At 59.4% G+C, this 41,428-nt stretch carries 42 protein-coding genes; 24 read left to right on the top strand and 18 right to left on the bottom strand.

Going from position 1 to position 41,428, the window contains the following annotated elements:
* Positions 1-106 precede the first annotated feature (106 nt).
* Entirely contained in the window at positions 107-772 is a 666-nt protein-coding gene (locus QRN20_RS25500; RefSeq protein ID WP_096768058.1) for a glutathione S-transferase family protein, read from the bottom strand.
* A 195-nt stretch (positions 773-967) separates the two neighbouring features.
* On the opposite strand from QRN20_RS25500, the gene QRN20_RS25495 reads away from it, so the two are divergent.
* The 3 genes from QRN20_RS25495 to QRN20_RS25485 all read left to right on the top strand — a co-directional run bounded on the left by QRN20_RS25495 (position 968) and on the right by QRN20_RS25485 (position 4,742).
* Complete coding sequence (locus QRN20_RS25495) at positions 968-1,243, top strand: hypothetical protein (RefSeq protein ID WP_004887379.1); 276 nt, start codon at positions 968-970, stop codon at positions 1,241-1,243.
* A 217-nt stretch (positions 1,244-1,460) separates the two neighbouring features.
* Positions 1,461-1,709 (top strand): TIGR02647 family protein, encoded by a 249-nt coding sequence (locus QRN20_RS25490; RefSeq protein ID WP_004887382.1) that lies wholly within the window; start codon positions 1,461-1,463, stop codon positions 1,707-1,709.
* 186 nt (positions 1,710-1,895) lie between these two features.
* Complete coding sequence (locus QRN20_RS25485) at positions 1,896-4,742, top strand: class I adenylate cyclase (protein ID WP_058430386.1); 2,847 nt, start codon at positions 1,896-1,898, stop codon at positions 4,740-4,742.
* Between the two features lie 129 nt (positions 4,743-4,871).
* Here QRN20_RS25485 and rnk read toward each other — a convergent pair whose 3' ends face one another.
* The 3 genes from rnk to cyaY all read right to left on the bottom strand — a co-directional run bounded on the left by rnk (position 4,872) and on the right by cyaY (position 6,001).
* A complete protein-coding gene (gene rnk, locus QRN20_RS25480; protein ID WP_029241393.1) occupies positions 4,872-5,279 on the bottom strand; it encodes a nucleoside diphosphate kinase regulator in 408 nt (135 codons plus the stop codon).
* Between the two features lie 138 nt (positions 5,280-5,417).
* Complete coding sequence (locus QRN20_RS25475; protein WP_371306703.1) at positions 5,418-5,669, bottom strand: DUF1289 domain-containing protein; 252 nt, start codon at positions 5,667-5,669, stop codon at positions 5,418-5,420.
* Positions 5,669-6,001, bottom strand: coding sequence for an iron donor protein CyaY (cyaY, locus tag QRN20_RS25470; RefSeq protein WP_004887389.1), 333 nt, complete (start codon positions 5,999-6,001; stop codon positions 5,669-5,671). The genes QRN20_RS25475 and cyaY overlap by 1 nt, the downstream gene beginning before the upstream one ends.
* Before the next feature lie 236 nt (positions 6,002-6,237).
* Between cyaY and lptM the strand changes: the two genes are divergently transcribed.
* From lptM to QRN20_RS25440, 6 genes are read left to right on the top strand one after another with little or no spacing between them, the layout of a single operon-like run.
* Complete coding sequence (gene lptM, locus QRN20_RS25465) at positions 6,238-6,387, top strand: LPS translocon maturation chaperone LptM (RefSeq protein ID WP_004887391.1); 150 nt, start codon at positions 6,238-6,240, stop codon at positions 6,385-6,387.
* Positions 6,388-6,396: 9 nt separating this feature from the next.
* Positions 6,397-7,644 (top strand): diaminopimelate decarboxylase, encoded by a 1,248-nt coding sequence (gene lysA, locus QRN20_RS25460; protein ID WP_096768060.1) that lies wholly within the window; start codon positions 6,397-6,399, stop codon positions 7,642-7,644.
* Positions 7,645-7,648: 4 nt separating this feature from the next.
* The gene (gene dapF, locus QRN20_RS25455) at positions 7,649-8,479 is read left to right on the top strand and encodes a diaminopimelate epimerase (RefSeq protein ID WP_004887393.1); all 831 of its coding nucleotides are present in this window, start codon (positions 7,649-7,651) and stop codon (positions 8,477-8,479) included.
* A gap of 13 nt (positions 8,480-8,492) precedes the next feature.
* Positions 8,493-9,227 carry a DUF484 family protein gene (locus QRN20_RS25450; protein WP_029241396.1) on the top strand — a complete coding sequence of 245 codons (735 nt, stop codon included), beginning with the start codon at positions 8,493-8,495 and terminating at the stop codon, positions 9,225-9,227.
* A gap of 2 nt (positions 9,228-9,229) precedes the next feature.
* On the top strand, positions 9,230-10,129 hold the full coding sequence (gene xerC / locus QRN20_RS25445; RefSeq protein WP_032652342.1) for a tyrosine recombinase XerC: 900 nt from the start codon (positions 9,230-9,232) through the stop codon (positions 10,127-10,129).
* Positions 10,122-10,814: an HAD family hydrolase gene (locus QRN20_RS25440; protein WP_004887399.1), complete on the top strand. Its 693-nt coding sequence runs from the start codon at positions 10,122-10,124 to the stop codon at positions 10,812-10,814. The genes xerC and QRN20_RS25440 overlap by 8 nt, the downstream gene beginning before the upstream one ends.
* Before the next feature lie 78 nt (positions 10,815-10,892).
* On the opposite strand, the gene sutA is transcribed toward QRN20_RS25440, so the two are convergent.
* From sutA to glnK, 4 genes are all read right to left on the bottom strand, one after another.
* Positions 10,893-11,222, bottom strand: a complete 330-nt coding sequence (sutA, locus tag QRN20_RS25435) for a dormancy-specific transcriptional regulator SutA (protein WP_004887402.1) — start codon at positions 11,220-11,222, stop codon at positions 10,893-10,895.
* A 99-nt stretch (positions 11,223-11,321) separates the two neighbouring features.
* The gene (locus QRN20_RS25430) at positions 11,322-11,747 is read right to left on the bottom strand and encodes a secondary thiamine-phosphate synthase enzyme YjbQ (protein ID WP_025993253.1); all 426 of its coding nucleotides are present in this window, start codon (positions 11,745-11,747) and stop codon (positions 11,322-11,324) included.
* 242 nt (positions 11,748-11,989) lie between these two features.
* Complete coding sequence (locus QRN20_RS25425; protein ID WP_004887406.1) at positions 11,990-13,327, bottom strand: ammonium transporter; 1,338 nt, start codon at positions 13,325-13,327, stop codon at positions 11,990-11,992.
* A gap of 34 nt (positions 13,328-13,361) precedes the next feature.
* Positions 13,362-13,700 (bottom strand): P-II family nitrogen regulator, encoded by a 339-nt coding sequence (glnK, locus tag QRN20_RS25420; protein ID WP_002555808.1) that lies wholly within the window; start codon positions 13,698-13,700, stop codon positions 13,362-13,364.
* A 419-nt stretch (positions 13,701-14,119) separates the two neighbouring features.
* On the opposite strand from glnK, the gene QRN20_RS25415 reads away from it, so the two are divergent.
* Positions 14,120-14,386 (top strand): accessory factor UbiK family protein, encoded by a 267-nt coding sequence (locus QRN20_RS25415; protein WP_025993255.1) that lies wholly within the window; start codon positions 14,120-14,122, stop codon positions 14,384-14,386.
* Between the two features lie 10 nt (positions 14,387-14,396).
* Here QRN20_RS25415 and QRN20_RS25410 read toward each other — a convergent pair whose 3' ends face one another.
* Positions 14,397-15,338 carry an AraC family transcriptional regulator gene (locus QRN20_RS25410; protein ID WP_029241400.1) on the bottom strand — a complete coding sequence of 314 codons (942 nt, stop codon included), beginning with the start codon at positions 15,336-15,338 and terminating at the stop codon, positions 14,397-14,399.
* 366 nt (positions 15,339-15,704) lie between these two features.
* On the opposite strand from QRN20_RS25410, the gene QRN20_RS25405 reads away from it, so the two are divergent.
* The gene (locus tag QRN20_RS25405) at positions 15,705-16,688 is read left to right on the top strand and encodes an aldo/keto reductase (RefSeq protein ID WP_122418756.1); all 984 of its coding nucleotides are present in this window, start codon (positions 15,705-15,707) and stop codon (positions 16,686-16,688) included.
* A gap of 300 nt (positions 16,689-16,988) precedes the next feature.
* A complete protein-coding gene (locus QRN20_RS25400; protein WP_122575729.1) occupies positions 16,989-17,612 on the top strand; it encodes a hypothetical protein in 624 nt (207 codons plus the stop codon).
* Positions 17,613-17,642: 30 nt separating this feature from the next.
* Here QRN20_RS25400 and QRN20_RS25395 read toward each other — a convergent pair whose 3' ends face one another.
* From QRN20_RS25395 to QRN20_RS25380, 4 genes are all read right to left on the bottom strand, one after another.
* Positions 17,643-18,950, bottom strand: a complete 1,308-nt coding sequence (locus QRN20_RS25395; protein WP_122418744.1) for a type II toxin-antitoxin system HipA family toxin — start codon at positions 18,948-18,950, stop codon at positions 17,643-17,645.
* Positions 18,940-19,263, bottom strand: a complete 324-nt coding sequence (locus QRN20_RS25390) for a helix-turn-helix transcriptional regulator (RefSeq protein WP_058430394.1) — start codon at positions 19,261-19,263, stop codon at positions 18,940-18,942. The genes QRN20_RS25395 and QRN20_RS25390 overlap by 11 nt, the downstream gene beginning before the upstream one ends.
* A gap of 299 nt (positions 19,264-19,562) precedes the next feature.
* Positions 19,563-20,630, bottom strand: coding sequence for an LLM class flavin-dependent oxidoreductase (locus tag QRN20_RS25385; RefSeq protein ID WP_058430395.1), 1,068 nt, complete (start codon positions 20,628-20,630; stop codon positions 19,563-19,565).
* Positions 20,631-20,633: 3 nt separating this feature from the next.
* Positions 20,634-21,113, bottom strand: a complete 480-nt coding sequence (locus QRN20_RS25380; RefSeq protein ID WP_058430396.1) for a nuclear transport factor 2 family protein — start codon at positions 21,111-21,113, stop codon at positions 20,634-20,636.
* Positions 21,114-21,501: 388 nt separating this feature from the next.
* On the opposite strand from QRN20_RS25380, the gene QRN20_RS25375 reads away from it, so the two are divergent.
* A complete protein-coding gene (locus QRN20_RS25375) occupies positions 21,502-22,614 on the top strand; it encodes an alkene reductase (protein WP_217670123.1) in 1,113 nt (370 codons plus the stop codon).
* 42 nt (positions 22,615-22,656) lie between these two features.
* On the opposite strand, the gene QRN20_RS25370 is transcribed toward QRN20_RS25375, so the two are convergent.
* Positions 22,657-23,592, bottom strand: a complete 936-nt coding sequence (locus tag QRN20_RS25370; RefSeq protein WP_088236344.1) for a LysR family transcriptional regulator — start codon at positions 23,590-23,592, stop codon at positions 22,657-22,659.
* Between the two features lie 26 nt (positions 23,593-23,618).
* Here QRN20_RS25370 and QRN20_RS25365 point away from each other — a divergent pair, with 26 nt between their 5' ends.
* From QRN20_RS25365 to QRN20_RS25345, 5 genes are all read left to right on the top strand, one after another.
* A complete protein-coding gene (locus tag QRN20_RS25365; protein WP_143517796.1) occupies positions 23,619-23,876 on the top strand; it encodes a hypothetical protein in 258 nt (85 codons plus the stop codon).
* Positions 23,877-24,116: 240 nt separating this feature from the next.
* Positions 24,117-24,635: a BRO-N domain-containing protein gene (locus QRN20_RS25360; RefSeq protein ID WP_088234292.1), complete on the top strand. Its 519-nt coding sequence runs from the start codon at positions 24,117-24,119 to the stop codon at positions 24,633-24,635.
* A gap of 185 nt (positions 24,636-24,820) precedes the next feature.
* Positions 24,821-26,314, top strand: coding sequence for a YifB family Mg chelatase-like AAA ATPase (locus QRN20_RS25355; protein WP_122409312.1), 1,494 nt, complete (start codon positions 24,821-24,823; stop codon positions 26,312-26,314).
* Between the two features lie 120 nt (positions 26,315-26,434).
* A complete protein-coding gene (locus QRN20_RS25350; RefSeq protein WP_029241726.1) occupies positions 26,435-26,698 on the top strand; it encodes a hypothetical protein in 264 nt (87 codons plus the stop codon).
* Positions 26,685-27,425, top strand: a complete 741-nt coding sequence (locus QRN20_RS25345; RefSeq protein ID WP_029241727.1) for an ATPase — start codon at positions 26,685-26,687, stop codon at positions 27,423-27,425. The genes QRN20_RS25350 and QRN20_RS25345 overlap by 14 nt, the downstream gene beginning before the upstream one ends.
* A 106-nt stretch (positions 27,426-27,531) precedes the next feature.
* Here the strand turns inward: QRN20_RS25345 and QRN20_RS25340 are convergent, their stop codons facing one another.
* Both QRN20_RS25340 and QRN20_RS25335 read right to left on the bottom strand, forming a co-directional pair.
* Positions 27,532-29,508, bottom strand: a complete 1,977-nt coding sequence (locus QRN20_RS25340) for a methyl-accepting chemotaxis protein (protein ID WP_122415290.1) — start codon at positions 29,506-29,508, stop codon at positions 27,532-27,534.
* Positions 29,509-29,689: 181 nt separating this feature from the next.
* Complete coding sequence (locus QRN20_RS25335; protein ID WP_029241729.1) at positions 29,690-30,610, bottom strand: LysR substrate-binding domain-containing protein; 921 nt, start codon at positions 30,608-30,610, stop codon at positions 29,690-29,692.
* Between the two features lie 156 nt (positions 30,611-30,766).
* Here QRN20_RS25335 and QRN20_RS25330 point away from each other — a divergent pair, with 156 nt between their 5' ends.
* Entirely contained in the window at positions 30,767-32,149 is a 1,383-nt protein-coding gene (locus QRN20_RS25330) for a NorM family multidrug efflux MATE transporter (protein ID WP_025993265.1), read from the top strand.
* A gap of 4 nt (positions 32,150-32,153) precedes the next feature.
* On the opposite strand, the gene QRN20_RS25325 is transcribed toward QRN20_RS25330, so the two are convergent.
* Complete coding sequence (locus QRN20_RS25325; RefSeq protein WP_043303377.1) at positions 32,154-33,827, bottom strand: putative bifunctional diguanylate cyclase/phosphodiesterase; 1,674 nt, start codon at positions 33,825-33,827, stop codon at positions 32,154-32,156.
* 205 nt (positions 33,828-34,032) lie between these two features.
* Between QRN20_RS25325 and rep the strand changes: the two genes are divergently transcribed.
* Both rep and QRN20_RS25315 read left to right on the top strand, forming a co-directional pair.
* Positions 34,033-36,042, top strand: coding sequence for a DNA helicase Rep (gene rep / locus QRN20_RS25320; RefSeq protein ID WP_004887427.1), 2,010 nt, complete (start codon positions 34,033-34,035; stop codon positions 36,040-36,042).
* Positions 36,043-36,094: 52 nt separating this feature from the next.
* Complete coding sequence (locus QRN20_RS25315; protein ID WP_004887429.1) at positions 36,095-36,664, top strand: xanthine phosphoribosyltransferase; 570 nt, start codon at positions 36,095-36,097, stop codon at positions 36,662-36,664.
* A 6-nt stretch (positions 36,665-36,670) separates the two neighbouring features.
* Here QRN20_RS25315 and QRN20_RS25310 read toward each other — a convergent pair whose 3' ends face one another.
* A complete protein-coding gene (locus QRN20_RS25310) occupies positions 36,671-37,990 on the bottom strand; it encodes a sigma-54 interaction domain-containing protein (protein ID WP_122435910.1) in 1,320 nt (439 codons plus the stop codon).
* Between the two features lie 280 nt (positions 37,991-38,270).
* Here QRN20_RS25310 and QRN20_RS25305 point away from each other — a divergent pair, with 280 nt between their 5' ends.
* Genes QRN20_RS25305 through QRN20_RS25295 form a run of 3 tightly spaced genes read left to right on the top strand, consistent with a single transcriptional unit; the run spans position 38,271 to position 41,246 of the window.
* Entirely contained in the window at positions 38,271-39,155 is an 885-nt protein-coding gene (locus QRN20_RS25305) for an MBL fold metallo-hydrolase (protein WP_058430447.1), read from the top strand.
* 26 nt (positions 39,156-39,181) lie between these two features.
* Positions 39,182-40,435 carry an NAD(P)/FAD-dependent oxidoreductase gene (locus QRN20_RS25300; protein WP_029241733.1) on the top strand — a complete coding sequence of 418 codons (1,254 nt, stop codon included), beginning with the start codon at positions 39,182-39,184 and terminating at the stop codon, positions 40,433-40,435.
* Entirely contained in the window at positions 40,428-41,246 is an 819-nt protein-coding gene (locus QRN20_RS25295; RefSeq protein WP_058430448.1) for a sulfite exporter TauE/SafE family protein, read from the top strand. The genes QRN20_RS25300 and QRN20_RS25295 overlap by 8 nt, the downstream gene beginning before the upstream one ends.
* Positions 41,247-41,428: the final 182 nt, after the last annotated feature.

The raw sequence follows: 41,428 nt of genomic DNA, 5'->3' as shown, positions 1-41,428 counted from the left end.
CACGGGAGGCATGCCCACGCGGAGCGATGGGCACGATCAGTGTTGAGGCGGACTTATGTATAACGCTGAGCGCAGGAGCATAGGAACGATAAGGTTCTTACCCTGCCTACAGCCCCACCGGCCTCACCCGCGCCATGAACGTCGGCCAGTCGGCTTCTTTGTCTGCCGCCACTCTCTGCACATTCGGATTCAATGCCAGCCGCTCCAGCAAGGCTTGCGCTTTCGGCATGTCGCCCAGAAAGTCCAGATCGAACAGTCGCTCGCCTACCTGCTGGGCCAGATCGATGCTGTACAGAAAATACACATCCGCCACGCTGAATTGCTCGCCCGCTACGTAAGGCGCAAAGCGCGCACGCTGGGCCAGTGCGGCAATGCCCTTGATCAGGTCGCGACGCGCCTTGGCCTTCAGGTCCGGCGGTGTGGGCCTGCCACCGAAGATCACTTCGGCGTAGCAGACCCGCGCAGGCAACTCGATGTAGAGCTCGATTTCCTTGGCGATGGTCCAGACCTGAGCCCGCACGAAGGGGTCGGCAGGCAGTAACGGTCGGTCCGGACAGGTCTCTTCGATGTAACGCAGGATGACGTCCGTCTCGCTGATGAAGCCATCCGGCGTTCCCAGCACCGGGACCTTGCCGCGCGCACTGACGGCGAGCACTTCGGGGTTCTGGCAGCCAAACAGCGGCACTTCCTGAAACGGCAACTGCTTCTCCAGCAGCGCCAGCTTGACCATATTGAAATAATTGCTTGAGGCAAATCCGTAAAGTTTCAGCATCTCCGGCCTCCTTGACCTGACTGTCGACTGCCCAGGGCAGATGCGCCAAACCCTATAGATTTACCTTTATTAATCAATGATTTATATCAAAAATGGAATGTTACAAGACGCTTCCTACGCCTATCTTCACCTGGTCTTACGAATGCCCCCTCGGAAGAATCCGGTTAGACTGCGCGCCTTACCCGAGGAATGACCATGACCGACGCCATCGACAATGATGAAGAAGAATTCGCTGCTTCGACCTTGATCGAAGCCATCGAAAACCAGATCGAGGCCGATAATCCGCCTGCGGCCAAAGCCACGCTCAACAAGCTGACGCTGGTCGGTTATGAGCGCGACGACATTCTCGAAATGATGGCCCATGTACTGGCCATCGAGATCGACGCATTACTGGAGCAGGACCGCCCGTTCGACACAGAATGGTACGAAGCCGCCCTGCGCGCGCTGCCGGAATTGCCGCCAGAAAAATAACCGGCAGACCAGATAAAAACCCTTCAGATATATGCTGCAAAGTTTCCAGACGCTGGACTACACTGCAAAAGCCCCGCTGCCGCTAAATCCTCCGGGGCTCTCACGCCAAGCCGGCTTTAGCGGTCATCCAGAACCGACAGCGCAGCACGGACATGTCGATTCCAGAGCACACCCGCAGCCTGCGAGGTCGTACTACTACAAAAAGTCTGGAGCACCTATGTCGTATACCCCTGAGTTGGTTGCCGAACTGGAAATCCTTGCACTGTTCAACCTGGGCAATACCCAGGAAGGCCTCAAAGTCCACCACGTGGCGGCCCCGACAGCCATTGCAGCTGCTAAAAGACTCTTTGAAAAAGGACTGACGACCCAGGTCGATGGCGGTTATCTCACCAGCCTGGGCCTTGAAGCTGCCGAGCACGCCCAATCGTTGCTGACCATTCTGAACGTATCCCGAGAAGCGGCCTGAGTGCCCTGAGGGCTTGCGCGCAAAAACTGCGCGACAAGCCCTTTATTTATTGCGGTCACGGTCGATATAGAAAATTGGCGCCAGAATAACAACCCGACCGAACCTGCATTCTTTCGGCTGCAAACCTTCTTCGCCATCTTGCTCAGTTAATCCACGCCTGCCACAGGCCAGATGCCTTGAGTTGCGATGACGCGTAATCTTGAAATTCGCCCCGACCTGGATGAGGGGATCGACCGCAAGGTCCTCAGCCAGTTGCGTAACCGCTTCCTGACTCTCAATGACGGGCGGTACGCCCGTGCCATGGAAGGAATGTCGACCCGCCAGCAGACCGTGCTGACCCTGCTGCCGCTGTTCTTTCATGTGAACCATCCGTTGTTGCCGGGATACGTCTCCAGCAGCACGCCTGCCGGTGTCTCTCATTACGAGCCCGATGCACTGGCGCTGGCCGAAGCGCAGCGGCTCACACGTTCGTTCTCCTACAAGGTCCGTCACGGCAATCCGCCGCAGCCGATTCATGGCCTGTTTCTGATGGGCAGTCTCGGCACCCTGGCTCAGGCCGAACAGAGCGACATGGATGTGTGGGTCTGTCATGACAGCGCGCTTGAAGAAGAAGCCATCGCCGAGCTGCGCAAGAAATGTCAGGCACTCGAAGCCTGGGCAGCGACCATGGGCGCGGAAGCTCATTTCTTTCTGATTGATCCGCAGCGTTTCAAGGTTGGGGATCGCGACACGCAACTCAGCTCCGACGATTGCGGCACGACCCAGCACTACCTGTTGCTGGACGAGTTCTATCGCACCGCCATCTGGCTCGCCGGGCGCACACCGATGTGGTGGCTGGTGCCTGTCTATGAAGAGCAGGGTTACGAGGACTACACCCACACCTTGCTGTCCAAGCGATTCATCCGCGCAGACGAGGTCATCGACCTTGGCCCGATGGCGCAGATCCCGCCTGCGGAGTTCGTCGGTGCGGGCCTGTGGCAGTTGTTCAAAGGCATCGAATCTCCCTACAAGTCGGTGCTCAAGCTGTTGCTGATCGAGGTGTACTCCAGCGAGCATCCCGCCGTTCAGTGCCTGAGCCTGCGCTTCAAGCAGGCCGTGTTCGCCAATCAACTGGACCTGGACGAACTCGACCCTTACATGGTCGTGTATCGCCGTATCGAAGAGCACCTGCTGGCGCGCAAGGAAACCGAGCGCCTGGAGCTGGTCCGGCGCAGTCTGTACCTGAAGGTCAACAAGAAACTCACAGGTCCCGCCCGACAGCGCAGCAACAGCTGGCAGCGGCAATTGATGGAGCGCCTGACCCGCGAATGGGGCTGGGATGACCGTCAACTGGCGCTGCTCGACAGCCGCAGCCAGTGGAAGGTACGTCAGGTGGCGCATGAACGCCGCGCGCTGGTCAACGAGTTGAATTACAGTTACCGCTTCCAGACTCAGTTCGCCCGCCTGCAGAGCACCGCAGAAGCGCTGGATGCACGCGACCTGACGATTCTGGGCCGCCGCCTGTACGCCGCTTTCGAGCGCAAGGCCGGCAAGGTCGAGTTCATCAATCCGGGGATTGCGCCGGACCTGGCCGAGGACACGCTGACGCTGGTGCACTCGCCCGACAAACGCGAACCCGGCAAACACCAATGGGCGCTGTACAACGGCAACCTCGGCATTCACGAACTGGCCAACTTCTCGCCGATCAAGCGCAGCCGCGAACTGCTTGAGCTGCTGGCGTGGTGTCACCGCAACAACGTGATCGACACCTCCACCCGCCTGGCGCTGCACCCCGGCACCAGTGATCTGAGCGAATTCGAGCTGTTCAACCTGCTCGGTGCCCTGCAGCAGACCATTGAGCTGCCGCTGCCCGATGTCAGCGATGAAGCACTCCTGCAGCCAAGCGAACCCAGGGAAATACTGCTGCTGGTCAATGTCGGTGTCGATCCGCTCAGGCATCACCGCGACCTGAACATTCTCATGACGACCGAGCGCACTGACTCACTCAGTTACGCAGGCGTACGCGAAAACCTGGTACTGACCCTGGATCAGATCACGCTCAATACCTGGAATGAAACGCTGGTCAGCCGTTACGACGGTCCGCACGCGTTGCTCGACTGTCTGAGCGAGTTGCTTGGCAGCCTGCCGCAAGGCGCGAGTCAGCCGAAGATTCATGTGCGCTGCTTCTGCCACAACCGCGCCCCGGCCATTGCGCAGCGCGTCGAGGAACTGGTCAGCACTGCACGCCTGCTGCTCGCCCGGCAGCTCAATCACCGCTACCTGATTCAGGTGCAGCAGCAATATCACGTACTGGAAATGGTGCCGGGCCGGGTTGGTCATGTGGTGGTCAACAGTCTGCCAGGGCTGTTCAAGTACCTGGGCGAAGAACTGCCGCGTTATAGCCCGCTGCATCTGGACCCGCATGCGCTGGACGAGCATGACCTGGCGCTGATCCTGCCGTTCGGGCAGCCGGAGTGCATTCAGGTGTTTTACCGGATCAACGAGGCAGAAGCGGACCTGTATGTGCTGGACGAGCACAATTCACTCTGGCACCAGCGCCTGCCTTATCACGATGAACAAAGCCTGCTGATGCCGCTGCAGCGTTTCTTCCACTCGCTGGTTTACCGCCGGGGCGCGTCGTTGCCACTGGACGATCCCAGCGAGCCGGTCATGCTCGAAACGCTCTATTACCAGGTCATGCCGTCCGGCAACTCCCGTGCCCGCCGCATTGAACCGCGTCCAGCCCCGACTGCGGCGGACAAGCCGTTTTACGACGTGCAGGCGATCATTGAAGAAACCTCGCCGGGGCAGATCAACGTCACGCTGTACTGCGACAACCGCGAGTTTTCCGAGCTGGAATATGGCGATCAGCTGTACGAGGCGGTGGCCATGCAGATTCTGGGCAAGCGCCTGGAACCCAAACGCTACCGCTGCTACATCACCGACCTGGACTTGTCGGGCCTGCTGGATGACGGGCACGGCCAGAGCATCCTGTTCCTGCGCCACAAGGCGGAACTGGAAAAGCTGCTCAACGAGGCGATGGATGAGGCGTGAGGCGAAGGCTATCGAGTCCGGTCGCTCATCACGTTCTGCGTAAGCCGACCCAATGGGACGCGGAGCGTCCCGGGCTGCATGCCAACGCGGAGCATTGGCACGATCAGATAACAGACCGTGGGAGGCGGCTTACTGATACTCGCCTGCCGCTTCCGGCTGGTACTCGACCGCAAGCAGGGTCAGTTTCAGGGTCTTGCCGCCCGGCGCGGGCCAGTCGATGTGCTGGCCGACCTGCAGGCCGAGCAATGCAGAACCCATCGGGGCCAGCACTGAAACCGTGCCTTCGACGCCTGCATCCTTCGGATAGACCAGCGTGAGGTGATAGTCTTTGCCGCTGCTCTCTTCGCGGCAGTGCACGCGGGAATTCATGGTCACCACGCCTTCCGGCACTTCATCGTGACCGACCACCTGCTCGGCTCGGTCCAGCTCGGCCTGTAGCGCCTGAATGCCCGGCATGGAATCGTCCTGACTGTCGATCAGGTTTTCAAGACGCTGTACGTCGAGCCGGGTGAGGATGAGTGAAGGGGCAGTGTTCATGATCTGGGCAGACTCCTTTTTCCACGCGTTATAAAAGCAAAACCCCGCCGGGCTGGGCGGGGTTTTGGTGGGCCTCTCTTCAAGAGAAGCAGGTTCTGACACTAACACAGCCTAATAAATACACAAGCCGACGAGTCGTCAGCCCGCAGCATGGCCCGACTCGGCGTGCGCGCGGCGCTGATCGGCCTGATGACGGATCTGACGGCGGCGGTCATCATCGGCCGAGCGCCATTCGCGGATGTCTTCGACATGGCGAAAGCATCCCAGGCAGACCTTTTGCTCATCCAGCCGACAGGTACTGATGCAGGGCGATGGCACAGCCGGGCTGACATTGCTGAACAATGGCTTGGGCGGCCTGACGGCGGCAGGCTGAGGATTCTGGCTCACGATCAGATCTCGTCGAAGTCCAGCTCGGTGCCGGCCTGTTCAAGCGTCATACGGGCCAGCATCTCGCTCAGCAGCTCATCGCTGGTGTCGCAGACCCAGCGGCTCTCGACTTCGTCGTAATCGAAGTGGAAACCGCCGGAGCGCGCTGCCAGCCAGAGCTGACGCAGCGGTTCCTGGCGACTGAAGATCAGCTGGGAGCCGTTTTCGAACTTGACGGTCAACACACCGGCCGAGTTTTCAAGGTCCACGTCCAGACCACTCTCATCGAACACATCTTCCAGATTTTGCTGGGTGGCATCGACCAGATCATGGAAGCGGGCTTCGGTCAAACTCATTGCGGGAACCTCGAAAGTGTCTACTGAAAGCGCAGTGGGGCAAGATACGGACGCCACCCGCCAAATGCAAAGCATACCCGTCATTGACAGCAGCCTGACGCAATAATCCGGCGTAACCGGCCATTGCCCGCACAATCGCGTCCAAACCCCGCCGGACGGGAGGAGCATCACATAGGCAAGCCGCCGGGTGGTGGGTATACTCGGGCGCAATTAATGCTTTTACAAAGGATTTCGCCATGAAGCGCCTGATCTCTTCGCTTGCTGCGCTCGTCGCGGTGGCTTGTCTTGTTACGGCCTGCGGTCAAAAAGGCCCGCTGTACCTGCCGGATGACACCAAGTCTCCCGATGAACAAGCCAAGTCGCACTCGTCGCACAAGCATCTTTAAGGGAATCCCATGGACGCCTTCAACTACCGCGACGGTGAGCTGTTCGCGGAAGGTGTAGCTTTGTCTGCCATTGCCGAACGCTTCGGCACGCCGACCTATGTCTACTCCCGCGCTCACATCGAAGCGCAGTATCGCGCCTATACCGACGCTCTGGACGGCATGCCGCATCTGGTCTGCTTTGCGGTCAAGGCCAACTCCAACCTGGGCGTGCTCAATGTTCTGGCCCGCCTCGGCGCAGGCTTCGACATCGTCTCGCGTGGCGAACTGGAGCGTGTTCTGGCGGCAGGCGGCAAGGCCGAGAAAATCGTGTTTTCCGGCGTTGGCAAGTCCCGTGAAGACATGCGTCGCGCGCTGGAAGTCGGCGTCCACTGTTTCAACGTCGAGTCCACCGACGAGCTCGAGCGTCTGCAGAGCGTTGCGGCCGAGCTCAATGTCCGTGCGCCGATTTCCCTGCGCGTTAACCCGGATGTCGATGCGGGCACTCACCCGTATATTTCCACCGGCCTCAAGGAAAACAAGTTCGGCATAGCCATTGCAGACGCTGAAGACGTTTACGTACGCGCCTCGCAGTTGCCGAACCTTGAAGTGATCGGCGTCGATTGCCACATCGGCTCACAGCTGACCACGCTCGAGCCTTTCATCGACGCACTGGATCGCCTGCTGGATCTGGTTGATCGCCTGGGCGACTGCGGCATTCATTTGCACCATATCGATCTGGGTGGCGGCGTGGGCGTTCGCTATCGCGATGAAGAGCCACCGCTGGTGGCGGATTACATCAAGGCCGTGCGCGAACGTCTGGCCGGTCGTGATCTGGGCCTGATGTTCGAGCCGGGGCGCTTCATTGTTGCCAACGCAGGCGTGCTGCTGACCCGCGTCGAATACCTCAAGCACACCGAGCACAAGGACTTCGCAATCGTCGATGCGGCCATGAACGACCTGATTCGTCCGGCGCTGTATCAGGCCTGGATGGACGTCACGGCTGTGCGCCCGCGCGACGGCGCCGCACGCCCGTATGACATCGTCGGACCCATCTGCGAAACCGGTGACTTCCTGGCCAAGGGCCGCGAGCTGGTGCTGGCCGAAGCTGATCTGCTGGCCGTACATTCGGCAGGCGCGTATGGTTTCGTCATGAGTTCGAACTACAACACGCGTGGTCGTGCCGCTGAAGTACTGGTGGACGACACACAAGCCTTTGAAGTGCGTCGTCGCGAAACCGTGGCTGAGCTGTTCGCTGGCGAAAGCCTGCTGCCGGAGTAAACCCATGCTGCTGCGTTTTACCAAAATGCACGGGCTGGGTAACGACTTCATGGTCCTGGACCTGGTGAGTCAGCACGCGCATATTCTGCCCAAGCACGCCAAACAGTGGGGCGACAGGCACACCGGTGTCGGTTTCGATCAACTGCTGCTGGTCGAAGCGCCGAATAACCCGGATGTGGACTTTCGCTACCGCATTTTCAATTCCGACGGTTCGGAAGTCGAGCAATGCGGCAACGGTGCGCGCTGCTTCGCCCGCTTCGTGCTCGACAAGCGTCTGACGGCCAAAAAGCAGATCCGCGTCGAGACGAAAAGCGGCATCATCGAACTGGATATCCGCAGCGACGGCCAGATCAGCGTCAACATGGGTCCGCCACGCCTGATCCCGGATGAAATTCCGTTTCAGGCACCAGCCCAGGCCACGAGCTATACCCTCGATGTAGACGGACAGAGCGTTGAGCTCGCCGCCGTTTCGATGGGCAATCCGCATGCGGTACTGCGGGTGGATGACATCAACAACGCCCCGGTTCACGAGCTGGGCCCGAAGATCGAGCATCACCCGCGCTTTCCGGCACGGGTCAATGTCGGGTTCCTGCACATTGTGGATCGTCAGCGCGCGCAGTTGCGTGTCTGGGAGCGCGGTGCCGGGGAAACACAGGCGTGCGGTACCGGCGCTTGCGCAGCGGCAGTGGCCGCCATCACCCAGGGCTGGATGATGTCGCCATTGCTGATCGACTTGCCCGGCGGGCGGCTGTCCATTGAATGGGCAGGCCCGGGGCATCCTGTGATGATGACTGGCCCGGCCGTCAGGGTTTACGAAGGCCAGGTTCGTCTTTGAGTGAGCATATGTGATGACCGATCAGCCTCCGGCTTCAACCGGCACCCCCAGCGAATCGCCTGCCGATAGCGCAGCGCCAAACCTTGAAGCAGAGGCGGTCATCGCCTTTCTGCTGCAGCATCCGGACTTCTTCGCCGAGCACGACGAGCTGTTGGTGTCGATGCGCATTCCGCACCAGCGTGGCGACACGGTTTCGCTGGTCGAGCGCCAGCTCAAGCTGCTGCGCGAGCGCAACATCGAGATGCGCCATCGCCTTTCGCAACTGATGGACGTGGCCCGGGACAACGACCGGCTGTTCGAGAAAACCCGTCGCCTGAATCTGGCGTTGATGGATGCCACCAGCCTGGATGAGATCGTCATCGCCGTGGAAGACAGCCTGCGTCAGGACTTTCAGGTGCCCTACGTCAGCCTGATCCTGTTCAGCGACACCCCCATGCAGGTCGGACGCTGGGTCAGCAGCGCAGAAGCGCAGAAGACCATCGGCGGGCTGATCGGCGACAAGGTCGTGTGTGGCGCTCTGCGTGAGCATGAGCTGGCGTTTCTGTTCGGAGCAGAGCAAGGCAAGGAAGTCGGTTCGACCGCCATTGCAAGCCTGAATCACCTCGGCCTGCATGGCGTGCTGGCCATTGGTAGCCGCGACCCGCAGCATTACAAAAGCTCGGTCGGCACCCTTTTCCTCAGCTACATCGCCGACGTGCTGAGCCGCCTGCTGCCACGCTTTGCACACTCGCTGCGTTCGGTCCGCTAGCCATGGAACAGCATCTGGACGCCTACTGCATGCACCTGCGCAGTGAGCGGCAGGTGTCGCCCCACACGCTGGAAGCCTACCGGCGCGATCTGGACAAGGTGCTGGCGTTCTGCAAGAAAAACCAGTTGCCCAGCTGGACCGCGCTGGACATTCAGCACCTGCGCAGCTTCACGGCCCGCCAGCATCAGCAGGGCCAGTCCTCACGCAGCCTCGCACGCATGCTTTCCGCCGTGCGTGGTTTCTACAAGTACCTGAACCGCGAAGGCGTGTGCCAGCACGATCCGGCAAACGGCCTGTCGCCACCCAAGGGCGAGCGCCGCCTGCCCAAGACGCTGGACACCGACCGAACCTCGCAGCTGCTGGACGGCGCGGTCGAAGATGACTTTCTGGCCCGTCGCGATCAGGCCATTCTGGAACTGCTGTATTCCTCGGGCCTGCGCCTGTCCGAACTGACCGGCCTGAATCTGGATCAGCTGGACCTTCGCGACGGTCTGGTGCAGGTACTGGGCAAGGGCAGCAAGACTCGCGTACTGCCTGTTGGCAGCAAGGCCCGTCAGGCGCTGGAAGCCTGGCTGCCGCTGCGTGCGCTGGCCAATCCGCAGGACGACGCCGTGTTCATCAGCCACAGGGGCACACGTCTGGGGCCTCGTGCAGTGCAAAGCCGGGTCAAGGCCTTCGGCGAGCGTGAGCTGGGGCAGAACCTGCATCCGCACATGTTGCGCCACTCTTTCGCCAGCCACCTGCTTGAATCCTCACAGGACCTGCGTGCCGTGCAAGAGCTGCTGGGCCATGCCGACATCAAAACCACGCAGATATATACCCACCTGGACTTCCAGCACTTGGCTACTGTTTATGACAGCGCTCACCCTCGCGCCAAACGCAAAGGATCTGTAGATGATTAAGCTGGTGACGTTCGACCTCGACGACACACTGTGGGACTGCGCGCCTGCCATTGCTGGCGCCGAAGTGTTATTGCGCGACTGGCTGGCCGAACACGCGCCCAGGCTTGGCTCTGTGCCGGTGGAGCATCTGTGGGAAATCCGCTCGCGACTCGTTGAGGCCGATCCGTCGTTCAAGCACAGGATCAGCGCCCTGCGTCGCCGGGTGCTTTTCCATGCACTGGAAGACGCCGGTTATGAAGAGGACGAGGCACAGGATCTGGCCGACCAGAGCTTCGAGGTTTTCCTGAAAGGGCGTCATCAGGTACAGATATTCCCGGACGTGCAGCCGACCCTGGAAATCCTCGCCAAAACCTTCACGCTCGGCGTGATCACCAACGGCAATGCCGATGTGCGCCGACTGGGTCTGGCAGATTACTTTTCCTTTGCGCTGTGCGCAGAAGACCTGGGCATCGGCAAACCGGATCCGGCGCCATTCCTGGAGGCTCTGAGACGCGGCAATGTGGACGCCAGTGCCGCCGTGCATGTCGGCGATCATCCGAGTGACGACATCGCCGGCGCTCAGCGCGCAGGCATGCGGGCGATCTGGTACAACCCGCAAGGCAAGGTCTGGGATGCCGATCGGCTGCCGGACGCGGAAATTCACAACCTGTCGCAATTGCCCGAAGTGCTGGCCCGCTGGGCCTGAAGTCAGGCACCTCTCAAAACGCAGCCAAGAAAAAGCCCGCAGCGACGGCGGGCTTGTTCTCATACGACATCTGCTGCCTTAGATAGGGCGGCTGCCGTATTTATTGTCAGGCTTCTTGGGCGGATCGGCGACCACGTTGGCCTCCACTTCCTGCACCTTGCCACCACGCGCCAGGAATTCTTCCATGGCACGGGCAAGAGCATCACGCTCCTTGTTCTTGGCTTCTACGCTGGGCAGCTCGTCGACCGAAACTGCAGCCTTGGCCTTGCCTTTGGCAGCCGGTGCCGAAGGCTCGGCATCATCCACCTCGGCAACGTCGTCTTCGGGAGCAGCGGCAAGCTCCTCGCCGTCGTCCTCGCCTTCCAGGTCGTCTACCAGATCGTCGTTGTCGTTGTCGTCGTCGCTCATGTTGTACCTCATGACTTGCGAAAGCAGATTAGTTATAGCCCAGCAGCCCCAAGAGTCTAAGGCTGTCGGAAAAAATTCAATAACCACTGACCCCAGCGGTTATATCCATTCACCCTGAAGAGTGGCCAGGACGTTACGAGAACCACCAGCATCTCGATGTTCGCCCAGGTAAACGCCTTGCCAGGTGCCCAGCGCCAGTCGCCCCGCCGTAACCGGCAACAGCAACTGGCAGCCCAGCAGACTGGACTTGAAGTGCGCGGGCAAGTCATCAGGCCCTTCATCGTTATGTTCATGTCCGGCCACGCCCTGGGGCACCAGCCGGTTGAAAAAACGTTCGAAGTCACGACGTACTGCCGGATCGGCATTCTCGTTGACGGTCAACGAGGCCGAGGTATGTTGCAGCCACAAGTGCAGCAGACCGACTCGACAATCCCGCAGCTGAGGCAAGCCTGCCAGTATCTCGTCAGTGACCAGATGGAACCCGCGAGGCCTGGCCCGCAAGGTAATTCCGGATTGATGCCACATACCGTTCTCCGCACCTTCGGCGCGCATTCTAACTCGCCTGAGAAAAAAGCAAAGCGCGCAATAAACCGGCTTCCCTGCACGTTAACGAAGACTGTCGTGACAACGTTACAAGCGCTGCGTCATGTTGCCGAAATCATTGACGCGGGCACATCAATGACAGCAGAAATCCGCGGTTTATCCGCAAACGTCAGACAAAAAAATGCCCGGCAAAACCGGGCATTCTTTTTTCAGCGCAGCGGCTTTTACAAGTTGTAGCCACGCTCGTTATGTTGTGCAAGGTCCAGACCGACAGACTCTTCCTCTTCGGTGACACGCAGACCCATGACCGCGTCCAGCACCTTGAGGATGATGAAGGTCACGATGGCCGTGTAAACGACCGTGAACGCGACGCCTTTGAACTGAATCCAGACCTGAGCGCCGATGTCGGTCACAGTGCCGAAGCCGCCCAGTGCAGGCGCTGCGAAGACGCCGGTCAGGATCGCGCCGACGATACCGCCGATACCGTGCACGCCGAATGCGTCCAGGGAGTCGTCGTAGCCCAGCTTGCGTTTCAGGCTGGTGGCGCAGAAGAAGCAGATCACGCCTGCTGCCAGACCGATGATCAGAGCACCCATCGGGCCGACGGTACCGGCTGCTGGCGTAATAGCCACCAGACCTGCAACCACACCCGAGGCGATGCCCAGAGCGCTTGGCTTGCCGTGGGTCAGCCACTCGGCGAACATCCAGCCCAGTGCAGCAGCGGCGGTCGCGATCTGAGTGACCAGCATGGCCATGCCAGCAGTGCCGTTGGCGGCTGCAGCAGAACCTGCGTTGAAACCGAACCAGCCTACCCACAGCATCGCGGCACCGATCAGTGTGTAACCCAGGTTGTGCGGAGCCATCGGGGTTGTCGGGAAGCCTTTACGCTTGCCCAGTACCAGACAGGCGACCAGACCGGCTACACCGGCGTTGATATGCACAACGGTGCCGCCAGCGAAGTCCAGAACGCCCCAGTCCCACATCAGGCCACCGACGCCGCCCCAAACCATGTGGGCGATTGGCGCGTATACCAGGGTGAACCAGATACCCATGAAGATCAGCATCGCGGAGAACTTCATGCGTTCTGCGAAGGCGCCGACGATCAGGGCAGGAGTGATGATTGCAAAGGTCATCTGGAAGGTGACGAACACCGCCTCAGGGAACAATGCCGCAGCGCCGGTAATGCTCGATGGCGTGATGCCCGCCAGGAACGCTTTACCCATGCCGCCGAAGAAGGAGTTGAAGTTGACGACGCCAGCTTCCATACCGGTGGTGTCAAACGCGATGCTGTAGCCGTAAACGACCCACAGGATGCTGATCAGGCCGGTGATGGCAAAACACTGCATCATCACGGACAGGATGTTTTTCGAGCGAACCATGCCGCCGTAAAACAGGGCGAGGCCGGGAATGGTCATGAACAGGACCAGCGCGGTGGCCGTCAACATCCAGGCTGTGTCGCCGGAATTGAGCACGGGCTCAGCCACTGGATCAGCCGCCAGGGCCAGACCAGGTACTGCAAGGGACAACAGGGCTCCTAGCCCTGCGAATTGACGCAGAGTCATATTGTTTTCTCCTGGGGCGTTGGGGTTTGGCGGCTTAAATTGCGTCGGTATCGGTTTCGCCGGTACGGATGCGGATGGCCTGTTCCAGATTGACCACGAAAATCTTGCCGTCACCGATCTTGCCGGTGTTGGCGGCCTTGGTTATGGCCTCGATGACGCGATCCAGATCCTTGTCATCGATGGCAACATCGATCTTCACTTTTGGAAGGAAGTCGACAACGTATTCAGCACCGCGGTACAGCTCAGTGTGACCCTTCTGACGCCCGAAGCCTTTGACTTCAGTGACGGTGATGCCCTGCACGCCGATTTCCGACAACGACTCGCGGACGTCATCCAGTTTGAACGGCTTGATGATGGCAGTGACTAGCTTCATGAAAACTTTCTCCCGAATTGGTGGACTTGCCCCAGGAAAACAAACCCGACTCAAGTCTAAGCGCAGTGTCTGGCTTTGTAACGCGTCGGTCGCCTGATCAGGCCAGACCAACGCCAGAAAACCGCTTCTGACGAAACACTTCCCCGCTCCGCCTGCCGCACTGCATTCGTCACAGCGACTGCATCAGTGCATGGGTCACAAGCCACTAAGCAGAAAGCTTGCCATCTCGTGAATATTCATCAAATACAGGTCGTTGGGCCGCATTAAGGCCGCCAAGGCCCGGCACAGCCAATAAGAACGCACAAAGCTGGTGCATACGTGCACGCACGCCTGCTCCATAAGCGCGCACTGCCGCCCCTGTGAAATGACTATAGGCACTGCGTGCTACACTGCCGTGCATCTGATTCAGGAAAACCATCATGCTCGCGCCCAAAGCTTTCCTCGACGCCCTCAGCGGCCATGCCTCGCGCCTTTTCAACGGCGAAACCCCCGTGCCCCGCAGCGAATTCGAAACCCAGTTCAAGACCCTGCTGCAAAGCGGCTTCAGCAAACTGGATCTGGTCAGCCGCGAAGAGTTCGACAGCCAGATGGCCGTCCTCGCCCGCACCCGCGCCCGCCTGGAAGCGCTGGAGGCCAAAATGGCCGAGCTTGAAGAGAAAATGGGGCCGGGTGAGAAGGCTGAGTGACTCATCAGCCTCAGACAGGTGCTGGCTGATCGCCAAACTGCCGCGCCTGCCTTATATCGCGTGAGGGCGGCGCCCCGAAACGCCGGGCGTACTCGCGACTGAACTGCGAAACACTTTCATAGCCGACCCGCAACCCTGCCGTATTCGCGTCAAGCCGCTCGGTTAGCATCAGACTGCGGGCGGCATGCAGGCGCAGCGTCTTCTGATACTGCAACGGGCTGGTACCGGTGAGCTGCCGAAAATTGTGGTGCAGGGTCGAACTGGCCATACCTGCCATCCCGGCAAGCTCGGCAATTCGCAATGGCTCGGCGTAGTTTCGCTTGAGCCAGTCGATGGCTCGCACAATACCTCGCGAACGATACCCTTCTCTGACGATCCAGCGCAGCCAGTAGCCTGCATCGCTGAGCAGCAGCCGAAGACAGACTTCTCGCTTGACCAGATCCGCCATGAGTGCAATTTCCTGCGGCCTATCCAGCAAGGCGACAAGGCGACCGAACACATCGATCAGCTCGTCCGTTGCTTCTCCCGCAGCGTAACAACGGGTCGGAATAGTGCTGTCGACTTCCGGCACGCTTTGAACGATGTCGTGGAGCAACGCCATATCGAGCTTCAAGACGATCGAGAGATAGGGACGCTCGGCGCTGGCGCGTATCACCTTGGCCGTGGTGGGAATATCAATGGATGTCACGAAAAAGCTGCCCGGCTCGGACACCACTTCCTCGGTCCCGAAAACCGTGTGCTTGGTGCCCTGAACGATCAACGCCACACAGGGTTCGTAGACGCAATAATCCGGCAGCCCCGGCGCGTCCATTCGGTAGAAAGTCAGCCCCTTGATCACGCTGGGACAGACTTCTTTACCCGTGGTTATCACAGTCAGCCGCTCAGTGAGTCGCCTCAGCCCCTCGCCTTTCCGATCAAGACCGGATGCAGAAAACGTCAAGGATGGATTCATGAAGACGACTCTGCGAAGAGGAAAGTCGCAGTGTGCGCAGAACACGCCATCCGCTCAAGTGCCCCGGCAGGATTGTGCAAAAAGACAGTCGGATTGTGATCACGTTGCCCAAAAGCTCTCGTCTATCTTGAGGTTCCTGGTTGTTCCCAAAGACCCTCAAGCAAGGAGCCTGCAATGGATCGACGCGACTTTCTCAGGCTTTCGGCGAGCAGTGCGCTGGCAGCGACAATCCTGCCGATGACTGCCAGTGCCCAGACATTGAGCAGTGCACCACCATCCGGCGAACGCGGCAGCGTAATGCCGACCAAGGGGAAAGTGACGCGTTCTACCCTTCCAATAAACCCGTCTCAGCATAATCTTCGCTACATGACACCTTACCGCCTCGGCATGGGCGGCACGCAGATCGGCAATATCTTCGCCCCCATCAGCGATGAACAGGCCGCAGCCGTTTTGCAGTCTGCCTGGGATTCGGGGGTGCGCCTGTTTGATACATCACCTTTCTACGGCTTCGGTCTTAGCGAATATCGTCTTGGACGTTTCCTGCACAACCGAAACCCCGACGATTACGTGATCTCCACCAAAGTCGGGCGCGTGCTCAAGGCTGCAGGGAAGCCGGTTGGCGATAGTTCGATCTGGACCTCTCCGGCGCCTTTTGAGTACCGCTATGACTACACCGCCGAAGGCGCAAGACGCTCGGTAGAGGACAGCCTGCAACGGCTCGGACTCGCACGGCTGGATGTGGTTTACATTCATGACCTGTCGCCAGACAACACCGAACTGCAAGGCGGCTGGGAAGCGGCCTACGAGATTGCTCGCACCGGCGCCATACGCGAGCTGGAGAAGATGCGCGACGAGGGCCTGATCAAAGCGTGGGGCTTTGGCATCAACCGCCCCGATGCCGCCGTCCGCGCTGTGGAAAGCGACGATCCGACGCCGGACATCGTCCTGCTGGCGTGCCAGTACTCAATCATCGATCACGATCAGGCGCTCGAACGAACGCTGCCCGCCCTGGCAAAAAAAGGCACCAGCGTAGTGGTTGGCACACCGCTCAATGACGGTTTCCTCGGCGGCGGCAAGCGCTTCAACTTCTCACCTGATTTGCCACGCTTTGCCGTCGAACGCCGCGCCAAACTCGCAGCCATCGCTGCACGTCATGGTATCGACATGCGCACCGCCGCCCTGCAGTTTGCTGCCGCCCACCCACTGGTTTCAGCCATTATTCCCGGCTCCCGCGTACCGGGACAAATCGCCAGCAATGCCCAGTCCATGAAAGTGGCTATCCCAGGCGACTTCTGGGCAGAGGCCAAGCGTGAACGGCTGATCGCTGAACACGCCCCGGTTCCGGCCTGACGGGCTGGAACTTCGGGACACATCAGAAAAGAGCACCCGGGCATCAACTGCCGAGGTGCGCTTTTTCATCAATCTCACGAGAAAACCGTTTCGGTGCTCAGAAAATTCGCATCGTGACTTGGGATGAGCTGTTTCATCTGCCATACGAGGGATTACACTCGCCTGTCTTTCAAGGGCTGGTCTAGGGCTTTGGACTGTTTAACAAGTCTCGACACCCAGGACGCCTTTGAAGTCGAGATTCGATGAGCCTCCAAATCCATCGAAGGAACGGAATCCCCCTCACTGGCACCGGAAGTAAATATGACACCTCGACTTTTCACCTGCCGATGGCTGATCGCGGGAGCGCTCTCGCTATGCATTGGCACACCCGCTCTCGCCGAAGGCCTGACGCTCCGCTCCGGCAAGTACGAGCAACTGTTGCTCGCTGTCACGCCCGAAGGACAGATCGAGGGGTTTTATGCCGAAGAACGCGGAACAGGCACTACGTTCAGTTGCGCGTTCTACTTGCAAGGCAAGGTCGAGTCAGGAAAAGCCAGCCCGGTATCCTCCTGGCTCGATGAGGTTTATCCGGGAACCGTGGAGCCGTCCATCGATGGTGTGGTTCTGACCATCGAACAAGGCCAGCAACATCCTGGCTGCATGAACGTGCTGATGCCGGACATTTCGACAGGACTGGACCTGAGCCGGACCGCGAGCAAAAAGTGGATCGGACTGGTGACCGTTGCCGTCGACAAGGCCTGGCTGCAGAAAACCCCGGACGCCAGGTCCACTCGTGGCGCTTACATCGTGAAGGGTGATGTGGTTGGGGTGCTGGCGTTCAAGGATGGCGCGGCGAAGGTTGAGTTTTTCGATGGCGACAACCGTTCGTTTATGGGGTGGATTGGTCAGGATCAGTATGCTCGGGTGAAGATACCTGGAGGTTGAAGTCTTTAGGCGAAACCAGGGGAGCAGGGATCAGCTCTGAAGGCTTTTACGTATTTCGCGACCCAGCTCTTCAAGGTAAAGGGCCGAGCCGGAAAGACCATCGAATGCGTAAGGGTGAAGCATCTGGGTCGATCTTAGAACCGTCTTATCAATGGTAGAAATTTGCGCCTCATCGCAGACGCCAGCCCACTCTTTTCCGATCGTGCGAATCTGATGCTCAATAATCGCCAACGCTTCATCTTCCCCAAGCAAGAACTTCGTTCTAGCCTCCAGACAAACAGCCAGACGACTTTGATTATTGGCGCCCAGAATACGCATTGCCTGACTGGCCTCTGTGCCGGTTCGAACTTGAGGACAGATATCGTACGCCGGGGTGAGCCTGTATGACTTCCCATCGAAGAAAGCAGCGTGGTTTCGTCCATGATCATCGGTGTTACTGCACAGAATATTGAATACCAGTCGGGAAAATAGCTCTCTCAAATCATGTTTTGGGTCGAAGAAATCAGCCCGGACGATGTCAGTAAGCAACTCGTAGCTGCAATACCTCGCCAGCATTTCGTCCAGACCGAACAAGGTGAGCGCAGATGCCATGATTTTGCGCGACCAACCGCCATTCAGTGGCTGTCGATCAAACCGTTCGATCAAAAGTACATCCTTGCCCAATGCATGCTCCAGCGCCACGCGAGCTACGTCAATGCCGCATTTCTCAGCCAGGCGCATTGCAATAAATTCGTTTTTAACGACATTGACTCTGTCGTTGGATGCGGAAAATTTCGCTATGTATTTAGCTCCGGCAGCCTCGATCAAAGCCTTTGGTCTCGCTCCGCCAATAGACGTTCCATGATTCAAGGCCTGGTCAAGCTCAGGAGTGAGCGCAATACCCTTTTCGACAAGAGATGCGGCCTCCAGGAGCTCTTCCAGCGTTGCCGCTCGCGACACTCTAGGTACATATTCGGTCGCAGATACCTGGAAGTCGAAAGCACCAATCCTGTCCGACCCGGACTCGAGCAGATAGGTCATTTCGTCCAGATCAGCGTACTGGCCGTCCGCATTCTGCTTTCCAAAAACGCGATTCATGATGACCCGTCGCCCCCATGCATCCGGAGAGCCATCTCGGATGCTGCTCGGCAACGTCATATTATCTATCGGTTCCAGAACACCAGTCCCCAAGGGCAGCTCTTTCAAACTGAGCGCAATGGCATCTTTGCGCTCCAGATAACTACGCCCATAGCGGAACACGAATCGCTTTTCGTCACGAGCCAGGACCCCTGCCACAACAGGATCGAGTTTTTCAGGGAGCCACACCCAAACGAAGCACTGATCAGGATTAGAAATCATTACTTACCACCGGCGCGTTTGTTCTGACCGCTTTAGGCAAGACCGCAATCTTTGACTCCAACGTCTCACCCAGTACAGAAAGAGGAATGTCGACCGAAAACAAACGCACGCCCAGTAACGAAGCCAGCTCAAAAACCACCCCTATTTCGCACTTGGGATCGGCCCGTTCAATGCGATGAATCAGGCCACGCGATACTCCCGCCTTGTCTGCGAGAGCCTGGGCGGTCAGCCCCTTTTTCTTGCGAGCAAGGTGGATAAGTTGAGCCATGACTTTAAGCGCATCGAGCGTGTTGGATGAGTAAGAACGGGCCATGAGGGTCACCATGTACAGACATGATGACAGCCTAGTGAAACACAATGAATTAGTCAAAAAATGATCTCCATGTAGAACACAGAAACCATTTAAGTACTTTATATGGAACATTTTTACATTCATATCATTGTTTTGGTCAGAGCCGGACCGCACCGCTCATTTTTATCGCACCTCGGCTATCCAGCTCACTGAAGCAGAATCGAGTAAAGGCCTGGGGCAAGCCCTCATGAATGACCACTGTAACCACACCTTCCAAACCCGGCGATGGGAGGCATGGAGCGCAACAGGGTGAGTCTTGATCACTGATACACATTCGCAGTCTTCGGTCCGCCCCCGTGCTCGAATTGCTTCAGGGGCGTCGATTTCAACTCGGCGCCAAGGAGATCAATGGCGTTCAACCGTGCTGCTTCACCAGGCATCATCAGGTTAATCATGACTTCATCGGTGCCATAGTCGTTGGCAAGCCTTTGTAGTTGTAGGGCGACCTGAGGAGCGGTCCCCGAGATGAGCCTCCCCCGATTACGCTCGCGTATTGCCAGCTCTTCAGGGCTCCAATGGTGCGCACGAGTCGTTGCCAGCGAAGGTACTCGGTCGAACGGGCTGGCACTTTCGGCATAGGTAAGCCAGAGATGGAAAGCGTCGGCGAACTCCTCGGCCTGTGGCTCTGTGTCGCCCACAGCCACAAACACTGCGGCGATAACCGTTGGCGAGTCCGAAAAATCAGTCGACTGAAAGGCCGCACGGTAGGCTTTAGCTGCTATCGGGCCGTCGCCTCTCGGGTTGATGAAGTGAGCGAATGTGAAGCCCAGGCCCGCTTGTGCTGCAATCTCTGCCGTCGCGCCTGACGCACCCAGGACGAAAGGCTGCGGGCGGCTCTGAGTGTGGGGATGGGCCTGCATGCCCTCATAGCTTGAGCCCGGCGCATGGTTACCCGTCACGAAGCCCAGCAGGTCAGCGACCTTGTGTGAATAGGGCAGCGACTTGCCCTTCTCGTCATTGAGAGCGATGCCGGTACGGCGATCTGCGCCGGGTGCGCGGCCAAACCCCAGGTCGATCCGCTCAGGGAAAAGCGCTTCCAGCAGTTGGTAGTTCTCGGCAATCTTCAAGCTGCTGTAGTTGGGTAACAGCACACCGCCGGAGCCAACGCGAATTGTCCGGGTTGCAGAGGCGATACGGGACATGAGTATTTCCGGAGAGTTACCGGCTGTCGCAGGTGCCGCGTGGTGCTCGGATACCCAGAAGCGTTTGAAGCCCTTCGCTTCAACATGCTGAGCCAGTCGCACTGAGGCGGCCAGAGCGTCAGCTGGCATGAGTCCTTCATCTACAGGCGAGTAATCCAGGATGCTCAGTTCAACAGGCTTGGACATGGATCATTCTCCCTGTGATGTAGTGGTCTGATGACGGGCATGTGCCTCGCGCTGCGGCCACACAACTTCAAGCCGCGTACGGCTGATGCGCCATTGCCCATCAACGCGCTTGTACTCGTCGGCATAGAGGCCCAACAGCAGCAATGGATTGGGATCGGGCTTGGATGCCGTCTCGAAATCGATCAGGTAGCAGCGACCTTCGGCGGTGTCCGGACCCGTCAGCTGGACCCGATGGTTGGCGATCACGTGCATGAAGGGGTAGGTCCCCTGATGGTCACGGTCGTAGAGTCGAAAAGCCTCTTCAAGGCCAGTGCGTATGGCGTCGATTCCTTCCATTTTTCCGACCGTAACCTCCACTACTGCGTCGGCGCAGAAAACCTGGTCGAGTAAGTGAATGTTGTTGCTGTCCAGATGATGTGCATAAAGCGTTCTCAGGTTACGAATCTCTTCGCGGTCGAGCATCCCCTTGACGAGTGCGTCCATGGTGGTGATCTCTCTAATCTGTAGTGGTTAAAGTGCGTACCGGCCGTGCGCAATGGTGTGTCGCTCGGTGAAGCTTTGCAGGCCGCGCTTTCAATCAGTGAGTGAAAATCGACATGGCCACACTTTAATCTCGTTCCAGCGAAAGATAATCCTGCTTTGATTCCAAGGACTCGAGAGTTCAAGGATGAAATCCCGGCGCGATATGCGCACTGGCGCAGAACCCTGTCCTGCTATTGGCGTGGCTGGGGTTCAACCCATTTCATCCCTGCATGACAAGTTGATTAGCTTTTGCGCTCATTAATCGCTTTGAGCTGATGAATTATCCTCGGTATCCACTTCAAGACCCGTCCGAGTGATTTCGCTCTCAAACGACTATGCGAGAACTGTAATGAGCAAACTTTTCCAGCCTTTTGATTTGGCCGGCACGCCGTTGACCAACCGTATCGTCATGGCTCCCATGACCCGCGCTCGCGCGCTGCAGGACATACCTGATGAGCACACCATTCTCTATTACGCACAGCGTGCATCGGCCGGGCTGATAATTACCGAGGGCGTCCCCATATCGCGACAGGGGTGTGGATATCTGTTCAACCCTGGTCTGTATAACGACGAGCAAACCCAAGCGTGGCGCAAAGTGACCAATGCGGTTCACGACGCAGGTGGGCAGATATTCGCGCAACTCTGGCATGTCGGACGCATGTCTCACGTGTCGATTCAGCCCAACCAGGACGCCCCGGTGTCCTCAGTGGCGGTTACCGCAGAGAACGCCAAGGCCTATGCCTGGATTGAGCCTGGTCATCCGGGCCCTGTACAGGCCAGCAAGCCTCGTGCGCTGACGGTGGATGAGATACACGTCATCACTGCCGAGTTCGTCGAAGCGGCTCGCCGTGCCATCGAAGCAGGCTTTGATGGTGTTGAGTTGCATGGTGCCAACGGCTATTTGTTCGAGCAATTTATCAACGGTGCTTTGAACACACGCACGGATGAATACGGTGGCTCGCCCGAAAATCGCCAGCGCTTCATACTCGAAACTCTCGATGCACTCTGCGCTGAGGTCGGCAGCCACAAGGTGAGCGTTCGCCTTTCGCCATTCGGCAGGCTTTTCGACATGCACCCCTACGCCGAAGAAACCGAGACATGGCTGACGTTGGCTGAGGCGCTTTCCAAGCGGGACCTGGCGTACGTACACCTTAGCGACCAGTTGACCCTCGGTGCTCAGGGTATTCCAGAAGGCTTCGCTTCTCAGTTCCGTCAAGCCTATCGCGGGGCTTTAATCGCAGCCGGCGGGTTCACCCGTGAGACTGCCGAACTGGCGCTCGAGAGCGGCGATCTTGACCTCATCGCCTTTGGCCGACCTTTCATTGCCAACCCGGATTTGGTCGAACGTCTGAGAAACAACTGGCCGATCGCAGAGGCCGACCGTGCAACCTGGTATGGCGTCCCGGACTCGATTACTCGCGGGTACACGGACTATCCAACCTACGACGAGGCTAAGGCCTGACACGTTGAAGACGGAGGGGGCTGCGGTGCAAGCCGGAGCTCTTCACCGCGGCTCAGCGTCACGCGGAGCGAACAGCTCGCCTTGCTTTTCCGCCATCGCAATCAGTTCGTCGATAATTACTCGCACCTTGGGCTGAATGTAACGCGTACGCGGCCAGATCACATGGATTGGCATGCGTGCGCTGGCGTATTGATCCAGAACCGTCACCAAGGCGCCCGTTCGCAAATGTTCGTCTACCAGCCATGTGGGCAATTGGCATAGACCGCCGCCTTCCAGTGTGGCCTCAAGCATTATCTCGCCATCACCGAACTCATGGCGCACCTGTATTTCCTGATGTTCCAACCCACCCTTTTCATCCTTGAGCAGCCATGTCGCCCGCAAGCCTTTGCGCCACGCGATAATGCAATCGTGCTTGAGCAAATCAGACTTTTCCCTGACAGGCGACCTGCCGCGCAGATATCCGGGAGCCGCACATATCACCAGCCGCTGCTCCCCTAGTCGTCGGGCAACCAGCTCTGGATCATCCATCAGGTCGCCAATACGTACGGCGAGATCAATACCTTCGGCAACCATGTCGACCTTGCGCTCGCCAAACGTCATGGTCAGGTCCAACTGTTTGAACCGCGCGGTCAACCGAATCAACATAGGTGCGATATGGCGTCGACCAAACGCTGCTGGCAGGTCTATGCGCAAGCGCCCTCTGGGCTCTGCATGCCCGGTCGAGAGCCAGCTTTCGGTTTGTTGCAGGTTTTCCATCATCTGCAGGCATGTCGCCAGATAGACCTCACCTTCATTGGTCAGGCTCAACCGTCGGGTGGTGCGATGCAGCAGCTTGATACCCAGACGCTTTTCCAGACGAGAAACGCTCTTGCCCACGGCAGAACTGGTGACCCCGAGCCTTAGAGACGCGGCGGTGAAGCTTTCGAGCTGGGCAGCTAGGATGAATTCAGGAATACCATCAATTTGCAGCGCTTCCATCACCATACCTACTGCGAGAAGATTTATTGAGCAATGCAACTGCACCAGTAATTGGCAGGGATATCGCCCTGATTACTGAGCGTAATAATCTGTCCGACCCGCTGCTGAATTGCACCGATTTGCATGAAGCTACCGGCTTATCGTTGAAAGCGGGCAACGGCTGCCGCAAACGATGGATGCTGCGCCTGCATGGCGAGCGTTCAGTTGGCTGGACTTTCCCTACAGCTCCGTCGGACCTGTACCCAAACACTGAACATTATGCACTGACATCTTCATTCTCCTGAGATCTATAGCATTTCCACCAGCTGAATACCCAGCTACCAGATTTGGCGATCTGGCTAGGAGGCATACCGTTGACCATAGAAAACAGGCATATTTGCGCGCCTGTACTTCGTTATGGCCGCTGTATGCGGGAGGCCTTCGGGTCTGCCGGTGTCTCCTACCGGTTCGCCAACCTGCATGCAGCTGCCACCTTATTCGTTTGGCGACGGAAAGTGGCAGCTCCGAATTAGGAGAAGCTTTCTTTGAATACCAGCACCGATGCTGCTCATATCCCCACCCTCTTCACCCGCCACAAAGCCCACCTGCACGCCATCCGCCTGCAAGACCAGACCTGGTTCTGCGCTCGCGATCTGGGCATTCTCATGGGGATGTTTCTCGACGAATTCCGGGCACGCAAGCTCGCCCCTGATCAGCGCAAGACCTTATGGCTGGAACGCTACGGCGAAGCGCAGGAGACGTTGATGGTGAGCGAGTCGGGCGCTTATGCACTGCTGGTCTACCATCACGCGCCGCATAACGGCCCGTTGCGCGAGTGGCTGGAGCATCACGTTGTGTCGACCTTGCGCGACATGCAGCAGCCGCCTGAATCGCAGCGTCCTACGCTGGGCTTGCTGCAGTGGCCGGGCGTGTCGTTGAGCTTGTTGAACTGGCAGGACGAGTCATGGATTCGCGTGCGGGATATGCCGGAGATTCTGTTGGAGCAATCACGTCAGGGCGGCGGAAAAACGGCTTCGTGGTGGCGACGGTTACGCGCTCTCTGAGTTGAAAAGCATGAAGTGATCGCGGTGCTGGGCTCGACGAAAACCACGCATGTTGAGCTCAGCGGACAGATTGCACTTGAAGCCTTTCAGCACTTCCCGTTAACACCCTGTATCCATTCCCCACCTGCCCTTAATCCTTGAATGACGCACGATAACGCCCCGTCGCTCATATCAAGGAATGATTCATGTCGCTGGCCATTGTCCATAGTCGTGCCCAGGTCGGGGTTGAAGCCCCGGCGGTTACTGTCGAAGCGCATCTGGCCAACGGCCTGCCGACCCTGACACTGGTCGGGTTACCCGAAGGGGCGGTCAAGGAGAGCAAGGACCGGGTACGCAGTGCCATTCTCAATTCCGGGCTGGATTTTCCGGCGCGGCGTATCACCCTCAATCTTGCGCCTGCTGATCTGCCCAAGGATGGCGGTCGGTTTGATCTGGCCATCGCGCTGGGTCTGCTGGCGGCCAGCGGGCAGGTGCCGTTGACGGCGTTGCAGGATGTCGAGTGTCTGGGGGAGCTGGCGCTGTCAGGTGGCATTCGGCCGATCCAGGGTGTGCTGCCCGCAGCGTTGGCAGCGCGTGCGGCAGAGCGAACGTTGATCGTGCCTGCGGTGAATGCAGAAGAAGCATGTCTGGCGTCGGGTTTGCGGGTCATTGCAGCGAATCATTTGCTCGAACTGGTGGCGCATTTCAACGGACGCACACCGATTGCGCCGTATCAGTCCAGCGGGTTGCTGCATCAATCCAAGCCTTACCCGGACCTCAGCGAAGTGCAGGGGCAGACGGCTGCCAAACGTGCGTTGGTGGTGGCTGCGGCCGGCGCGCATAACCTGCTGTTCAGCGGTCCGCCCGGCACAGGAAAGACGCTGCTGGCCAGCCGACTGCCCGGTTTGTTGCCGCCGCTGGATGAGTACGAAGCACTGGAAGTGGCGGCGATTCAATCGGTCGCCAGCCAAGTGCCGCTGACCAGTTGGCCGCAACGTCCTTTTCGACAACCGCATCACTCCGCATCGGGGCCGGCGCTGGTGGGCGGTGGCAGTCGTCCACAGCCGGGCGAGATCACATTGGCTCACCACGGAGTTTTGTTTCTGGATGAGTTGCCGGAGTTCGACCGGCGCGTGCTGGAGGTTTTGCGCGAGCCTCTGGAGTCCGGCCATATCGTGATTTCCCGGGCGCGGGATCGGGTGCGGTTTCCAGCGCGCTTTCAGTTGGTCGCGGCAATGAATCCATGCCCATGTGGCTATCTGGGTGAGCCGACAGGCCGCTGCCGCTGCTCTACAGAACAGGTGCAGCGCTACCGCAACAAACTGTCCGGCCCGCTGCTGGATCGCATTGATTTGCACCTGACGGTTGCGCGCGAAACCACCTCGCTCAATCCCGGCCCGCAGACTGGAGATACTACTGCCAGTGCAGCCGCCATCGTTGCACAGGCCCGTGATCGACAGAATCAGCGTCAGGGCTGCGCCAATGCATTCCTCGACCTTCCGGCCCTGCGCAAGCATTGCGCGCTGTCGAGTGTCGATGAGACATGGCTGGAAACCGCCTGCGAGCGTTTGACGCTGTCACTGCGCTCGGCGCATCGGCTGCTGAAAGTGGCTCGGACCCTGGCGGATCTGGAGCAGGTGGAGGCGATCAATCGCGGTCATCTGGCGGAGGCGTTGCAATATCGGCCTGCGAGCGGGTGATAGGGCATGAATCATACGCTCTCCGGATGAAAGCAATCGCAACACCTGCTGGGAGGACAGGTTTACGGCTAGACTACGCGCAAGAAGCCTGTTGCTTCGCAACGAAAGCTGGGGATCATCATGACTAAAGTCAAAACAAGCGAGCTCTCGGAAAAAGCTATCCAGAACCTTGAAGCCCATATCCCTGAAATGGCTGCTGGGGCGACCTATGCTGCCTATATTCGTGCACTGGCCGCCGGGCACAGCGTCCTAAGGGTCCAGGGCTCGAACGTGGTTGAGACGAAAGCGGACGGTGCGAGTCGAGTCGTTGCCAAGGCCAAGCCTCGGCGCAAGGTGACAGTCGGCCAGATAATCACGGTCAAGCGATTGGCTGCCGATGCCTAGATTGCGCATATTTGCTGGTCCGAATGGCTCAGGGAAAAGCACAATCAAGGATCAGATAGCTCCCAACCTCATTGCCACGTACGTCAATGCAGATGACATCGAGAAAAGCGTCAAGGCAACCGGGTTTCTCGACTTGACGACGTTTAACCTCTGCACCACGGCAGCCAAACTGCATGAATTCCTTGATACACATCCGCTGATCGAAAAAGCCGGGTTGCAGGAGCAGGTTAAAACTATCTCACTTGAAGGCCAGCGAATAGATTTCCGTGCGGTCAACATGAATTCCTATTACTCCTCTGTGATTTCGGATTTCATTCGCCACAAACTGCTGGATCGCATGGAAAGCTTTACGTTTGAAACCGTCATGTCATCCCCGGACAAGGTCAGCTTCATGAAGCTTGCACAGCAGAGAGGTTATCGAACCTATTTGTATTTCGTGGCCACAGAGTCGGTAGAAATAAATATCAACCGAGTAGCGAACCGGGTCGATGATGGCGGGCATCCGGTACCGGAAGATAAGATCCGTCAGCGCTACAAGCGTTCTCTGGAGCTTCTTCCCTCTGCGGTTTCAACGTCCAACCGGGCTTACATTTTCGATAATTCAGGCGAAAAATCTGTCTGCCTTGCTGAGATAACGGAAGGCACTGATTTGCAATACCGCGTCGAGGACATGCCCGACTGGTTCATGGAGCAGTATGTGGACAAGGTCATCGGCGCAAACGGCTGAAATCGCTCGTTCCCACAGATTTTCGAGCACTGTTTTTCAAACTTGAAAAGAACATGCCAGTGCAAAGCACTGGCATGTTTACATCAGAGTTGACGCAAGCTACCCCTCACCGAAACCGATCAACCTCTTTACGCAACTCACCCGCCAGCGAGTTCAGCTCTTCAGCCGTAATGGCCAGATTGGAGACCACTTCGCGTTGTTCACTGTTGGCCATGGCGATGCTTTGCAGGTTGCTGCTGAGCATGGTGGCGGTGCTGCTTTGCTCTTGAGTGGCTGTGGTGATCGCGGCGAACTGATGACCGGCGGAGCGGCTCTGTTCGTCGATCTGCGCCAGCGCCGAGGCGACTTTGGCGTTGAGCGACAGGCCTTCCTGCATCAGCACGTTGCCTTGTTGCATGGTGCTGATGGCGTTGCCGGTTTCCTGCTGGATGCTGGCGATCATGCCGGAGATTTCGTCGGTGGCCTTGCGGGTGCGCGAGGCCAGGCTGCGGACTTCGTCGGCAACCACGGCGAAACCGCGACCCTGTTCACCGGCGCGTGCAGCCTCAATGGCAGCGTTGAGGGCCAGCAGGTTGGTCTGGTCGGCAATCGAGGTGATCACGCCGACAATGCTGCCGATTTCCTGCGAACGCTGGCCCAGCGTGTCGATCACGGTCGCGGTGCTGCTCAGCGAAGTGGCGATCTGTTGCAGCGATGAGGACGCTTCATCCATCGAGGTACGACCGATACGGGTCTGTTGCGCGTTTTCCTGCGCCAGTCGCTCGGTGTTGCCCATGTTGTCGGCAATGTTCATCGACGTTGCGCTGAACTCTTCAACCGCGCCCGCCATGCTGGTGATCTCGCCGGACTGCTGCTCCATGCCTTCGTAAGCACCACCGGACATACCGGAGAGTGCGTGGGCACGGGTGCTGACTTCCTGCGCGGCGGTGCGGATGTGCGACACCATCGAGGAAAGCGCTTCGCTCATCTTGTTGAAGCTGCCCGACAACTGACCGATTTCGTCGTTGCTGGTGATGTTCAGGCGCACGCTCAAATTACCGGCGCCCAGCTCATCGGCCTGACGGACCAGTTCGGAAAGCGGACGCAGTTTGCTGCGCAGCAGCCAGATGGCGCTGACGACGGCAATGAGCATGGCCAGCAAGCTGCCGATGGCCAGTTGCGTGCCGACGTCCCAGGTCACGGCGCTGATTTCGCTGCGGGGCATGCTGGCAATGACGGTCCAGGGGCCGCCTGCGAATGGCTGGCCAACGCTGTAGAAGTCTTGAGTGCCGTCATTCCAGAACTGGGCCTTGCCCGGTTTGCTGGCCAGATCGGCTACCGCTTTGGCAGCGCTTTCAGGCGACTGAATGCCGGCAGGCGGGACGAGCCAGGTGCCTTTGTCGTCCAGCAGGGCCAGCGAACCGGTGCTGCCGATGCGGAAATTTTTCAGGTCGTCGAACTGGGTTTTCTGGGCATCGGTGTAATCGAAGCCTACGAACAGCGCGGCGATGATCTTGCCGCTGCTGTCACGAACCGGGCTGTACTGGGTCATGTAGTAGCGGTCAAACAGCACGGCTTTACCCACATAGCCCTGGCCGGACATCAGACGCTCGTAGGCAGGTGCCTTGCGATCCAGCAGCGTGCCGATGGCGCGCGTGCCGTCCTGCTTGCTCAGCGAGGTGCTGATACGAATGAAGTCATCGCCGCTGCGCACGAAGATTGTTGCCACACCGGCCGTCAGCCGACGGAACTCGTCCACTTCGGTGAAGTCATTATTCAGCGCCGTGTCGCGCAGGAACAGGCCGGGCGTTTGAGTGCCTGCCACGGTGACCGGTTTGTCGGCCTGCAGGGTCAGACCCACCGCAAAGCGTTTTTCGAACAAACCGCTCAGGCGTTGGGTGCTGTCACGCAGGGTGCTGTGGAAGGTGTTGAGCTGATCGGCGAGCAGTCTGGCCTCACTGGACATGTGCTCTTCACGGATGACCAGATTGGATGCATCCAGAGATCTCAACGCAAAAAGCGTACTACCACTGATGACGACTGCCAGGATCACTGCCAGGGCGATACCGAGTTGCGTAGCAATCCGGGTGCGGGGCTTGGACATAAAGGCTCCAGACCGAATGATTATCGCCGAATCCTTGGCTCATCGTTCAGCAAACGTTAGTTAGGTGTTGTACCGTTTTGAACAAACGGTTCTTAGGCAATGCTTCGGCCAACAAGATCGATACTTGAGTATCTTGCGAGGGCATTAGTAAAGATGGCATTTTCGCACTATGCGAGGCGCATTAGTGCAAAATTTCAACTAAGGGCAATTCCATCGCCTGAACTTCGGCCTGCAGAAAGTCGCTCAACCGCCGCAACCGCTCTACGCCGGGCCTCGTACGAGGCCAGACCAGATAGTAATTTTCGCCACTCGCCACCGCCGTGCGCCACGGCAGACTCAATCGGGCCTGCGCGACGTCTTCCGCGACCATCAACAGATCGCCCATCGACACCCCGTAGCCGCGTGCTGCTGCAATCATCCCCAACTCAAGCGTGTCGAATACCTGACCGCCCTTGAGCGACACCTTGTCTGCCAATCCCATTCGGTTAAGCCAGGTGCGCCAGTCACGCCGATCCGGCGTCGGGTGCAGTAACTCTGCATTGGCCAGCCGCTCGACGTTCCACGGCGGGTCCTGCAACAGGGTCGGCGCGCCGACCGGGATCAGCCATTCCGGAAACAGCAGCGTGGCTTCCCAGTCGGCCGGGAAGTGCCCGTGACTGAGCAGGATCGCGCAGTCGAACGGCTCCTGCGCAAAGTCCACGGCATCGATGTCCATCCAGGCGCTGGTCAACTGCACCTCATTGCCAGCCTGCAGATGACGAAAGCGACTGAGCCGCGCCAGCAGCCAACGCATGGTCAGGGTCGACGGCGCCTTCATGCGCAGAATGCCCTCTTCCGTCTGCAGGGTACTGCATGCCCGTTCCAGCGCCAGAAAGCCGTCCCGCACGCCCGGCAACAGCGCCCGCGCCGACTCGGTCAGCTGCAGGTTGCGCCCGTTGCGCTGAAACAATCGGCAGGCAAAGTGCTCTTCCAGCGTGCGGATGTGCCGGCTTACGGCACTCTGGGTAATGGACAATTCTTCCGCAGCACGGGTGAACGAGGTGTGCCGGGCCGCAGCTTCGAATGCACGCAGCGCATAAAGAGGAGGGAGACGACGAGACATGCAGGCTTTCCTTATCGACCAGGCAGCCACTGTACTGTAAATACGCTCACATGAGTTTTAGTCATGCTGAGCATCGGTTTTATCGCTTTGTGCTTTTGACCCTGAATGCCGACAATAAGCGGCTCATCAGTCCTTCCGCCGTAGAGCATCGTTACCATGCAACAGCCCGCCCTCAAAGAACTCTGGATCATCCTGCGTCTGGCCGGGCCGCTGATCGCCTCGCAGATGGCGCACATGCTGATGGTGTTCACCGACACGGTGATGATGGGCAAGATCGGCCCTGAAGCCTTGGCTGGCGGTGGTCTCGGCGCGGCCACTTATAACTTCATCTCGTTTTTCTGCGTGGGCGTGATGGCGGCTGTCGGCACGCTGGTTTCCATTCGCCACGGCGCAGGCGATACCGAAGGCGCGGCCCGATTGACGCAGGCCGGGCTCTGGCTGGCCTGGGGCATGGCGTTGGTAGCGGCGCTGATTCTGTGGAATCTGGAACCCATCCTGCTGCAATTCGGCCAGGCTGAAGCCAACGTGCACATGGCCGCTCAATTCTTGATCACCCTGCCGCTGGCCCTGCCCGGACTGCTCAGCTTCATGGCCCTGCGCGGCTTCACCAGCGCGCTCGGCCGCGCCCGGCCGGTGATGACCATCAGCCTGATCGGGGCCGTCGCCAATTACCTGCTCAACTACGTGCTGATCCATCAATGGTTCGGCCTGCCCAATCTGGGCCTGATGGGCATCGGACTGGTCACGGCCATCGTGACCAACTGCATGGCGCTTGCGCTGGCATTGCACATCGGTCGGCACCCGGCCTACGCGGCGTATCCGATTCGCAAAGGGCTGTCGAAGCTCTCACGCAGCCATCTGGCCGAGTTGTGGCGCCTGGGCCTGCCGATTGGCGGCACCTACGCCGTTGAAGTCGGGCTGTTTACCTTTGCTGCGTTCTGCATGGGCGCGATGGGCAGCACCCAGATGGCGGCTCACCAGATCGCGCTGCAGACGGTGTCCATGGCTTTCATGGTGCCGGTCGGCATTTCCTACGCCGTGACCATGCGCATCGGTCAGCACTATGGCGCTGGCAACATGCTCATGGCCCGCACCGCCGGGCGTCTGGGGATTGGTTTCGGCGGCACGGTGATGCTCTTGTTCGGCCTGCTGTTCTGGCTGGCACCGCATCAGATCATCGGGCTGTTTCTGGACATCAACGACCCGGCGTTCGCCGACATTGTGGTCATGGCCGTGCAGTTGCTGGCCATTGCGGCCTGGTTCGAATTCTTCGACGGCACACAGACCATTGCGATGGGTGCGATTCGCGGACTCAAGGATGCGCGCACGACCTTCCTGGTCGGCCTGCTCTCCTATTGGCTGATCGCGGCGCCTGCCGCATGGCTCTTGGGCTTTTCCGCCAACGGCGGGGCTCCGGGCGTGTGGTGGGGTCTGGCGCTGGGTCTGCTTTGCTCGGCCGTGGCGCTCACCGGGGTGTTCGAATGGAAGACCGCAAGGTTGCTGCGCAAACACCCGGTCGGCGAGACAGTGATGGGCTGACGCGTCAGGAAGACGCGGGACTGCGGGACGCTTCACAGCGACTCGCGTCCGATCTCAGCCATTCGACCAGTTGTGGCATCGGCAGCGGCCTGCTGATCAGGTAACCCTGCAACTGATCGCAGGCAAAACCGCGCAACAGCGCCAGTTGCCCCGGCGTTTCGACTCCTTCGGCGACTACCTCCAGACTCAGGTTGTGCGCCAGATTGATCATGGCGTGCACCAGCTTGCGGTTTTCCTCGCGGGTTTCCATTTCACCGACAAAGCTTTTGTCGATCTTGAGCAGCGTGATCGGCAGGCTGTTGAGGTGCATGAAGGACGAGTAACCCGTACCGAAGTCATCCAGCGAGAAACGCACACCCAGGCGTCCGAGGGCGTCCATGGTCTGCCGAACCTGATCGCTGCGGCGCATGACGGCGGTTTCGGTCAGTTCGAACTCCAGCCAGTGCGCGTCGATGTCGTGCTGAGCGATAAGACGGTTCAGGGTCGCCAGCAGCTGACTGTCCTGAAACTGCCGGAACGAGAGGTTGATCGCCATGTGCAAAGGCGCGAACCCCTGCTCGCGGAGTACTTGCATGTCGCTCAGGGCGCGGAAGATAACCCAGTAACCCAGCGGCACGATCAGACCGCTTTGCTCGGCCAGCGGCACGAATTCGTCGGGTGACAACAGCCCACGCTCGGGATGACGCCAGCGCACCAGCGCTTCCAGCCCGACCACCCGACCGGTGCTCAGACACAGCCGAGGCTGGTAATGCAGTTCCAGTTCGTCGCGGCGCAGCCCACGGCGCAACTCGCCTTCCAGGTCCGCCAGGCTGCGGGCGTTGCGATTGATGCTCTCGTCGAACAGATGAAACGTGCAGCCATTGAGACTCTTGGCCTGACGCATGGCGATGTGCGCGTGCCACATCAGCGAATCGGCGCCCGCCTCGGCCTGTGAATGAGCAATGCCCAGACTGCAGCCCAGCAACAGGCTTTCACCGCCGATCCAGTAGGGCTCGGCCAGAGCGTCGGTAATGCGCTCGGCCACTTGGGTCGCCCGCTCGGCGTCTTGATTGGTATCGATCAGCAGAGCGAATTCGTCGCCCCCTAACCGGGCGATCTGGTCACCGGCCTGGAGCTGGTTCTTCACCCGTCCCACGACCTGCAGAATCAGTCGGTCACCGGCCTGATAACCCAAGGCGTCATTGGCGCGGCGAAAGTCGTCCAGGTCCAGATGCCCGAGCGCCAGATGGTTGCCACCGGCAAGACGTGCGGCCAGCATGGCCTGAAACCCCTGCCGGTTGGCGATCCCGGTCAGCGTGTCCTGCCCGGCCAGACGCTGGAGGTTTTCTTCAAGACGGCTGCGCTCACGAACATGCCGCAGGCAGCGACGAAGGGTGTCATCCGTCAGCGCATCGCGCACCAGCCAGTCATTGACGCCGGTCGGCCCCACCAGCGGCTCTTCGTCGAGCAGCACCACCATCGGCAAAGTGCAACTGCCGGTAGGCGGCTGCAGGCCAGGGGTGGTGAACAGCACCGTGTTGCGCTCGTTGCCGTAACGGGTACAGAACGTCTGCCAGTCCGCAGCGTGCAACAGCGTGACCGCATGGCCCGGATCGGTCAGACAACCGCTCAACAGCGTCTGCCAGGATGGCTCTTGTGTCAGCAAAAGCAACCGCAGGGGTTCGACAGGCGTAGGCAATCTAACTTCCTAAGTTCAAAGGAAAAAACGATGGTCGCGCCCTCTCGGGAACGCGACGAATACACTTCTCTTCGCGCCGCGGCGCAAATGTAACAAAAAAGCAGAAATTAGATAGCCGTTACCACCTTTCTGCGATGACCGCCGCATGAAACCTGCGGGCCTGCTAAAATGCCCGACCTTTTCGCAAGCGACCTTTCAGACCGTCATGTCCCGACTCAATCCCCGGCAACAGGAAGCGGTGAACTACGTCGGCGGCCCTCTTTTGGTGCTCGCCGGTGCAGGCTCCGGCAAAACCAGCGTGATCACGCGCAAGATTGCGCACCTGATCCAGAACTGCGGCATCAAGGCCCAGTACATCGTCGCCATGACCTTTACCAACAAGGCTGCGCGCGAGATGAAGGAGCGGGTCGGCACGCTGCTCAGGGCGGGTGAAGGACGCGGCCTGACGGTGTCGACGTTCCACAACCTGGGCCTCAACGTTATCCGCAAGGAGCACACGCGACTGGGTTACAAGCCGGGCTTCTCGATCTTTGACGAGACCGACGTCAAGGCATTGATGACCGACATCATGCAGAAAGAGTATTCGGGCGACGACGGCGTCGACGAAATCAAGAACATGATCGGCGCGTGGAAAAACGACCTGATCCTGCCTGCCGAAGCGCTGGAAAACTCGCGCAACCCCAAGGAACAGACCGCCGCCATCGTCTACACCCACTATCAACGCACGCTCAAGGCGTACAACGCGGTGGACTTCGACGACCTGATCCTGCTGCCGGTGAAGCTGTTCCAGGAACATGCCGACATTCTGGAAAAGTGGCAGAACAAGGTCCGCTACCTGCTGGTGGACGAATATCAGGACACCAACGCCAGCCAATACCTGCTGGTCAAATTGCTGATCGGCACCCGCCACCAGTTCACCGTGGTAGGCGACGACGACCAGTCGATCTATGCCTGGCGCGGCGCACGGCCGGAAAACCTGATGCTGCTCAAGGACGACTACCCGTCGTTGAAAGTGGTGATGCTGGAGCAGAACTACCGCTCCACAAGCCGCATCCTGCGCTGCGCCAACGTGCTGATTTCCAACAACCCGCACGAATTCGAGAAACAGCTCTGGTCCGAGATGGGCCACGGCGACGAGATCCGCGTCATCCGCTGCCGCAACGAAGACGCCGAAGCCGAGCGCGTCGCCGTGGAAATTCTCACCCTGCACCTGCGCACCGACCGGCCTTACAGCGACTTTGCGATCCTGTACCGCGGTAACTATCAGGCCAAGCTGATCGAGCTGAAACTTCAGCACCATCAGATTCCGTATCGGCTTTCAGGCGGCAACAGTTTCTTCGGCCGTCAGGAAGTGAAAGACCTGATGGCCTATTTCCGCCTGCTCGTGAACCCGGACGACGACAACGCCTTTCTGCGGGTCATCAACGTACCGCGTCGGGAGATCGGCTCGACCACGCTGGAGAAACTCGGCAACTACGCCACCGAGCGCAAAATTTCGATGTACGCCGCCACCGACGAAATCGGTCTGGGCGAGCATCTGGACAGCCGTTTCACCGACCGCCTGCAACGCTTCAAGCGCTGGATGGATGGGGTGCGTCAGCAATGCGCGCAAAACGACCCCATCGCCGCGCTGCGCAGCATGGTCATGGATATCGATTACGAGAACTGGCTGCGCCAGAACAGCTCCAGCGAGAAAGCCGCCGACTACCGCATGAGTAACGTATGGTTCCTGATCGAAGCGTTGAAGAACACGCTGGAGAAGGACGAAGAAGGCGGCATGACCATCGAGGAAGCCATCGGCAAGCTGGTCCTGCGCGACATGCTAGAACGTCAGCAGGAAGAGGAAGACGGCGCCGAAGGTGTGCAGATGATGACCCTGCATGCGTCCAAGGGTCTGGAGTTTCCCTACGTGTTCATCATGGGCATGGAAGAGGAAATCCTTCCTCACCGTTCCAGCATCGAAGCCGACACCATCGAAGAAGAGCGTCGTCTGGCCTACGTGGGCATCACCCGTGCGCGCCAGACCCTGGCCTTTACCTTCGCCGCCAAGCGCAAGCAGTACGGCGAAATCATCGACTGCGCGCCCAGCCGTTTTCTGGACGAGCTGCCGCCCGACGATCTGGCCTGGGAAGGCAACGACGACACCCCGACTGAGGTCAAGGCGGTACGCGGCAACACGGCCCTGGCGGATATCCGCGCCATGTTGAAACGCTGACCGGCACAAGAATCGATCATTTATTGCGCAATGGCGCACCCAAGGAACCGAAGTGGAAGCACTGCACAAGAAGATTCGCGAAGAAGGCATCGTACTGTCCGACCAGGTCCTGAAGGTCGACGCGTTCCTCAATCATCAGATCGACCCGGCCCTGATGAAAGCCATTGGCGACGAGTTCGCCCGGCTGTTCGCCGACTCGGGCGTCACCAAGATCGTCACCATCGAAGCGTCGGGCATCGCGCCAGCAGTCATGGCGGGCCTCAACATGGGCGTGCCGGTGATCTTCGCGCGCAAGCATCAGTCGCTGACCCTGACCGAAAACCTGCTGTCGGCCACGGTGTACTCGTTCACCAAACAGGTCGAAAGCACTGTTGCGATCTCGCCGCGCCACCTGAGCAGCGACGACCATGTGTTGATCATCGATGACTTCCTGGCCAACGGCAAAGCCTCGCAGGCGCTGATTTCGATCATCAAGCAGGCGGGCGCCACCGTTGCCGGACTGGGTATCGTGATCGAGAAATCGTTCCAGGGCGGCCGCGCCGAGCTGGACGCGCAGGGCTATCGCGTCGAGTCACTGGCACGGGTCGAATCGCTGGCTGACGGCGTCGTCACCTTCAAATAACAGCGTTCAGTTCAGCACACCGAGCGCGCGCAACCGTCGATACAGGGTGCGCTCGCTCAACCCCAGCTCTTTCGCCAGCTCGCTGCGTGAGCCCTGAAATACGCTGAGCGCGTGGGCGAGCTTCTCCAGTTCGTCGCCCTGACGGCGATGCAGCACACGTCCCGCCTCGTTATGCCCGCGTACGTCGTCAGGCAGATCCTGCACGCGAATCACACCGTCGTCGGTGAACAACCGGGCACGGTCGAGAATATTGCGCAGCTCACGGATATTGCCGGGGTAGCTGTACAACCGCAGCAGCTTCATGGCTTCGGTATCGATACGCGGTATCGGCCCCTGCGAGCTGCGCTGTAACAGGCTGTCGATCAACAGCGCCAGGTCATCAGTGCGCTCGCGCAACGCGGGCAGGCGGATTGGGAAGGCACTGATGCGATAGAACAGGTCCTGCCGGAAACTTCCCTCGGCCACCATGTCCTTGAGTGGCTTGTGAGTTGCGGTGACCAGCCGGAAGTCAGAATGCACCGTTCTCAGACTGCCCACCGGCCGGAAGCTGCCCGACTCGATCAGCCGCAACAGTTTGACCTGCATGGCCAACGGCACCTCACCGATCTCATCGAGAAACAGCGTGCCACCATGGGCCGCTTCGGCCAGGCCGGTCTTGCGTTGCAGCGCTCCAGTGAATGCGCCCTTTTCGTAGCCGAACAGCTCGCTCTCCAGCAGCGTTTCGGTCAGCCCGGTGCAGTCCACGACCACCAGTGGTCCGGCGGAACGCGAGCTGCTGGCGTGCAGAGCGCGAGCGAACAGCTCCTTGCCAGTGCCAGATTCCCCCTGCAGCAACACCGGAATCTGCGCGGGCGCGGCGCGCTGCAGCGCCGCCAGCACCTCCTTGAACGCGGCCGACCGACCGACCAGCCCGTGCCGCTGAGGCTGCACCGACGCCACGGCCACCGAACTCAGGCGCTCGACGTAGGCAATCACTTCGCCCTGATCGCCCAGGATCGGACGCAGTTCGACATCCACATGCTCCGGACCACGCGGGGTGTGGTGAATATGCAGAAGGCGCTCCGGCAGCTTCGTTTCGTGCGCCTTGCGCATGGGGCAGTGCTCGCCGGCCTGATCGCAGGGCACCGCGTATTGATGCGACACCCGATAACACTTCTCGCCCACATGCGGCACGCCCTCGACCCCGAACTGACGCTGGTAGGCAGTGTTCGCGGCGATGATGTTGTAGTCGGTGTCGAGCACGATAGTGGGACGCGCATCGTGTTCAAGGTAGGACACCAGTGACTGCATGCGGCTGCCAGACGAGTCGGTGGCGATGAGAGACATAAAAGTTCCTGTTCCGGTCGCAGGGTAAGCGTGGTGAAGCTTATCCCATCGGGCTGCCAGATACTGCCAATGACTGCCACTTTACTGCCAGAAAGTGGCAGTAACGTCGAAAACCAGACACGTGCAGCGCTCTGCATCAACCTGACGAAAGCACTTCAAACAAGGGATCCATGCCTGCTCTCGCTCCGGTTGGCATGCTACTTGTAATACTTGGTGAAACTGCCAACCGCCTTGCCTGCCACTGCGGGTATGAGCGATTTACAGTCAGGGAGATTCAAAGATGATCATCGGTGAAACGCTATACGTCGAAGCGCTGTTCGACAGCCACACCTGGACCGTCAGTTATCTGGTGATGGACCTGCCAAGCAAACAGTGCGCAATCATCGACAGCGTGCTCGATTACGATCCCAAATCCGGACGTACCCACACCGAGTCGGCCGACCGGATGATCGGCCGCGTGCGGGCCTTGCAGGCCTCGGTGCAGTGGATTCTGGAAACCCACGTGCACGCCGATCACCTGTCCGCTGCGGCCTATCTGAAAGAACACCTGACCGGGCAGATCGCAATCGGCCGGCACATCACCCAGGTTCAGGAAACCTTCGGCGCGCTGTTCAACGCCCCGGCCGACTTTGCCCGTGATGGCAGCCAGTTCGATGTGCTGCTGGACGATGGTGCGACATTCTCCATTGGCTCTTTGCGAGCCCGCGCGCTGCACACCCCGGGGCATACGCCTGCGTGCATGAGCTACCTGGTCGAGATCGGCGGTCAGACCGTGGCGTTCGTCGGCGATACGCTGTTCATGCCCGACTACGGCACGGCGCGCTGCGACTTCCCCGGCGCCAGCGCACGCACACTGTACCGATCAATCCGCAGGCTTCTGGACCTGCCGCCGCAGACCCTACTGTTCATGTGCCACGACTACCTGCCCAACGGCCGGGCGCTCAAATACATGACCACCGTGGCCGAACAGCGCGCCAGCAATATTCATGTGCGGGACGGCATCGACGAAGACGCGTTCGTCAGCATGCGCGAAGCCCGCGATGCGACGCTGGAAATGCCGGTGCTCATGCTGCCCTCGGTGCAGGTCAACATGCGCTGCGGGCACCTGCCCGAGCCTGAAGACAACGGCGTGCGCTACCTGAAAATCCCGCTCAACTCCCTCTGAATCCAGCCAGCTTCCGGACTTTCGTAATGACTGCCTCAAACACTTCCTGCCAGATTCTGATCGTCGGGGCCGGCGCTGCCGGCATCTCGACCGCCGCAAGCCTGCTCGCCCGCGACAAGAACCTGAACATCACGCTCATCGATCCGGCCGACACGCACTATTACCAGCCTGGCTGGACCATGGTCGGCGCAGGCATCTTCTCGCCCGAAGCCACCGCCCGCAGCATGGCGTCGCTAATTCCCGAGGGCGTGCAATGGATCAAAGCCGCCGTGGCGAGTTTCGAACCGCAGCTCAACAGCCTGACGCTGCAGGACGGCCGCACGCTCGGTTATCAGCAACTGGTGGTCTGCCCTGGGATCAAGCTGGACTGGGCCGCCATCGACGGGCTGGTCGAGACGCTGGGCAGCAACGGCGTGACCTCCAACTACCGATACGATCTGGCGCCCTACACCTGGAAGCTGGTTCAAAACCTGAAGCAAGGCCGTGCGCTGTTCACGCAACCACCGATGCCGATCAAGTGCGCGGGTGCGCCGCAAAAAGCCATGTACCTGTCCTGCGATCACTGGCGCAAGGCGGGTCGACAGGACCAGATCAAGACGCAATTCTTCAACGCCGGAGCCGTGCTGTTCGGCGTGGCGGATTATGTTCCGGCCCTCATGGAGTATGTCGATCGCTATACCATCGACCTGCAGTTCAGCCACAAACTGGTGGCGGTCGATGGGCCAGGCAAACGCGCCACTTTTGTCCGCACTGGTCCTGATGGCGTCAGTGAAACCGTCGAGCAGGGCTTCGAGATGCTGCACGTGGTGCCGCCTCAGACCGCACCGGACTTCATTCGTAACAGCCCGCTTGCTGACGCCGCAGGTTGGGTGGACGTGGATCCGGCCACGCTCCGTCACAAGCAGTTTGCCAATGTGCATGCCCTGGGTGATGCCACCAATACCAGCAACGCCAAGACTGCGGCCGCCGCCCGTAAGCAGGCGCCCGTGGTTGCGCACAACGTGCTGGTGGCGATGGGGCGTCTGTCTGATCCGGTTGCCTACGATGGCTATGGCTCGTGCCCGCTGACGGTCGAGAAAGGCAGGATCGTACTCGCCGAATTTCTGTATGGCGGCAAAGTCGCGCCGAGCTTTCCAAAATGGCTGCTCAATGGACGCCAGCCAACGCGTCTGGCCTGGTGGCTGAAAGAACGCGTGCTGCCGCCGCTCTACTGGCACGGCATGCTCAAGGGCCGCGAATGGCTGGCCAAACCGAAAAAGGCCGCTGCCAGACATGGATGAACATCAACTGTTGGGAGCGGGTCTGGGCGCGATCATTGGCGCGGTGCTGGCACTGACTGGCGCGGGCGGCGGCATCCTTGCGGTGCCGTTACTAGTGTTCGGGCTTGGGCTGTCGATTGTCGAGGCGGCACCCGTCGGTTTGCTGGCCGTGGGTATGGCTGCTGGCGTGGGCGCGGTGCTGGGTTTGCGGCAAGGCATTGTGCGTTATCGCGCTGCGGCTTATATCGCCGGGATCGGCATCGTGATGGCGCCGATAGGGCTATGGCTGGCCCACCGTCTACCCAATGAACCGCTGGCGCTGATTTTCTCGGCTGTGTTGCTGTATGCCTGCGCGCGGATGCTACTCAGGGCGCAGCGCGAAATGCGCGACGGCAAACCCGCGCCGCGTGCCGACATGCTGCCCTGTGTACTCAATCCGCTGCAGGGTCGCCTGCGCTGGACCATGCCGTGCCTGCGCGCGCTGACGATGACCGGCATCAGCTCGGGACTGCTGTCCGGCCTGCTCGGCGTCGGCGGCGGTTTCGTGATCGTGCCTGCGCTGACGCGCTACACCGATCTGGACATGAAAAGCGTCATGGCGACATCGTTGGCGGTGATTGCCCTGGTGTCGACCGGTAGCGTTATCAGCGCTTCCTTGAGCGGCGTCATGCACTGGACCATAGGCCTGCCGTTTGCACTGGGTGCAATGGTCGGCCTGCTGGCGGGCAGGCAGATTTCACGTTATCTGGCAGGGCCTAGGTTGCAGCAGTTGTTTGCCGGATGCGGGATTGTTGCGGCAGGCATGCTGGCCATCTCAGCGCTATCGACCTGATGATCCTGCCCATGCTCCGCGTTCATCGTTCTACACAAGTCCGCAAGACGCGCAAAACGGGGGCAAAAACGAAAGTGACTGACTGAATGCATACCCCGTGGTCGCAGCAAGACTCGGGGATAACGCTGAGCACAAGCATGGGCATGATCGGCTTGCTTGAGATCACGCTGATCGTTCCTACG

Source organism: Pseudomonas sp. fls2-241-TYG-175 (assembly GCF_030209155.1).
In the GTDB taxonomy this organism is placed as follows: domain Bacteria; phylum Pseudomonadota; class Gammaproteobacteria; order Pseudomonadales; family Pseudomonadaceae; genus Aquipseudomonas; species Aquipseudomonas viridiflava.
Note: the sequence above shows the minus strand (reverse complement) of the source record. Positions and strands in the feature narration are given on the sequence as shown.

What these genes read in the sequence shown, in the direction of transcription:
- QRN20_RS25500 (WP_096768058.1), bottom strand. Translation starts at nt 772, where the DNA reads ATGCTGAAACTTTACGGATTTGCCTCAAGCAATTATTTCAATATGGTC.
- QRN20_RS25495 (WP_004887379.1), top strand. Translation starts at nt 968, where the DNA reads ATGACCGACGCCATCGACAATGATGAAGAAGAATTCGCTGCTTCGACC.
- QRN20_RS25490 (WP_004887382.1), top strand. Translation starts at nt 1,461, where the DNA reads ATGTCGTATACCCCTGAGTTGGTTGCCGAACTGGAAATCCTTGCACTG.
- QRN20_RS25485 (WP_058430386.1), top strand. Translation starts at nt 1,896, where the DNA reads ATGACGCGTAATCTTGAAATTCGCCCCGACCTGGATGAGGGGATCGAC.
- rnk (WP_029241393.1), bottom strand. Translation starts at nt 5,279, where the DNA reads ATGAACACTGCCCCTTCACTCATCCTCACCCGGCTCGACGTACAGCGT.
- cyaY (WP_004887389.1), bottom strand. Translation starts at nt 6,001, where the DNA reads ATGAGTTTGACCGAAGCCCGCTTCCATGATCTGGTCGATGCCACCCAG.
- lptM (WP_004887391.1), top strand. Translation starts at nt 6,238, where the DNA reads ATGAAGCGCCTGATCTCTTCGCTTGCTGCGCTCGTCGCGGTGGCTTGT.
- lysA (WP_096768060.1), top strand. Translation starts at nt 6,397, where the DNA reads ATGGACGCCTTCAACTACCGCGACGGTGAGCTGTTCGCGGAAGGTGTA.
- dapF (WP_004887393.1), top strand. Translation starts at nt 7,649, where the DNA reads ATGCTGCTGCGTTTTACCAAAATGCACGGGCTGGGTAACGACTTCATG.
- QRN20_RS25450 (WP_029241396.1), top strand. Translation starts at nt 8,493, where the DNA reads ATGACCGATCAGCCTCCGGCTTCAACCGGCACCCCCAGCGAATCGCCT.
- xerC (WP_032652342.1), top strand. Translation starts at nt 9,230, where the DNA reads ATGGAACAGCATCTGGACGCCTACTGCATGCACCTGCGCAGTGAGCGG.
- QRN20_RS25440 (WP_004887399.1), top strand. Translation starts at nt 10,122, where the DNA reads ATGATTAAGCTGGTGACGTTCGACCTCGACGACACACTGTGGGACTGC.
- sutA (WP_004887402.1), bottom strand. Translation starts at nt 11,222, where the DNA reads ATGAGCGACGACGACAACGACAACGACGATCTGGTAGACGACCTGGAA.
- QRN20_RS25430 (WP_025993253.1), bottom strand. Translation starts at nt 11,747, where the DNA reads ATGTGGCATCAATCCGGAATTACCTTGCGGGCCAGGCCTCGCGGGTTC.
- QRN20_RS25425 (WP_004887406.1), bottom strand. Translation starts at nt 13,327, where the DNA reads ATGACTCTGCGTCAATTCGCAGGGCTAGGAGCCCTGTTGTCCCTTGCA.
- glnK (WP_002555808.1), bottom strand. Translation starts at nt 13,700, where the DNA reads ATGAAGCTAGTCACTGCCATCATCAAGCCGTTCAAACTGGATGACGTC.
- QRN20_RS25415 (WP_025993255.1), top strand. Translation starts at nt 14,120, where the DNA reads ATGCTCGCGCCCAAAGCTTTCCTCGACGCCCTCAGCGGCCATGCCTCG.
- QRN20_RS25410 (WP_029241400.1), bottom strand. Translation starts at nt 15,338, where the DNA reads ATGAATCCATCCTTGACGTTTTCTGCATCCGGTCTTGATCGGAAAGGC.
- QRN20_RS25405 (WP_122418756.1), top strand. Translation starts at nt 15,705, where the DNA reads ATGACACCTTACCGCCTCGGCATGGGCGGCACGCAGATCGGCAATATC.
- QRN20_RS25400 (WP_122575729.1), top strand. Translation starts at nt 16,989, where the DNA reads ATGACACCTCGACTTTTCACCTGCCGATGGCTGATCGCGGGAGCGCTC.
- QRN20_RS25395 (WP_122418744.1), bottom strand. Translation starts at nt 18,950, where the DNA reads ATGATTTCTAATCCTGATCAGTGCTTCGTTTGGGTGTGGCTCCCTGAA.
- QRN20_RS25390 (WP_058430394.1), bottom strand. Translation starts at nt 19,263, where the DNA reads ATGGCCCGTTCTTACTCATCCAACACGCTCGATGCGCTTAAAGTCATG.
- QRN20_RS25385 (WP_058430395.1), bottom strand. Translation starts at nt 20,630, where the DNA reads ATGTCCAAGCCTGTTGAACTGAGCATCCTGGATTACTCGCCTGTAGAT.
- QRN20_RS25380 (WP_058430396.1), bottom strand. Translation starts at nt 21,113, where the DNA reads ATGGACGCACTCGTCAAGGGGATGCTCGACCGCGAAGAGATTCGTAAC.
- QRN20_RS25375 (WP_217670123.1), top strand. Translation starts at nt 21,502, where the DNA reads ATGAGCAAACTTTTCCAGCCTTTTGATTTGGCCGGCACGCCGTTGACC.
- QRN20_RS25370 (WP_088236344.1), bottom strand. Translation starts at nt 23,592, where the DNA reads ATGGAAGCGCTGCAAATTGATGGTATTCCTGAATTCATCCTAGCTGCC.
- QRN20_RS25355 (WP_122409312.1), top strand. Translation starts at nt 24,821, where the DNA reads ATGTCGCTGGCCATTGTCCATAGTCGTGCCCAGGTCGGGGTTGAAGCC.
- QRN20_RS25350 (WP_029241726.1), top strand. Translation starts at nt 26,435, where the DNA reads ATGACTAAAGTCAAAACAAGCGAGCTCTCGGAAAAAGCTATCCAGAAC.
- QRN20_RS25340 (WP_122415290.1), bottom strand. Translation starts at nt 29,508, where the DNA reads ATGTCCAAGCCCCGCACCCGGATTGCTACGCAACTCGGTATCGCCCTG.
- QRN20_RS25335 (WP_029241729.1), bottom strand. Translation starts at nt 30,610, where the DNA reads ATGTCTCGTCGTCTCCCTCCTCTTTATGCGCTGCGTGCATTCGAAGCT.
- QRN20_RS25330 (WP_025993265.1), top strand. Translation starts at nt 30,767, where the DNA reads ATGCAACAGCCCGCCCTCAAAGAACTCTGGATCATCCTGCGTCTGGCC.
- rep (WP_004887427.1), top strand. Translation starts at nt 34,033, where the DNA reads ATGTCCCGACTCAATCCCCGGCAACAGGAAGCGGTGAACTACGTCGGC.
- QRN20_RS25310 (WP_122435910.1), bottom strand. Translation starts at nt 37,990, where the DNA reads ATGTCTCTCATCGCCACCGACTCGTCTGGCAGCCGCATGCAGTCACTG.
- QRN20_RS25305 (WP_058430447.1), top strand. Translation starts at nt 38,271, where the DNA reads ATGATCATCGGTGAAACGCTATACGTCGAAGCGCTGTTCGACAGCCAC.
- QRN20_RS25300 (WP_029241733.1), top strand. Translation starts at nt 39,182, where the DNA reads ATGACTGCCTCAAACACTTCCTGCCAGATTCTGATCGTCGGGGCCGGC.
- QRN20_RS25295 (WP_058430448.1), top strand. Translation starts at nt 40,428, where the DNA reads ATGGATGAACATCAACTGTTGGGAGCGGGTCTGGGCGCGATCATTGGC.